The sequence below is a fragment of the Leptospira paudalimensis genome, assembly GCF_026151345.1.
Taxonomy (GTDB): Bacteria; Spirochaetota; Leptospiria; order Leptospirales; family Leptospiraceae; genus Leptospira_A; species Leptospira_A paudalimensis.
The window spans coordinates 2,286,176-2,343,846 of the sequence record NZ_JAMQPR010000001.1 but is presented as its reverse complement, the minus strand read 5'-3'; the positions used below and the strand labels follow the sequence as shown (position 1 = coordinate 2,343,846).

Genomic DNA, 57,671 nt, shown 5'->3' with positions numbered 1-57,671 from the left:
TCCAGATGCGAAAGTTTCTCTCAAATGAGTTTGAAACGAATCGAGTAGGGATGCGATTTGAAGAATGGATCCAACTGATTCCCCTAATGGAAAAGGAAAGTTTGAACCAAAAAACCTTAAGTGATCGATTGGCCAAAGATAAAACCACAATCTCTAGGTTAGTTGATGGTTGGGTAAAAAAAGGTTGGGTCAAACGAATCCAATCATCTGAAGACAAACGAAGTTTTAGTTTAAAATTAACAACAAAAGGGAAATCCGTTTGGGAGAAGGGAATTCCTGTTGTCAAAGAAGCAGATTTAGTATTTAAAAAAAATCTGAGTGAGGAAAATGAAAAAGAATTATTTGTAACTCTTTTTAAGATTCAAACTTCGATTCAGTTTTCAGAAACAAAAAACGTTCCTTTTGAGAACTATCCAAAATCTTCCTAGGGGAAACAAAACCCAAACTGATTGCCAAGTTTTCTAATTCTTGGATGTAAGTCGGATGGGTTTCCATCAAAAACCAACCACCTGGTTTTAATCGTCTTTTGACGGATTCAAATAAGTCTCGATGGAAAGAGAGGATATCGGAAACAAACAATGCTAGATGGGGTTCATATTCCAAAACATCAGGCATAATGTCTTTTTTTTCCGATTCTGGGATATAAGGAGGATTAGATACAATCACATCAAAACGGAATTCATTCGGAAGCGAATTGTCTAGATTCGAAACATAAAACTGAATATCTGTTAGTTTGTATTTTTCTGCGTTTGATTTACTGGTTTCGATTGCTTTTTCTGAAATATCAGATAACACAACAAAGTTTGGTTTTAGAAGTTGTGATAAACTAAGGCCAATACATCCACTTCCCGAACACAAATCCCATATTTGTATTCCATCAGGAAATTCATTGGTCAGTGTTTCTTTTTGTTTAAAAAGATAATCTACAAGTTCTTCCGTTTCTGGCCTTGGGATGAGAACATCTTCCGATACGAAGTATTCAAATTGGTGAAACCCTTTTTTCCCTGTGATGTAGGCTACTGGTTTTCGTTTGCTTCGTTCTACAATTCGCTCTCTATACAAATCGATCTCTTTTTGAGAAAGAGGCATTTCGAATTGGGAATAGAGTTTGATCCTAGGTAAACCAAGTAGGTCCGAGAGAAGCCATTCAGCATCGACACGAGGGTTTGGAATTTCCTTTTTTTCCAGAAATTCAGTGGAACGTTTGAGATAATAAAGTAAGGTTCCTGGTTGTTCCGCCATAATGTTTGCCCCCAACAGGATTCGAACCTGTGTCCCCAGTTTAGGAAACTAGTGCTCTATCCACCTGAGCTATGGGAGCTTTTACGTAGGTTTACGTTTCTGATTCACTATCCTTTGGAAATCGGAGATATTGTGAATAACAATTTTATCTGGGTAGAGGTCAAGTTTCCCAGTTTTTACATATTGCATGAGGACTTTTTGGACTTCTCCGACAGGTTGGGCACACCAATTGGCAATGTCATCTACTGTCGCAGATAGGATGATTTCGTTATAAACATCATTATTGTATTGTTTCTCGTATAACATCACAAAGACGTCACAAACTTTTCCCACGATGTCATCCATAAGAAGGATCATCAGTCGTCTTTTTTGGTCATAAATACGGAAGGAAAAAATATGTAATAATTTCATCGCAAGAGCAGGGTTTTTGGTCATGAGCATCTCAAAGTTTGCACGATTAAAATTGAGTGCTTTTACTTCCGTCACAGCAATGGCAGTAGCAGACCTTGGTTGTTCTTCCAAAATCGCCATCTCTCCCAAAATATCACCTGCTTCCAAGACATCCAAAGTTTTGATACTTGTACCTATGGTTTTTGTGATTTTGACTTTTCCTTCTTTGATGAGGTAAAAATCGTTACCAGGTTCGTATTCACAAAATAAAACTTCGTTTGGTTGGAACACCTTTCCAAATTTACCAAACATAGCTTCTAACATTTGGTCGTTCACTATCTACCTCCTTTGAGTTTGGATTTGGCATCTTCGGAGATACTGTCATCCATAGGAGGCATTTGTGTTACCTTTTGGAACAATTGTTTGGCTTTTTCTTTGTCCCCTGAGGCTTCTGTTGCGAGAGCCAAATGGTAAAGGTTTTCTTTGAGCAGTAGTCCTTTTGGGTAACGTTTGATGAAATTGGAGAAATGAGAAATGGCACTTGGGTAATCTTTTGCTTTAAAACTAGATTTTCCCATATAAAAAAGAGAATTTTCAACAAATTGTTCTTCTTCTTGGGTCACTGAATCTGTTCTGTCAGAAACTGTTTTAAACATATCAATGGCTTCTGCATACTTTCCTGCATTCATGAGAGTTGATGCTTTGTCATATTGAGAAAGGATAGAATTTGGATCCACACTGGATGTTGTGTTTGAAGCGGGTACTGCCATCGTTTTTAACATCTCTTGGAGTTTTCCTGTTTGCGATCCAGGTTCGGGTTTGTAAACTAACTCTTGTATGGTGAGAGGGAATGGTGTTTTTTTGCGAGCTAAGTCTAAAAGTTGTTTGGCTCGGTCTAAGTACATTCCGTCCGGATAATGTTGGATGTATTTCTCAAATGCATACGCTGCATGGTCAAAGTTGCCATTTTTATAAAAAACTTCTGCAACGTTCATGAGTTCAAACGCAGGGTTCTTTGCTTCCCCTTGTCCGAGGATTTCCCTAACCTGTCTGTGTACTTGTCTCAATTGGCTTGAAAACACTTTGAGCATTTTGATGATGAGATGAGTTTTGTCTGAGACAAATTTTTCGAATTCAGGCACTTTGAAGACAAGAACCGTTGCAGCTCCAATCACTTGTGCTGTTTCTTCCCTAGGGTAACGACCAATGGCACTCTTCACTCCAAAAAACTCACCGAGTTTTACATCCTCTTTGAGTTCCACTCCATTGATATTCGTGTAAGTTAGTACAACTCGGCCTTTTTGTAGTACAAAGATATCCTCTGCCTTGTCTTTTTCAAAATAGACAATGGAACCACCTTTATAATTTCGTACGATAGGACCTGACACTCATGCCTCGCTTGCGCTTCATTTTTAAAAATTAGGTAAAAAAGCCAAACTCTTTTTGTAACCGACACTGTCAGAAACTTGTTTCATGAGTTTTTTTGGTGAACCCGCAACCAACTTGTTTTTTCCTTCGATCGAAATTTCTTCTGTACCCAATCCAAACTCTTGGAAGAGTGACAAAAATTCAAGTGATCCATAAATAGGATAACCATCGATGACAACCAAATCAATGTGTTTCCAATGAAGTTCCGATAGATTTAACTCAGAAGTTTTTTTCTCATCACTGATCACTACAAAATCACAATTTAAACCAGGCATAAGCGCATTTGGATTTCCCATCCGAAAGGCTTTTCTTGGATTTTCTGTTACCATTTTTAATAAAGTTTCTTCTGGCAGTTCCTCGCCGTATAATCCAAAATAAATGGATTTTGCAGTTTTTAACTCTTCCAATAAATGATTGGATCCACTGGGGGAAGAATCTGTCCCCAAACAAACGTTAACTCCTCTTTCTAAAAAGAGTTTGATGTTTGTAGTTTTTCCGAAGATGTGAAGGTTTGAAGTAGGGCACCAAACTATGGATGCTCCTTTTTCTGCAATTTTATCAGCTTCTTTTGCTCCAAATGGCAAACAATGAACCAGGACTGAATGTGGACCAAGTGCATCCATTTTTTCTAACATACGAAGTGATTGTTTTGAATCATCATCTAATCCTTCTGCTAAATGAGTCACAAAAGGAAGGTTAGCGTGTTCTGCCATTCGGTATTCTAATGCAGGGCCTTCTCCCCAATCCAAACTATAGTTCCCAACCGAATGTGCTAAGGTATAATCCGATATCAATTTGACAGGTAAAATTCCTCGAAAGGGATTTTGCACAAAATGAGGAATGTGATCAAATACAGATGTCACACCTGCAAATAAGTTTTTGTAAGCACCAAGGTAATATAAAATTTCCGGATCAATTTGTTGGCGTTCTGCGAATACTCCTGAACTTTTATACAAATTATCATAAGATAACCAGGAAAGGTGTTTTTCTGTTCCACCTACTTTTGGTAGGTAACTCGCTAGTAAATGGTCATGAGAATTGATAAATCCAGGATACAGTTTTTTGCCATGTAAGGAAAGAGTGAACATATCCTTGTTAGGTGTGATGGAGTCTTCGATACTTGTGATTTTTTCACCCGTAAATAAAAGATCTTTTGATTCCATTTTTCCATTTCGGAATAGGGATGCAGATTGTAATAAAATAGGTCGGGTCATTCAAATCCCCTTTGTAAGATAAGTTCAGGATTCAAATTGGTTTTGTTTTGGTTGAGTTGGAAATACAATCCTTTGTCTTTTGATAAGATTCCCAATCGATCTTTTGCATTCACTTGTTGGCCTTCAGTGACTTGGATCCTTTCTAAATTTCCGTAAACGGAATAAAGTCCGTTTTCATGTTCTAAAATCACAAAGTTTTCATACCCATCCATATAATCCACATGTACGACCTTTCCTGAAAAACTAGCACGGACAAGTGAAGAACCCCCTCTTTGGAATTGAATTCCTTTATAAGGGTCATATGTAAGTTCAGAAAACTTCTTTTGTATTTTTTCTTTTTGTACAAGAGGGAAGGTGATTTTTTCTTTTATCTTTGTTTCAGACGAAATGGATTTGGTTTCCCTATCTTTTGGGATTCGTAATTTTTCATTTTCGAACAAATTTTCGGAAGTGGTCCTTCCATTTAACTTTGCCAAAGTTTCGGCTGGAACATTCATTTTACGAGCGATTCCATACCAAGAATCACCTTTGACAACTCGGTACGTCAGTGGGTTTGTTTGGTTTGGAGTTTGTTTTTGGATTTGTTTGGAAAGGATGGGGAAGGCGATCAGTGCCAAACTAAAACATATTATGAAGCCTTGTTTTCGCATAATTCCCTAAGGCAAGTATCGACATGAAAAAGCGAGAGGGCAATAAAAAAGGCGGGAGAAACCCGCCTTTTCCAAAACCAAACAGAACCAAAAACGAAGTTTTATTCTTCGTCTTTGTTGTTGACTTTGTATTTTTTCATTAACTCTTCTGCTACGTTTCTTGGAACAGGAGCATACTTGGAGAATTCCATAGCGAACTCAGCTTTTCCTTGGGTAGAGGAGCGAAGCACTGTGGAGTATCCAAACATATCAGCAAGAGGAACTTCTGCTTCAATTTTAGCATAACCGTTCTCTTCTGTTGTGTTTAAGATCATACCACGTCTTTGGTTCACGGAAGCAAGGATCGCTCCTTGGAATTCTGTTGGTCCTTCTACTTCCACACGCATGATTGGCTCGAGGATGATGGGTGCTGCTTTTGAGAAACCTTGGCGGAATCCGTAACGAGCTCCAATTTGGAATGCCATATCAGATGAATCCACATCATGGTAAGCACCATCATTGATCACACAACGAACTCCGATGATAGGGAATCCAATGAGAGATCCTCTTTCTAAACAAGAACGGAAACCTTTATCACAAGATCCGATGTATTCGCGAGGGATGGAACCACCTACGATTTTATCTACGAATTCGTAGTCCTTTCCTTCTTCTTGTGGGATTGGTTCGATGTAACCAGCCACACGAGAGAACTGACCTTGACCACCCGTTTGTTTTTTATGAGTGTAATCAAATTCTGCCGATTTAGTGATGGTTTCACGATACGCCACCTGAGGAGCACCAGTCACAAGGTCCACACCATACTCACGTTTCATACGTTCGATGTATACTTCGAGGTGGAGTTCTCCCATCCCTTTGATGATGGTTTGACCAGACTCTTTATCAATTTCAGTTTGGAAGGTTGGGTCTTCTTTTGTGAAACGGTTAAGAGCTTTTGCAAGGTTTGGAAGTTGTTTTGACTCTTTACATTCAATTGTAAGTGAGATCACTGGATTTGGAACAAACATAGACTCCATAGTGAGTTTTGTTTTTCCATCAGTGAATGTATCCCCTGATGCACAATCGATACCAAATAGAGCAACGATATCACCTGCTTCCGCTTTGGAAATATCTTCCATTTCATTGGAGTGCATACGAACAAGACGACCAATGTTGTGGCGTTTGTTGTTAGATGAGTTATAGATCGTCATCCCTTTTTCGAGTCTACCTTGGTAAACACGAACGTATGTTAACTGACCGTAACGACCGTCTTCCAATTTGAAGGCAAGGCAAACGAGTGGTTTTTCTGGATCAGAATCCAAAATAAGTTCGTTTTCTTCGTTTCCAATTTCTTTTGCTGTGTTTTCCACATCATAAGGTGATGCGAGGTAGTCTGCTACTCCATCCAGAAGTCTTTGAACCCCTTTGTTTTTGAAGGCAGAACCCATAAATACAGGAACAAATTTAAGTGCAAGGACACCACGTCGAATCGCTTCTTTGACACGAGCTTCAGACGGAGTTCCTTCTAACATCTCTTCTGTGAGTTCATCACTAAAAAGAGACACTGCATCGAGAAGGGCTTCGCGTTTTTCGTTCGCTTGGTCCTTTAAATCATCGGGAATGTCAGTGATTTTGATATCTTGCCCGTTTGGACCTTCAAAATAATAAGCCTTCATTTCCACGAGGTCTACAATCCCTTTTAAGTCGTTTTCGAGTCCGATCGGAAGTTGTACTGCATGGGCATTGAGGTGGAGTTTTTCACGGAGTTGATCGATCACTCTCCATGGGTTTGCACCTGTTCTGTCGAGTTTGTTGATAAAGGCAACACGTGGAACGTTGTAACGTTTCATCTGGCGGTCAACTGTGATGGACTGAGATTGAACTCCCGCAACACCACAAAGAACCATAATTGCAGAGTCAAGGACACGAAGGGAACGTTCTACTTCAATTGTGAAGTCAACGTGGCCCGGAGTATCGATGATGTTGATTGTAATGTCTTTCCAAGTCGCATAGGTAGCTGCTGACTGGATCGTGATCCCTCTTTCTCGTTCGAGGTCCATACTGTCCATAGTAGCACCCACACCGTCTTTTCCACGTACTTCGTGGATGGCATGAATTTTGTTCGTATAAAATAAGATACGTTCTGTTAGGGTTGTTTTCCCTGAGTCAATGTGTGCGGAAATCCCGATATTACGGATTCTTTCCAATTTTGGATCACGTTTGGTTGCTTGCGTCGCAGAGGTCATATTTTCCTCAAAAATAAGGTTAAAGTTGAATTGATTCTACCAAAATCTGAAATGGACTGCGTTTGTAAAGTACTTGGGATTTTTGGTTAGCGGGAAAATCCTGGAGAAAGTAGAGAATAGGGAAATATGCCACTTGCTCGTTTCAAACGATTTTTTCGTACTTTGTCTTTTGCCCGAGTGGTGTGTCTTGGTTTTTTTGCCGCCATCTTACTTGGGTCGTTTGGCTTGTACATTTCGGAAGAAGGTGAGTTGTCATTTGTCGATAGTCTCTATCTCTCCGCCTCGTCTATTTGTGTGACCGGTTTGTCACCCATCCCGCTTTCGGGTCTGAACCCTTCCACTCATTGGATCATGTTATTCCTCATCCAATTGGGGGGACTTGGGATCATCAGTTTTACTGTGATTGTTGGGTTTCTCATCACCAAAGGGATTTCTAGGAATGCTCGTTTTAATGCCTTTGTTGGTGCTGCCATTGACACGCAAACCGAAACAGAATCACTTGCCACCAATGAAGTGAACCGGATTTTACTTTCCATTATCAATATTTCTTTTTCGATCGAAATCCTTGGAGCCATTGGTTTGTATCTCCATATGCCAGAAGGAGTGGAAGGGGAGAATACCCGTTGGTTTTTTTCCCTCTTTACCGCAGTTTCTTCTTTCAATAACGCAGGTTTTTCGATCACAGATGACCTAAGTGCTTTACGATTGGATCCTTTTTCCCTATATATCGTTTCGGGGCTTGTGATTTTCGGAGGGATTGGATTTCCTGTCATCATCCTACTCGAAAAAGTCTTACTCACGATCTTTGTGAGAATTGTTTACCGCATTGAAGTGGTCGCTGAGACCCTTATGATGGAAAAAGCTTTAAAAACAGGGAATGTCCCTCGTTTTTTATTATTACCTGCACAGTTTTCTGCTATTTTAGAAAATCGAATTGAAGAATACAACAAACACTTACGGGGAGAAACCACGCGGATCCAATCCAAACTTTTGGTGTATGGGTCTTTTGCTCTCTTGTTATTTGGATTCCTTGGAATTTATTTCTTAGAAAGGAGTAACCCTCATACCTTTCATGGCATGGAACTAGTCGATAAAATTTCCAATGCATTTTTTATGTCTGTTTGTTCCAGAACGGCTGGTTTTTCGACAATGGACCTTGGTCATTTGAATGATGCTACTGTGATCATCATCACCGTACTCATGTTTATTGGTGGGGGTCCACAAGGAACTGCTGGTGGTATCAAAATCACAACTTTTGTTCTATTACTTGCCTATTTAAAAAATGTCATCCAACCTTCCAAGCCTGTGATGTTATTTGGTGAAACTGTTTCTAAAAATTCAGTGGCTGTGGCAATTCGGGTTTATTTTTTAGCAACAGTATCCTTGGCATTTGTATTCATATTGCTTGGGATTTTAGACCAAAACCAACACTCTCTCCATGTTATCTTTTTTGAATTGATTTCTTCGTTTTCCACAGTGGGTTATAGTTTGAACCTGACTTCCCAATTAGGGGATATCGAGAAATTATTTTATGCTGCCGTAATGTATGTGGGTAGGGTGGGAATTTTTACGGTTCTCATCGCAGCGACAGGCCATTCGGGAGTCCCCAAAATGGGTACCATCGACGACGGTGTAAAAATCCAAGTCGGGTAAAATGGATAGAAAAATCAGTTTTAGTAAATTTAGGCACAATCAGGATTGGTAGTTGTGAAAATGTCAGTGAAAGAGTTATTACTCTCCTATTGGAAATCTCCCGTTCTTAGTTCAGAAGAAGAGAAACTAGAAGTTCTTAAAAAAGAAAAAAAACAAAAACTGGGACAAATCGAATCTCGGTTGGAGTCACTTGAGATATTGATATCGAATGATAAACTCGCAGATGCAAATATTTTATTAAAATACGTTGTGTACGATTTGGTAAACTATTACCAAAGTTTAAATGGCAAAAAAGAAATTCCAAAAGACAGTGACTTGTCTTCTTTTCAATTGCCAGAAACAAAATCAAAAGCATTTCAGTTTTTAAAAAACTTCAACCACCAAGTAGATATTACTGAAGCTAAGATAAACGAAATGTTTGATGGCTGTTTATTGACTTATAACTTTTTAATTGATGAATCAAAATCATTATTCCGTTCCAAAATGGAAACGAAGTTTGATCGATTCAAACAGATTCGAAAAATTCGTATCATTTCTGTAACATCGATTTTGCTTTTATCACTCATTTCTGTTTTATATTACCAATATAAATTTCCAGTTTTGAAAGACCAAACCATCAAAATGTATACATTTGTGGATAAAGAACACCCACAAACTTCGGAATCAATGATGGTTTCTTTACCTGTTTCGAAAACTGGGGTTGGTGTTTGGAATGAGTATGTATTTACACTTCCTGAAACAATGAATCAATTTGGCGGACTCAGGATTGATCCTTTGGAACAAAGAGGAATTCGTTTTGTTTTGGATGATCTACAGATACTGGATACAAACGGCAAAGTTTTGTATTCTAAAAAAATCACTGTAAGCCAAAGTTTATTGCCAGAAGATTACCAAGACTTCTTAGAAATTAGTGATATCAAAACCGCTGGGAAACAATTACCAGGTGAGTTAGTCGAAATGATTTCCACTGGTAGAGATCCAAAAATTCTTCTAGTGTTTCCTACATTAGAGAATGCTAAAACAATCAAAGTCAAAATGAAATACATTGAAGCCCATAAAGTGAAGAAAAAATGATCTATTTATACATTAAACTCATGAGGATCCCTCAGTGGATCAAAAATATCATCCTGTTTGCTGGATTAATTTTTTCGAAACGAATTTTTGATGTACCTTCTTTTACAAAGGTATGTTTGGCATTTTTGTTTTTTTCACTTGTTGCAAGTTGCCAATATGTCTTTAACGATTTTTTAGACCAAAAGGAAGATGCAAAACACCCTGAAAAAAAACACCGTCCACTTGCTAGTGGGGATTTGGATTCTGGAATTGCTCTTGCCATAACAGGAGTTATTTTGCCTATCGCGTTGATAGGTTCTTATAAACTTTCACCTGTCTTCTTTTATTTAACTATTTTTTATCTATTATTCAATATGTTGTATAGTAAGGTATTAAAACACATTGTAATTTTAGATGTAATGAGTATCTCAATTGGGTTTGTACTTCGGGCCATCGCTGGTGCCATTGTCATCGGTGTTGAATTTTCTCATTGGTTATTACTCTGTACTTTTATGCTCGCTCTCTTTTGGGGATTTTCCAAACGGAGAGGGGAAATTAATATTCTGAAAACCGATGCTGGTAAACACCGAAAAATTTTGGAAGAATACTCAATTGAATTTTTAGATTTGATGATGGCTGTTGTAGCAACCTTAACACTTGTGAGTTATGTTATGTATACGGTGAGTCCCGATACCGCTAAAAGTTTAGGAACTCCTTATATGGTGTATACAGTCCCCATTGTTGTGTATGCGATCTTTCGTTCCCTTTATATCATTTACATCAAGAATATGGGGCATAACCCCACAAGAGCCATTCTCACCGATGTGAGTGTGCTCGTCTCTGGTGTCATTTGGCTTGTCCTCATCTTATTTTTGATGTTTGGGAACATATCGAGCCATCTGCCAGTCTACCAATAGAGATGAAAATTTGGAAACAGTTGCCTTATGGCTGGAAAGTGGTGTTTGCCTTTGTTTTCTTTTTTTCCGCAACCTTAGGATTTGCTTATTTTAAGGCTAGGGACACAAATCCATCCATTCCCATTGAGGCTCTAGCAACAACCCCAACGGAAGCAAGTTCCTGGAAAGGCCACCCCAAGGTGGTGTATTTCTGGGCAACTTGGTGTACTGTATGCAAAGCCTACACACCAATCCTTGAAGCCAATTTAAAATTTTTACCAAAAGAAACCATGTTTTTGTCTGTTTTGGAATCGGAAGATTCTGAAGAGACCAAAGAAATCCTCTCCCACCTTTCTTCAGAATCAACTTACCCGATTTACACTGCAGATTACCGAATGTTAAAAGAATGGAGGATTTCTGCTTACCCAACTACAATCTTTGTCAATGCCAATGGAAAAGTTGTTTTTGCAGACTCAGGAATTTTGAGTCCCATTGGATTTTGGATCCGTTCTTTTCTTTTGCGCTTTTTTTAAACTGTCGATGATCTAGTATGGACTCGAGCTTCAAACCCAAGCCACTTTTGAATAAGTCGGAACTCCGGCAAATCAAACGAAGTAAAACGAGGGTTGAAGGAAAAAAAGTCATCACCGATGACGTCAAAAAACTCAAATCACTTAAAGTCACACCGGAACTTAGTTTCCAAGAGTCGATTGATTACTACAAAGAACCCATTTGGATCGAATATTACATTCCAAAAGAATCTAGGTTTGCTTTTGAAACCAAATATCTATTTATCTTGTTAGTTGATCCTAAGACCACAGATGAAGAATGTGATTTAGCTAGAAAAGAAGCCCAAGAGAAAAATGAAATCGTAGATGTTTTTGGGTATATGGAATCCCATCCCGATTCTATACGTCTCATTGAAGATTCTTACCATTCCACCATGTCGATGCATGAAACCATCCACCATATTTATCGCAATTATAAAGAAACTGGTGCCACTGAAGATTTAAAAACTGCCTGTTACCTGACAGAGGCATTACTCAAATACGAACCAACCATTGCAGGGCTCACGTATTTTCGTGATTATAGTATCTATAATTTAAACTATTGGATACGAACGTTAAATCGATTGAAAATTGACTTTGCATTAGAAGATGCAACCGTATCCCTTCTCATCAAACGAAGGAACGAACTTTGGGAAATGGAAAATCGGGAAGAAGATGAAGACTTTGATTTGTTAGCTGCATTGTTTTTTGAGCAGGCTTTTCCAAACCGAGGAGCAGGTGAACTTTCGAGTGATGACATGTTATTATTTGAATGAATCACATCGTCATTTATTTTTTATACACTTAACTCACAAACCAACGAAATAAATCGATATGGTCTTTTGTGGATTGGAAAGTTTGATCTGCAGATAAAGTGGTGACTTCGTTTAGTTTCATGGAAACGGGGATTCGTTTTTCTTGGAAGGTAAACGTTAATTTGGATACGGATTTTACTGATTCTTTCCAATGTTTTTCTGTTACTTGTTCTTCTGTGAGTGGAAAACTATCCAAAAATACCTTCCAAAAATCCTTTCCATCGATGAGCACCTCTGAGATCCCACTGATCCCCATTTTTAAATCACGAAATAGATTTTCTCGGTTAAAATCTTTGATGCCGATCGACAAAAATGGTTTTTCTCTTTTGATTTTTTCTAAATTTGGGATCAACAACTTTGTATCTATTTTATCCCAATCCAATACTAAAAAATGACATGGACCAACTAACAATCTTTTGAGTAAAAATTCAGGATTGGATTCCGTAAAAACAGAATATCCAAGAGATTTTAAAACCCTCGAAATGTTTTGGTCGAGGATTTGATCTTTCGTACAAACAATCCAAGTTAATTTTTTTTCTGGCTCTGGGCGGAGAGGTAAAGTATGAATTTTCTGAAAAGGTTTATCCCATAAGAAGGAAACACCTGCGGATTTGTATTCCTCTTTTTCTTCCTTTGAAAATTGTCCGCATAAGATTGGTTCGATGCTCCAATCTAAAAGTTCTTTTGCTAAATCTGGACTTGGTTTGGAAAAAACTCTAACACAATCAGGGAAATCTTTCCAATTTTTACTTGTACATTCTTTCACTACGGACCCATTTACTTGTAACCAAGCAATCATAAGTTCTTTTTCCTGCTCTGGGAGTTGTGTCAAAACGGCTCCGAATAGTGAGTCCATACGATTGTATTTTAGTTGACCCCCTAGGCTTGAAAGTCATTTTAAAAAGCATCTCCGATGAAGCTCCTCAAGCGATACGCAAACCGTAGGCTCTATGATCCAGAAACAAGTTCCACCATCACCTTAGAAGATGTGGCAAAGATGATCATCGGTGGGGAAGAAATCAAAGTCCAAGACAACCTTTCTGGCGAAGACATTACACCCAAGATCCTTGGACAAACTTTTTTAAAGGTAAGCCTTGGCCAAAGGAACGAAGATTTTTCTAATTTTATGTTAACTTCTCTCATCCGAGAGACCGGCCGTGATATTTCTGGTCTGTTTGAACGTTTGGTTTTAGGTGGAATTGGAGCCAATTACCTTACCCGCGAACGGTTGGAAAGGATTGTCAATTCGATGGTGGAACTCGGGGAATTGAAGGAAGTGGACTTTAGCCTTTATAGAGAAGATTTACTCCGAAAGATGGCATCCCGCGCGAGTGAAAAAAAGGAACAAATCCAAAAGGATTTGGAAAAATTCAGCCAATCCATTTTGGAAGAAGACAAAGCAACCCTTGGCGACTTATCTGAAAAATTAAAAGAAGTCGCAGAAAAATTAAAAGAAAATTAGCCAAAATGAGTTAGAATGTCCTCCAATTTTAGGGGGAAGGAATGAAATTCCAAAATGTTCTACTATTCGTCTTTTTATGGAATGTAAGTGTATTTTCAGAACAAGATGAGGTCTTTTTTGAAACCCAAAGGAAACGACTTTCCTCTTCCGATATCTTCGAAATTCGTGATGCCATTGACCGATTAACATTTATTAAATCAAATCGAGGTTATAGGGATATACTTTCTGCCTTAGAGGGGACACCCAATTTCCCAACGAGTGAGAACAATGCCCCCGCGGTGAAATTTTATGCGGCAAAAGCTCTTGCGAAAAAAGGGGACAAAATTGCGATTCCTGTTCTCACCAAAACGTTTCAAAAAGAGTCGGCTTCCATCATCGAATACAACCCTCCAAAGGTAAGAAAAATCAGTGACGGTGTTGCCGATCGTCATTCTACATCGAGCCCGTACTTTTATGAAGATGGTGAAATTTCCATGGTATTGGCTTGTGGAGAGATGTTACGAGCGTTAGGTTCGCTCCCATCCACGGAATCCTCCGAACAAACGATAAAACAAGCATTGTCTCATCCTAATTTTTATATTCGAAGTTCTGCAGCCGATGCGATGTATGAATCCCATCGTAAGGAGTGGATCACTCCTCTTACGGATGGACTTGGGAAAGAACAGGTTCCCTATGCAAAAATCTCCATTTTATCGGCTATTGTGGGTTTAGAACGATTACCCAACCAAAATTTTAAAGCGGTGACAGAGATGTTATCCCATGAGGATCCAGAAGTAAGAAAAAAAGCCTCTCTAGCTTTACGCCGATTAGACCTTAGGATTGCAGCACCTTACCTAGAAAAGGCGATTCTTGTTGAAAATCACCCAAATGTTTTATCTCAAATGAAAGAAGATCATTCCTATCTACTTTCATTTCGTAGCCCCTAGACTTATTTCATTTCATTGTGGACAAATCTAGATTTTCTTTAAAAATGTGACTTAAACGGAGAAATTATGAAATTTAATAGTATTTTAGATGCCATTGGCAATACACCACATATCCGATTGTCTCGTTTGTTTGGAACTGATCACGAAGTCTATATGAAACTAGAAAGACAGAACCCAGGTGGATCGATTAAAGATCGAATCGCTCTTGCGATGATTGAAGATGCCGAAAAATCAGGGAAACTTAAAAAAGATTCCATTATTGTGGAGCCAACATCTGGAAATACTGGGATTGGTCTTGCTATGGTTGCAGCTGTGAAAGGTTATGCGATTACTCTAGTAATGCCAGAACATATGTCAGTTGAAAGACGCCGGATTATGGCAGCATACGGCGCTAAGTTTGAACTCACTCCAAGAGAAAAAGGAATGCCAGGTGCAATTGCAAAAGCACAAGAGATGGTAGCAGCCAATCCTAATGCTTGGATGCCGCAACAGTTTGAAAACGAAGCCAATATCCAAGTTCATAGAGAAAAAACAGCAGAAGAGATTGCAAAAGATTTTCCAGATGGTTTGGACTATATCATCACTGGAGTGGGCACAGGTGGGCATATTTCTGGTTGTGCAGAAAACTTAAAAAAACGTTTTCCTAAACTAAAGGTATTTGCGGTAGAACCAGAAGGTTCTCCTGTTCTCAGTGGTGGTAAACCAGGTCCACACCCTCTCCAAGGGATTGGTGCTGGTTTCATTCCTAAAAACTGTAAAACAGAATTACTCGATGGGATCATCACTGTTGGAAAAGAAGAGTCGTTCACAATGGCTGTTCTTGCTGCGAAAAAAGAAGGTATTTTTATTGGAACCTCTTCTGGTGCAAGCCTTGCTGCAGTTTCCAAAAAGCTAAAAGAAATTCCTGCAGGCTCCAAAGTGCTTACATTCTGCTATGATACAGGTGAAAGATATTTATCTGTGGAAGGACTGTTCGTTTAATTTTTGTTTGATGAGAATTTAAAATCACCAATTTAATTATTGTCGAATCTCCTACAAAAGCAACAACCATCAATTCTTATTTAGGTAAGGATTGGTTAGTTGTTGCAACAAAAGGGCACATCAAAGACCTTCCACCCAAATCGTATGGGGTGGACATCTCCAATTCTTTTGAACCTGAGTATGAATGGCTCAAAGGGAAAAAAAACCTCTTTGCCTCCATCGTTACACAAGCCAAAAAATGTTCCAAAATTTATATAGCAAGTGATCCAGACAGGGAAGGTGAGATTATCGCCAAACATTGTTTTGATGAATTGGCAAAATTAAAAAAACCAATCTACCGATTGCGTTTAAAAGAAATCACAAAAGTTGAATTAAACATCCAATTAGAGAAACAAACTGGACTCGACCAAGGAGAAATTGAATCTCAAATTGCAAGAAGAGTGATCGACCGAATTTTTGGTTTTGAAGTTTCTCCTGATTTATGGAAACAATTAAAAATACCAACATTATCAGCAGGAAGAGTTCAATCTACCGTTTTGCATTGGATATGTGATAGAGAAAAAGAAATACAAAACTTCTCAAAACAAACTTACTTTTTACTCAAACTTCAAGGAACTCTGAATAAACAAAGTTCCGAACTCAAATACCAGACAAAAGAAAAACTGAATCAAGAAGATGTAAATGCGATCGTAAAGGAACTCGGGATGATTTCCGAACCTTCTAAGTTGAAGGAACTTATTTTATCGAATATCAAAGTAAAACAATTCATTCGGAAACCTCCAAAAGCTTTCTCCACTGCTAGTTTACTTGAAGCGAGTTTTCGCTCTTTAAAATTTGATTCAAAAAAAACAATGAGAATTGCACAAAGTTTATTTGAAGGTAAAAAATTACAATCGGGAGAAACGGTTGGTCTGATTACCTACATGAGATCTGATAGCACTCGTGTTTCAGATTCAAAACGTCAGTTAGGTGAAAATTATCTAAAAAAACACTTCCCAAAACTTCTGTTAGAAGTGAGTGGAAAACAGTCCAAACAAAAAAAATTCTCACAAGACGCTCATGAAGCAGTCATCCCCATTAATCCCAATCTAACACCCCAGCAAATTCGAAATTATTTAACAATAGATGAATGGAAACTTTACCAATTGATATGGGAACGATTTTTGGTCTCTCTGATGAAACCAGAATCAGGTGAAGAAGTTGTGTATGAATTCCCAATCGGAAAACATCTATTCACTCATTCATTTGAAAGAATTTTTGATGGTGGTTTCAAAAACTTTCCGGATCCAATGATGGATAAAAAGAAAAGTACATTGGATGCAAAAATAGGAGATATTTTTTTCTACGAATCGTTTACGACTATAGAAAAGGAAACAGAACCACCGGAACGATATACCCAAGGTAAATTGATCCAAAAAATGGAAGATACGGGAGTGGGTCGTCCCTCCACTTACGCAAACATTCTTGAAACATTAAAACTAAGAAAGTACATTGTTGAGTACCAAAAAAACATAGGTCCTTCTGCTCTGGGAATGAAAGTGGATGGTTATTTGGATTTAAACTTTCATGATCTAATTGGTGAGTCATTTACAAAGGACTTAGAACAAGAATTGGACCAAATCACTGGGAACAAAAATTCAAGGGTGGAATTAATTTCAGCATTTTATGTGAAGTTAAAACAAATTTTAAAATCACCTAGGAAAAAATTTGAAACGTTTGTTTCTGAGTTGGAAACAAACAAAACGAATGAAAAATCTGTTTCTGAAAGTTCGGGGATCAAATCAAATCCTAACTCGAAAAAAAATAAGAACCAACATCTAACGAAGGAAAAGAGTCTAAATCTTACAGAGAAAAAAGTTTGCCCAAAATGTTCTGATGGGACCATCAAAACCAAATTAGGGAAAAATGGAAAAACCATTTATTTTTGTTCTCGTTACCCACACTGTGACTACATCACCTATGACAACTAATCATGATAAAACTTTGATCCTTGTGAATTTAGGAGGACCTCGAACTTCCTCTGAAATTGAAGTATTTTTAAGAGATTTATTTTCAGATCCATTTGTGTTTGATTTACCATTACCTGAATTTTTACGCATTCGATTGGCAAGGTTCATCGCAAAAAAACGAGCTCCCAAAGTACAACGAACTTATGAATCTATGGGTTTTGGTGGCGGTTCTCCTCTTGTTTCTGAAACAGAAAAACAAGCTAAGGTTTTGGAGTTAATTCTTAACCAACAAACGAATGTAAAATGGATGGTAAAAGTTTCCATGACGTGTGGATTTCCTAATATTAGAGAGGATGAGTTTACCAAACCGGATGAGAATACTTTGTATTTACCACTATATCCTCAATTCTCTAGGTCTACCGTATTATCGACACTGGCAATTTTAGAATCAAAGTTTGGTGAATGTCCTGTTGGCAGTGGTGGTTATATCCCACATTTTGGTTTGGTACCAAAGTTTCACCAAATTACAGCTAGGTTTATTTTTGAGTTTTTTACAAACCAATTAGAATCGAATGAATTTTTACATTACCCTAAAGAAACTCCGAATTGTGATTGGAAAGACTTAGAAATTATTTTTTCTGCACACGGTGTTCCTATGCGACTCATTCACAAGGGTGATCGTTATATGGAAGAAGTAGAAGTTTCAGTCCAAAGAATTTCTGAGGAATTAAGAAAATTTGGTTTTAGAGGTAATGTACATGTATCTTACCAAAGTAAAGTTGGACCTGCCAAATGGACTGAACCAAACACAATTCAAATGATCACGAAACTTTCCAAAGAAGGTAAACACATTGCCGTGTATCCAATTAGTTTTGTGAGTGATCATCTGGAAACTTTAGAAGAAATTGGCGAACAGTTTAAAGAACTGACTTTGGAAAATGGTGGAAATTCATTTGTTAGAATTCCTGCATTTGGTACTTACAAACCATTTATGGAATATTTAGCAGAACGAGTATTACTTGCCGATACAAAGGTAAATGAATGTATTTGTAAAAAAAATGGAGGAGAATCGTTAAAACATTGTCGATTCAAAAATTGACCTGAGACCAATTCCTTTTCTATAATTTCCATAAAATCTAATATTTTTCCCTTGGGATGACCAGTTTAATTCTAACTGGTCTAACACTTGGTTGAACTTATATAAATTTGCGTCATAGGCAGGGAAAACACCTTCCCAAGTTCTTCGGTAAACAGCTGTTGGTGGGTCCATTTTCTTTGAGATCAAATATCTATCTCTTTCTAAAATAGATTCAATCGTATCGTTGCCGTTTTTTACCTTTATATCTGGATAAATCCAAGTTTCCGAATGTAATTGATTTTGGACTCGGCCATCAAAAATATCTGAATTACACAAAACTCCTAACGCTTGAACACCTTCATTTTTGCCAAAAAGTATTCCGAAACATGGTTTTTTCGTAAGTTTTGTTTCACCAAACCTTGTGATGGTGGAAATCGTTAACAAATTTGGTTTTGTTTCGAATTTGATTTCTGAATCTAAAATGGATAATAACTTTTTTAGTGAGATACAAATTTTGACTGATCCATTTAGATTTTGAATTTCTTTCAAGTTTGAAAATGAAAATCCTGTTTTGATAGTGATTTTGGTTGCTAAGTAAGAAACCAAATGAGCGACTAGGTCTCCCATTCCATTGGGAAAGGAAACGGTTCCATATGTTTTCTTTTTGTTTTTTTTGATCTCTTTAAAAATGGTACTGTTTCCTCTACCATCCCATTTTGAAAATATCGTTTCGGGTTGTAATTCCGACAATCGAGTGCCGTAAATTCCACCTAAAGCAGGTTCTATGATGTTTTTTGTCACTGAGGGGCCAAACATTTGATTTCCCCAGTTTTCAAAATTTAGATTGGGATCAAATTTTAGTTTTTTGAGAAAAATCGAATACAGTAATTTTGTGCCTGCTAGGATTGAGATTGGAAACTGGGATAATTTTTGATTGTTCCAAAAATACCTTCGTTTTGATGCTTTTTTAGGGAAAACAGGTGAAAGTCCAATGTCATCTAACATGGATTTGATATCATCGGTCAAAAGGATTCCATTTGCAGCAAGTTCTACCAAACCTTCTGGTTTGTTCAATGTTCCTATCACTCCACCTAATGTATCTTTTTCTTCATACAGTGTGACAGAATTTCCTTTTTTTACTTGGTGGTATGCCATAAAGAGTCCAGTAATCCCACCACCTAAAATATGAACGTTTTCTTTCATATTGCTTTTGAGAAAACGGGTCCTGCTGGTTTATTGGATTGGAGTTTTTCATCAAACGCCATCGCTATGATTCTTAAAAATGGTTTTCCTATTTCAGATACCTTGAGAGTTTCTTGGTTCCATAAAACCAATTTGTCTTTTTCCATTTCCGATAAAAAATCTTTCGTATGGATGAACAGATCAGTTGGTACTTTTACTTCCCAAGAAGTCATCAGTTCTAAAATTAAATGTTTTCGCAAACGATCAGAATTGGAAAGTTTATGGCCCCTTAGGATTGGTAAATGATCGTCCAAAAGAGATTTCCTATACTTCATTTCCAGTTTGATATTTTGGAAAAATAAATTTGGTGTTTCAGAAATTGCAGAGGAACCGAGTCCGAGCAAAACATCGGTTTTGGAGTCACTATATCCCATAAAGTTTCTATGCAATTGTTTGGAATGGAAAGCTTTCCATAATTTATCATGAGGAAGAGCAAAATGGTCCATACCAATTTCTCTGTATCCTTCTTTTTCTAGGAGTGATCTTCCCATCTCATATAACTCGCGTTTGAGAGTTGGGTCTGGTAAATCTGCTTCTGTAAATAAACGTTGGGATGCTTTGATCCATGGTACATGGGCATACGAGTAAAAAGCAATTCGATCAGGTTTCAGTTCTAATGTTTTTTCCATTGTGTATAACATGGAGTTTAGCGATTGTTTGGGTAATCCATAAATCAAATCAAAGTTTACTGAATTAAATCCAAGTGATCTTGCCTCTAAGGTGATATTTTCAGTTAGTTCAAAAGGTTGAGTTCGGTTTACCAATCGTTGTACTTCCGGATCAAAATCTTGTACTCCCAAACTGATTCGTTTGAAACCTAAATTGTGTAAGAGTTTGAGTTGGGAAATTCGTGTTCTTCTTGGGTCGACTTCAATGGAATATTGTGGGTCTTTTGAGGAAGGTAATTGGTTTAAGATCGATTCGATTGTCGATTGTAAGTTGTAATCGGAAAGGTAAGTGGGGCTACCTCCACCTAAATGAAGTTCACTAAGTTCTTTCCCTTTTAAAGAAGGTACATTTTGTAAATAGAGTTGAAGTTCCGTTTTGATTGCTTTGACATAAGGTTCTTCGACAGTATGGTTTTTTGTAATTGATGTATTACAACCACAAAATGTACATAAAGTTTCACAAAATGGAATGTGAAGGTACATCGCGAGCTTTGATTCTTTTGGGAAAAGATGTGTTTCCAATGATTCGATACACTCTTCCACTGAAGGTGAATCGGTCCAGTAAGGAACAGTGGGATAACTTGTGTATCTTGGAGCAGGTGTATCGTATTTTTGAAGTAAGTGTTTCATGAGTTAAACACCTTTCTTGTTGTTTCGATGAGAAGATGAACTGATTCTTCTGGCGTGAATTGTAATACACCATGACCAAGCCCCGCAACCCAACCAACACGCTCTTTTGGGTCCAACTCTTTGATTGGTAAAAGGTATTCTTGGATTTTTTGTTTGAGAGTTGATTGGTCTGCAAATAATAACTCTTGGTCAAAATTACCCTGAATGAAACCTTTGCCACCAAATTCTTGTAATATGGTTGGGATAGAAAACCGGTGATCCACTCCGAAACCAACTAAGTTTTGAATGGAATGGATTTGCCTTATTTGTGATTCTGTTGAATTTTTGGCATAATAACCAATCTGATTTGGGAAGGATTTTGTTAGTTCCGTAATGGGTTCAGTGACATACCTTCGGAAATTAAACGGATCTAACATTCCAGCTGCGGTATCAAACATCATGACGACTTCTGCACCACCTTGCAGTTGTAATTCGATATTTCGTCTTAAGAGTGGTACAAGAATCGAATAAAATTGATCTACAAACTCTTGGTTTGTTTTGATAAACGATAAATTTCCGTCATGTTTTCCTATGCTTGCATAGGTCATAAGGGTAAAAGGACCACCTACGAATCCTATTAGAGAAACATCTTTTGGTAACACTTCTCTCGTTCGGATCACTGCTTCTTTTTGGAAATAAAGTCCTTCGATCGCTTCATCAACGGGTTTTAGTTTTTTAAGATCACTTAATGAGGTAAGTGAGAAGGATAATTTAGGGCCAGGATCATAAGTAAGACCCATACCAAGTGCTTCTAATGGAAAAAGTAAATCTGAAAATAAGATACTAACATCAAATCCAAATTCTTTTACAGGACCTAACGCTACTTCTGCAGCTAATTCAGGTTGTTTGCATAGTTCCATAAAACTATAGGATTCTTTGAGTTTACGATAATGAGAATGGTATCTCCCTGCTTGGCGCATAAACCAAATCGGAGGAGTGTTTTGTGGAACTAATTGGATCGCATTTGCAAAACGTTCGTTGTGGTATTTGGTTGTGATCATGATTAGCCCTTTAATGCCTGTTTGATTTTTTCAAGTGTGAGATCGATGATATCTTTTGTATGTACAGTGGATAAAAATCCCACCTCATAACCGCTTGGTGCAAGATAAACACCTTGGTTTAATAGTTTGTGGAAAAAAGTTGCAAAATTGGATTTGTGAGAACTTGGAATATCGGCAATCGTTCTGATTGGTTTTTCTGTTTTCCCTTTTAACCAGAATAAACTTCCAAAGGTAACTGCTTCCCAATTGGGATCACCAGATTCTTTTAATAGATTTATGATTCCATCTGTGAATTGTTTGGTGGTAGTTTCAAGATTTGGGTAAGGATTTTCGTTCCAAGCTTTGGTAAGGGTTTTGAGCCCGGCTCGCATCCCTATTGGATTGGCAGACAATGTTCCTGCTTGGTAAACAGGCCCGCTTGGTGCCACAAGATCCATAAATTCTCGTTTCCCGGCATAAGCTCCCACTGGAAAACCTCCACCGATGATTTTTCCATAACAGACCAAATCAGGGACAATTCCTGTGATTCCAGCCATACCTTGGAAAGAAACTCGGAAACCAGAAATCACTTCATCAAATAGAAGTAATACGCCATACTTTGTGGTCAGTTCGCGGCATTTTTTTAGGAATTCAATTCTTTGTGGAAGTAAACCGTAATTTGCTGGCAATGGCTCAATCGCCAAACAAGCGATATTTGATCCTTCACGTTGGAATAATTCTTCAAGCTTAGTTTCGTCATCTAATGGGAGGACAAGTGTGTTTTGAATGATCTCAGGTCCAATTCCTTTGCTATCGCTGGAACTAAGGCCTGCAAGGCCCGAACCTGACTTCACTAAAAGTTGATCAAGGTGGCCATGGTAACAACCATCAAATTTCAGAATTTTGTTTCGTCCGGTTGCAGCTCTTGCCACTCGTAAGGCACTCATGACAGCTTCCGTACCCGAATTTACAAAACGTATTTTTTCAACCCAAGGAATTCTTTCTGTGATGAACTCTGCAAGTTCCAAGGAATAAGGTTCACAAGCACCAAAAGACCAGGCTTTCCTGACTGTATCTTCAACAACTTCTTGGATTTCCGGATGTCTATGTCCAAAGAGAAGTGGCCCAAAACTCAAACAATAGTCGATATAGTTTTTTCCTTCGACTGACTTAAGATAGGCGCCATTTGCTTCATTAAAAAATACGGGAGTTCCACCAACGGAAGAAAAAGATCTTACTGGGCTATGAACTCCACCAGGAACTACTTGTTTTGATCTTTCGAATAAAGATTCTGAATTCATGAATATAACCTTTTTGATATCCTTGCACCGTATGTGATTAAAAAAGAAGAACCTGCTCTCCGAAACACATCCCAAGTTTCTTTTAAACCATCTTCAAAATCTAAAAAACCTTCTTTGGCCAAGTATACTAAACTTGCATATTCACCACTCACTTGGTAGGCACCAGTGGGAAGCCCAGTTTTTTCTTTGATGGGACCAATTAAGTCGATAGCTGTCATCCCAGGTTTTACCATCAGTAAATCAGCACCTTCTTCTTTGTCACGAATGGAAGTATGAATGGCAGTATCTCTATCTCTAACGTCTAGTTGGTATCCACTACGATCACCAAACTGTGGTGAGGAGTCAGCTGCTCCTCGGAAGGGACCGTAAAAGTGACTTTTAAACTTCGTGGAATAACTCATAATGGGAACATGTGAATGGTTGTTTTCGTCTAGAATTTTTCGATGTGACAAAACACGCCCATCCATCATATCACTAGGAGCAATACCATCAGCACCAGAATCTGCGTAGATCAATGCAAGTTCAGACAATCGTTTTAACGTTAACTCTAAATTGATTGTACCTTTTGGATGAAAGTGACAACAATGACCTGTTGTTGTTACAGAACAAATGCATGTGTCTAACCACAAAAACATTTCTGGGAAAGTTTTTTTAATCAGACTAATATTTGATTGGTAAAAGTCCTTCGAGAAACTTGTGTCTGACTTTTCAGTGGGTACCATAAAAAGTAAAAATTGTGAAACCCCAGATTTTAAATCCGATTCAATTTGATTCAATATTGTTTTATTTGTATCGCGATACACATCAGGTAAACCTTTGATGGGTTCTTTTTCATTGATACCTTCTACTAAAAACAAAGGTTGGATCATTTTATTTACGTTAAGTGAACCTGATTCACTCAAATGGCGTAAGTATTGGTTGGAACGAAGTCGAAGGGTTTTTGTTTTCATTGTTTGATGTACTTCTCAGCCCAAGATTCAAAAGATAAGGAAACAAAAATTTTATTTTTGGAACCTTCTTCACCTAGCGCATGTTTAATTTTTCTGAATGTACTACCTGGACCAACAAAATGGATTACATTCAGTAGTTCAGGGAATCTTTTTGTAACGATGTCAAATTCAGATCCACTTCTCCAATATGCAGCTTTAATTTTGGATGTGTCAAAAGGGATCGGTATTTCTGGTGCTGAGACAAAGTAAGTTGGAATCACTGGATATACACTCGAATGTTTATCTGAATCCATATGGGTCAGTTTTACAAAATTTGGTTTTCTTCCTAAGATTGAATCAATTTCAGGAGGTTCACTTTCACCGAGTCCATCACATGTTCCATTCACCCAAAATCCACGAAGAGCAAGGTCTTTCCAAGTGGAAAGTCCAGCTGACCATAAAATCTGATTACTTGGATTCACTGATAAATCCAATGGAAACGCATAACCTCTGGATACAAATACGTCTACGTCTTTGGGAACACTATAAGTGAGGCGTTCTCTTTGTCTTGCCGCCATTTTTGCATGTGGTGGCCAAACTTCTTCTTTGGTAAAAGATAAGTGAGGACTATCCGATAGTTCCTTCGTATGTAGAATTTCTCCTTGTTCGGTGATTCCTCTAACGAATGTGACTTTGCCATAATCCCTTTTTAAAACTGTGACTCCAATTTTTTGGTGGCAACCTCCACCATACTTCGACAAAATATTTCTTTCTTCGTTTGCAGTAAGTTCGGTTTCAGGATCAACAATTTGTGATAACAATGTTTTTAGATGTTTGTCTTCTTTTCTAATTTCTGCACATAACGCACCTTGTGCGGGTGCACTAGGAAAAATAGAAGAAGGTAAAACCATAAACAAAGAATGATTTAATGTATCTCTAATGAGTTGTTTTACTTCTTTTAGTTCGGGTAATACATTTTCATGGTCTTGGAAATTTAGGATTCGATCTAATGCAGCTTTTGCTACTAATATACCACCAGACTCATGATCCAAATATTTGCGAAGTCGAGTTTGGATATTGCCTCGAACAGATTCAATGTTGATTTCAAAATTATTGATGGGTGTAGGGAAATAATTCTTCAGAAATTCTTTGATATGGTATTCACGTCTTGGAGAAGAAGTGAGAATTGTGATTTCATTTGGCAAATTAATCCATTTGGTTTTTTTGAATAATAATACATCACGTAAATCTTCACGACTTAAAATAGGAATCAGTGTCGTATCTTTTCTTTCTTTTAGATCCATATCTTTAAAAGAGTGGATCACAATGTCCAATTTGTGACTGAGTAAGTCTTCTTGAAGGTCTTTTGTAAAAATTCCTTGGCCAGCAAATTGCCAAAGTGGAGTTGTTAAATCCTTATCTCCAGATGATTCTCGAAATACAGTTTCGAAATTTAATTCTTTGTTTTTATCTTTTAAGGCTTGTTTAACAGTGTGGACTTGAATGCGAGAGAGTAGGGAGGACCTACCTCCTATTTTGATTGTTTCAGACAAGTAAATCTTCCCATCCATTCATAATATGAAGTTGTTCTTCCTCCCGTTCCCTTGTGAGTTCCGTGAGAAAGTATTGTAAATCCATTTTGACAGCTTGGATTTGTTCATCGGTTTCGTGTAAGTCATTTAGAATTTGTGAAAGCGGAATGTAGTGATCATAATTTTTGTTCTCATCTTTATTTTCTCTAAAATCTAAAATGATGGATGATGACCTGATCATCTCATCCCAGTTAAATGGCAAAAAACTTGAGGCAATGATGATCGCCTCATTGTTTGGTTTATAATCTTCCCAATGGTATGTGGTGATAGGGTAAAGTTCACTCAGTTCTTCGAGTCGGTTTTGGTTACGACCAATCAAACGAACTACTTTTTGTTTGGAAATAAGATATGGTAAAATCGAATCTACAAGTTTACCTGTTCCTAGGAGTGTGACTTCCTTGTGGTTGTGTAAATAGGACTCTGTCACACTTCCATAGGTTTGTCTGCCAATCCCTACAAGATACTTGGAACGAATTTGTTTGGTGTGTTCTAAAATTTGGTCTCTCAGTCGGAGGAGTGACGTTCCAAAATTGGAACCGTTAGTATTCTCTTCCCGGAATCGGTCCCGAAACTGTGCTTGGATTTCTGATTCTCCAAATAACTTGGACCTTAGACCGGAGACCACTTCGAGTAAAAATCGATAAGCATCATAACCGTGGTATACTTCCCAACCGTCAAAAAAACGCTCATTTCCTTCCATGGGAAAAATCCGATTGTCAGTGAAGACGAGTGTCCTTTGACAAGTTTTCCAAACCTCTAGATGAGAATCGTCTAAAGACTTAGAGATGGGATCAGTCGAATGGAGTAGAATCAGGTTTGACCACATAATTTTATTCTATCAAATACATCCTGGGTACTGTCACAAGATTGTCAGTTCCTAAAAAAAATAAATGTGATATTGATACTTAATCTCAATAAGAGAGGCAAACGATACAATGGAAAATCAAAATTGGAAAGAGGTTCTCACTCCACTACAGTACCAAGTGACCAGAGAGAAGGGCACCGAACGGCCGTTCACTGGCGAATACTATGCACACAAAGAAACAGGTACGTATTTATGTGTGTGTTGTGGAGAGGCATTGTTTTCTTCAGATTCAAAATATGATTCAGGAAGTGGTTGGCCGAGTTATTATGAGCCAGTGCGAAAAGAAGTGATCGCAACCGAAACTGACAAAACACATGGAATGGTTCGAACTGAAATCATGTGCCAAAATTGTGGAGCACATTTAGGACATGTTTTTCCGGATGGGCCAAAACCAACAGGCCTTCGTTATTGTGTAAATTCTGCTTCCTTAAAATTTCAAAAAAAAGAAACGGAATGAAAGTAACATTGAATTTCTTATTCTTGTAACCAAGATACTTCTTGGCAGGTTTCCCATTTCCTTGGACTCACTTCCTTTCCATTCCATTGTGCTAATGTATAGGAATCCGAACGGATTCCGACTCGTTTCACAATTTGATTGGCAAGGGAAGAATAATGAAGTGCCTCACAACTATGACCAAGTTTTGTTTCTAATTTTGCCATTTGGAAAAGTAAATGTGCGTTTCCTTCTGTGTCTTTCATCCCAATCGATTGTTTGAGTAAAATTGCTTTTTTCAGATCCTCTCTTGCAGATAAGAAGTCCCCTGATTCCATTTTTTTTGCCGACCGTTCTTCCAATTCAGCAATGACCATAGGGATGCGAGAGAGGCGAGTGTGACTTAAGATTTCTTCCACAGATTGGTCCAACTGAGGTTCTGCCCACAAACCAATGGAAATGATGAAAAAGAGAGCGAAATGATAAGACTTCATACGTTGGTTCCTTGCTGTTTTCAATTCATAGATCAATTTGCATAAATTGTGCCAAAGTTTTGAAATACTCCTCGACGCACTTCCGAAATCTAATTTCAATGAAAGGGACTCTGGCCGAGCGATCGCCTTTTTGTTTCCCTCTGGAAACAAAGGGGAGGAAAGTCCGGACACTAGGGGACAATCGGACCAAGTAATGCTTGGGCTTTTTCTTTTTAGCAATAGGAAGGAAGGGACGGAAAGTGCAACAGAAAGAATACCGCCTACCTCGGTAGGTAAGGGTGAAATGGTGGAGTAAGAGCCCACCGCTTTGTTTGTGAAAACAATGGCCGGTAAACCCTCCGATGTGCAATCTCAAGTAAACAACCGTTATGAGCCTGTCCCGCCAGGTTGTGGGTAGAGAGCATTAGATAAATGATCGCCTAAAACAGAATCCGGCTTACGGGCCAGAGTCACCTTTTTTCAATATACCCTGGATCACCTTTTCTTCATTAGGTGGATAAAATACACAAACCAAACTCCGAATTTTTAGTATCGTTTCTGCCAATAAAACTTTTGTCTCAGTTAGGTGCCAGTTTTCAAATCCAATCAAAATTCCACATGTTTCTTCCATCCCTGCAAACTCTTTGCAAGAATAATGACGCATTTGGTTTTCCATCAAAAATTGTTTTAATCCATTTTGGAGTAATGAATCTTCCGATGGATACAAAACTACAATTTCATCATTTTCGATTTCCAAAACTTTTTTTGCATACCCATAACACCAACGCATCTGATCGGTTAAGTCTTCATCATTTTTAATGAATTGGATGTCTGAAAAATTATCTAAAATGGGCGTTTCTGAAAAATCATCGAGTAAGGAATTGGCAAATGTAACTATTTCTGGTGAATTTCGTATATTCCTTTTGATGTCCCAAACATGGACAGGTAACGATTGTAAATAGTCCAATATAGGAGTGGATGTATATTTGAATCGTCTGGATACAAACAGGATCCAATCTTTTTCTTCCCAAAAGAATTTAGAAAGATATAAAAAAAGTTCCGATTGTTTCTCATCTGTAAGGATTTCTTCAATCCCATCCACAAGTAAGAGATCGATATGATTGTGATTGATTTCTTTGTAATGGGAAATGAGTTCTATATTGTTTTTTTCTGGGATATGACTCAGTTCTTCTTTCCAAATTTCATAGAGAGCTTTTGCTCCCTGCCATAAGAGAACTTTTTTCCCTTTCCTTGCATTTTGTAAGGCAAGTTCCCCACATAAGATGGATTTTCCAGATCCTGAACTACCAAAAACCAAGTTATGCGAATATTGATTGATTCCCTTCACAAGGGAAAATTGTTCTTCTGTGAAAAATAATAAGTTCTCTTCTTCTTTCTCTTTTTTGGAGCGAAAGGTTTGGAAAAAGTTTAGATTTTTTTTGATGATTTCATGGGCTTTGACAAGTACGGAATCAGGGAGTGGTTCTCTTCCATTTCGATAAAAAATGGATTCTAAAATTGTATTGAGACTTGTATCTTCTCCTACTTCCCTTCCGCCAAACACAAATAAGTTTTGGTCATTGGGGAGATGGAATTCCTTTCTTTCGTTTTTTAAAAAGAAGATCGCACTATCATAATATTCTTCTGGAAATAAATCGACAAGTTGGTTATGATTTTTGAAAAATTCTCGGATGATTTCTCTTTGTGTGGTTACTTGTTCGATTGGATTTTTATAAGACTTACCTACAACTGGTTCCCATTCCCTGCCTCTTACATTATAAAATTCCCATTCGCCTTTTTTTTGTCTCCACTTACCGTTTTTTAATTCGATCGTGATCACTCCATATGGTGATACAACTAGGAAGTCTATCTCACGCATGGGAACATCAGGAGTGATTAAAGTAAGAGAATAATAAATATTACAAGGGAATTGAATTTCGTTCGAAAAACGATGGTAATAATAGGATTCGAGAGAAATGTCTCTCGTTTTTCCATGAAACTGTTTCGGATAAATCATTTTTTAGTTCTGTAATCTTTGTATTATCTGTTCTAATGACGATATGAAACGGATACCACGAACCTTGTTATTCTGCCTATTGTTTTGTGCCTGCGCTGGAGGGAATATCAAAATAAAGATTAAACCCGACCTTTCAGGGGATCTTGTCATTTACCAAAAAAAAATCACAAAGAAACAAAAGGGGAGTTTTTTAGGTTCTGGACTTACTGATACGGGAGAGGTCACGATCACTCTCAAAGAGAGGTCTTATCAGTTTGGGAACTATACCCAAATGTTACCTCCTGGATTTCGTTTTGTTACGTTTGTGGAAGACCAAGTACCAGAGATCCAACTTGGCATCGATACAAGTCAAAACTCACCACTACTTTCTGCTCTTGAAATCGTTCGAGAAGACATCAATTCGATTTTATCAGAAGCCAAGTTAAGAGATGATTTACTTCGTTTTAATACCCTCGTGGAATTCATTCAATTTGAAGTACACTTCCCATTTCCCATCAAAAAAGTTAAATTTTTAGATCCTAGAACTGCAGGCGAATGGACCGTACGCCTGGATAGCAGTGATAAAATGATTGTAAACATTCCCTTACATTCTGTTTGGGCAGGCGAACACGCGTTAACAATAGTTCAAATTTATCCAGAATGAGTTTTATGGTTTGTGGAAGTATTCGGAATTTAATTTTTGGATGATTTCTTTTAAGACCTTTCTGCGTTGGTCTTTGTCTGGCAAAATTTCTTTGAGATTCCGCCTCATGGCAAAAATAGTTTCTAATAACTCATGGTCTTCCTCTGGGATGGTTTCCTCAAATAGTTTACGCAAACTGGAAGAAACACCAGCAAACATTCCGTCGGTGGAAATCGCAAATTGAATTGGTCCAATTTGGATTGTGGACGAAGAATAAAAATCACAGTTTTTAGGATCATCCACTGAATTCACCCATATACCTTTCTCTTTGGCGATAGTTCTGAATTTTTTGTTTGTGTTCGGATCACTAGTTGCTAAAAAAATAATTTCCCTATCGTTTAAATCTCTTTCAGTGACGGCTCTTGTTTCTGTTTTGATAGTAGGGTATTTTTGTAAAAAAACTTTTACTTCATCCATGTAATCCAAAGAGATGATATGGATATTGGCACCAGTATGTTCGAGTCCTAATAATTTTTCGAGGCAAGCATTTCCACCACCTACGATTAAAATATTCCTACCTTCTAAGTTGAGAAAGATTGGGTATTTTTTTACACTCATTCCATTGGTTCCGAAAAAAAAGGAAGAAAAGAAATACTCTCCAACTTCTTATTTTCACCTAACAAAAGTGGACGAACAACTTCACCAACGTATAAAATACCCGGTCCATTTGTTTGTTTTTCCAAACCTTGCGTTTGGGTTTTGTCAAGAGTGGAAACGGTATAGGTGGCACGAGGACTACCTGCATTTTCCAAAAGTACTATGGGTGTCGATGGACTTACCCCTTTTCGGATGAGTCGTTCAGCTAACTCTTTTGTTTTCTGGCTACCCATTAAGATGACAATGGTGCCTGGAAAATTTTCCATTCCCATCCAACTCCGTTCTTCTTCTAAAATGGTGTGTCCATCAAGGATGATGATTTGGCGTGATAATCCTCTCACCGTTAGTGAGATTCCAAGGTCGGATGCTCCCGTTGTCACTGAACTCACTCCTGGGATCACTTCATATGGGATTCCATTTGTTTCCAGTGTTTGGATTTCTTCGGATAACCTTCCAAAGATGGAAGCATCTCCCCCTTTCAGGCGGACCACTCGTTTGCCTTGGTGTGCATAATGAACAAGAAGGGAATTGATTTCATCCTGGGTGCGGTAGTGTTCTTTGGCACGTTTGCCTACGTAGAGGATTTGGGCACACTCAGGGAAAATCTCTAAAAAACTTGGATCGAGGAGGGCATCATAAAGGATTACATCAGCGGATTCGATCCGAGATTTCCCACGAAGGGTTAGGAGGTCAATGGGGCCTGGACCACCACTCACAAAACTCACGAAACCTTGTTCTGTCTTATTGGAGGACATATCTGCTATACCTTGCAATCTTGCTAGAAAACGTCAAGTGATTGGCTAATTATTTCTACAAAATCTCCATTTTTTTGGTTTACTCGTCTCTAACCTTAGGAAAAGATTCAATTTATAAGACTTTTTGGATGTTTTACTGGAATCCAACACAAGCATAGGTTTTTATGTTATCCGATGAGAAACGCAATCGATTTTTACAGTTATTAAAAGAATCCACAAAGGATGAATGGGTCTGGATGTCAGGGTATCTGTCGGCACTGACCCAGGCAAGCATTGGGGGAAGTGTGGATGTTTCCCTAACACCACCTGTTAGTATCTCGTCCAATGATCCTTCTCATGGAAATTTAAAAGCCGCCCCCATCCAATGTAGTGTTGTGTATGGAACAGAAACAGGGAATTCTAAAAAACTGGGAACGGAACTTGTTAAAAAATTAAAAGAACTAGGTGTCCAAGCCAAGTTAAAAAGTACAGACACTTACAAAGCAAAAGACCTGAAAGAGGAAGAATATTTATTTGTAATTGTTTCCACTCATGGAGATGGAGAACCACCTCAAGCTGCAAAACCTTTTATCCAGATACTCACAGATGCAAAAGACAATTTGTCGAAAGTAAAGTTCGCAGTACTTGGGTTAGGTGACACTAGTTATCCACTTTTTTGCCAAACAGGAATCGATGTGGATTCTATGTTAGCAAAATTAGGTGCTGAACGAATTCATGATTTAGGGAAATGTGATGTAGATTTTGAATTGGTTGCAAAACCTTGGATATCAGAACTCATCACAAAACTCAATACAATTTCGAAAACTGCAACAACTCAAGTTTCAAAACAACCTCAAGCTGCAACTCCAAAGGTAAACACTGGTGGCAAAGTTGTGTATGAGGGAACTGTTCTCACAAACTTAGTGTTAAACGACATTGGAGCTTCAAAATCAACTAGACATATTGAAATTAAATCATCAGTTCCGATCGATTATTTGCCTGGGGACAGTGCTGGGTTTTTGGCTTATAACCGTGAAGAAGAAGTGGATCGAGTCCTCGGATTATTACAAACAGACAAAGAAACAAGAGTCACTTATAAAGGTGAAACTTGGATGTTGTATGATTTACTTCGCAAAAAAGTATCCATTCGATTTTTACCGGACCGAGTGTTACAAAAATATGCCACAATTTCCAAAAAGGAAATTCCATCTGGTAAATTGGATTTAGATGTATTATTAACACTTTATCCTTCTGATACAAAATTAGAAGTCCAGACCTTGGTTGATATTTTAGAACCGATTGTCCCTAGGTATTATTCCATTGCATCAAGTCCTTCTGCCCATGGGGAAGAGGAAGTCCACCTAACGGTAGCAGAAGTGGAAATTGAAACCTTTACGGGTATCAAATCTGGTTTTTGTTCTGGTTTTTTAGCATCTTTAAAAGAAGGGGATACAGTTCCTTTTTTTATCCAAAGAAACAATTCTTTCCGATTGCCAAATCCTGATACAGACATCATCATGATTGGACCGGGAACAGGGATTGCACCTTTTCGCAGTTTTTTGTTTGAAAGGGAACAATCAGCAGGGAATGGAAAAAATTGGTTATTCTTTGGTGAAAGAAACTTTGTTTCGGATTTTTATTACCAAACGGAACTCTTGGAACTTATGGACACAGGTGTATTGCATAAATTGAATACAGCTTTTTCACGAGATACCAAACAAAAAGTATATGTCCAAGACCGAATGGGTGAAAATGCACAGGAATTACTCAAGTGGATTGAGAATGGTGCCATCATTTATCTCTGTGGATCCAAAGATCCTATGAGTAAAGATGTAGATAGAAAATTAATTGAAATTTTATCGGAAAGAACTTTTGACACTGGTAAAGAAGCCTCCGATTATTTAAAAGAACTAGAAGAATCTGGGCGTTACATCAAGGACGTTTACTGAGGAACTCATGGCAGAATCAAAAAAAGAAACACACGCAGAAAAAGTAAAACGAGTGAGCCGTGGTCTCCGAGGCACACTTGGTGAAAGTTTGAAAGACGAACATACTGGTTCTTTACGTTCCGATGATCAATTATTATTAAAATTTCATGGTATGTACCAACAGGATGATCGAGATAGAAGGGACGAACGAGCGTTAAAGAAACTAGAACGTTTGTATTCTTTTATGATCCGATTGCGAATTCCTGGTGGTATGATAGGTCCTGTACATTGGGAAGCACTTCATAATGTTGCTGGAGAAAATTCCACAGGAACCATCAAAATTACAACGAGACAAACTGTCCAATTACATGGAATTTTAAAATCCAAAATCAAACCAACGATCAAAGCATTTGATTCAGTATTTTTGGATTCAATTGCAGCTTGTGGTGACGTAAACCGTAATGTCACCTGTACATCCAATCCTGCTGCAAGTCCACTCCACAAAGAAGTTTTTGGTTATGCTGGTGAAATTAGTCGTTCCTTATTACCCAAAACGAGAGCCTATTATGAAATTTGGTTGGATGAAAATCTTTTAGCTGAAAAGGAAGAACCCGAAGATCCTTTGTACAAAGATGTTTATCTTCCTCGTAAATTCAAAATTGCAATTGCAATCCCACCATATAATGATGTGGATCTTTTTACCAATGACATAGGACTCATTGCAATCATTGAAAACGGACAATTATTAGGATTTAATGTTGCTGTTGGTGGAGGACTCGGAGCCACTCATGGTAACCCAGATACATACCCAAGAGTCGGAACTGTGTTTGGATTTATTCCCAAAAAAGACATTCTAAAAGTTGTATATGAAATTGTCACAGTCCAAAGAGACTTTGGAAACAGAGAAGATCGTAAACTTTCTCGATTGAAATACACCTTAGACAGGTTAGGTGTAGAATTCTATAAACGTGAAGTGGAAAAACGCGCAGGTATTAGTTTTGAACCTACAAAGGATTTTCAATTCACACAAAGATCTGATGATTTTGGTTGGAAACAAGATGCAGCAGGCAACTGGCACTACACAGTATTTGTGGAAAATGGCCGAGTTTGTGATGAACATGGATATAATCTCAAAACGGCACTTCTTGAAGTTTCCAAAACAAGACGTGCAACTTTTCGTTTTACTTGTAACCAAAACCTAATTCTATCAGATATCTTTCCGAAAGACAAAGACTTAATTGAATCCATTTTGGTGAAGTTTGGTGTTCATAGAAAAACAACAGAAGTTTCTCCTATCAGAAAAAATTCCATTGCTTGTGTGGCTTTAAACACTTGTTCCTTGGCACTTGCTGAGGCCCAGAGATACCTTCCCAGTTTAATTGATAAAATGGAACCATTGCTCTCCAAACATGGACTTTCGGAAGAACCAATTTCAATCCGAATGACGGGTTGCCCCAATGGTTGTGCAAGACCTTATATCTCTGAGATAGGACTTGTTGGGACATCGTATGGTAAATACAATCTGCATTTAGGTGCTGATGCCGAAGGTTATAGGCTCAATCAAAAATACAAAGAAGATTTAGATGAATCGGCAATCTTGCAAGAATTAGATGGCTTATTTGGTAGATTTTCCAAAGAACGAAATGCTAAAGAATCCTTTGGAGATTATATCAACAGAATTGGGATTTTGAAAAAAGCCTAGAATTTCTAAATAGAAATTAGGCACCTGTTTTCAGGTGCCATTGGTTAAAAATCATAAAACTACATTCTTTTCAATCCGCCCAACCCACAAGAATTCTTCTAGGACCTGAATAAGGTAGTCTTCCATGTGAGACCGAATAATTATCTATGAAAAGAACATCTCCTGTTTGCCAAGGAATCGCCACCATGTGTTTCCAAAATACATTTGATATGGATTTCATTTCTTTAGGTGAAATCTCTTCTCCATTCCCATAGGTGACGTGCACATCATGTGAGTTTGGACCTAAGAGTCTTTTGAAGTTTGTAATGATTGTGAGTAAAACCGCAACACCAAATGAACGAAGGGTTATTTGTTTTTTGAAAATTTTCCAAGTTTCACTGACACCAGCTTGGTAATGAAATGTTTGCGTATGGTTATGCCAAGCAATTGTACCTGCGATAGGATGTGTTCGAAATCCAGATTGGTGGTTTGTGATCGTTAGAGAATCTTCACCATACCAATCTAATTGGAAACGATTTTCTTTTGCAATTTGATTCACCTCATCCAAGTTTGTGGTTCCAAACATTTCATCCCAACGTTTGGTTTTCCATACAGAAAATCGTTTTTGCGAGGATGGGCCATCGTATCTTCTTCGGTATTTGATTCCATATCGTTCGATTTTTTCTTTTATTTTGGGATCGATGTTTTGGTAGACCAACCTAAGGTCAGTTAGAGGAGTTTCTCCCCCGTAGTCAGATGCTTTTTCTGCATAAAAAAATAATAATTTGGGAGGGTTGTCAAGAAAACTCATCTCTGCATGTTGCATGATTGGGTAATGCGGTGGGAGTTCACTAGCTGTGAACACATGTTTTAATACTTCATCCCGAGGGGAAGTACCCAGGTAAAACTCACCTAACTGTTTTTCGTTTGTAGCATAAAGAATGGATTGGAAGTCTGAAGCTTCGTGAACAGGAAATCCACGAAAGAGAATTGCCCCATAGGTTTTTAAATCGTCTCGCCATTCCGACTCATGGTTTTGAAACCAATTGGTTAACGCATCCAAAGTTCGTTCTTCCGCTGGCTCATAGACAATGGGGAGTTTGGTTTCTCCCGCAAAGGATTTCCGGATCCATTCTTTTGTGACAGTATTGGTTAGGCTCATGATACCGTCAGAATAACTTATGGAGCCGTGTTATTTCAATCAAAAAATCCGTTATATTGGATAAAAATCTACAATAGCATCCCTGCAGCCACAGTTTGGTTGGTTCCTTCGTCAACGAGGACAAAACTTCCAGTGCCTCTGATTTTGGAATAAGGATCATAAGCGACGGGTTTTGCCGTCCTGATAGTCACTTTTCCTATTTCATTCAGACCGAGATTTGGTTGTTCTTTTTTTTCGTGAGTGCTTGTTTCCACTCTGTATTCCAAAGAACGAATAGAAACTTTTACTGCATTCGTCGTTTGGCGTAAAAGGTATTTGGAACCAGGGGTCATCACCTTTTGGTCCATCCAACAAATATGTGCTTCTAGATCTTGAGAGACAACTGGTTCTTTCCCTGTCACAACGAGCATATCACCACGGCTCACATCAATCTCGTCTACTAAACGAATGGTCACAGACATTGGCGCATACGCAGTGGTGAGAGGTCCGTCAAATGTATCGATGGCTTTGATTTTCGAAGTGAGTCCACTTGGTAATACTGTGATAGAATCTCCCACCGTAAAATGACCACTTCTGATTTGGCCCGCATAACCTCTGTAATCATGGTATTCGGTTGTTTGTGGGCGAATCACGTTTTGTACGGGAAATCTTGGAGCAGGGGATTCCTCTTCCGTATGGATTTCAATTTCTTCCAAAAAGTGGAGTAAAGATTTTCCTTTCCACCAAGGCATAGATGCGGAAGGTTCCACAACGTTATCTCCATTTAATGCAGAGATCGGTAAAAAGTGAATGGATTTTAAGTTTAAGTCTTTGGCAAATTCCAAATATTGTTTTTGGATATTTAAGAATACTTCTTCTGAAAATTCTACCAAATCCATTTTGTTCACACATACAACTACATAAGGAAGTCTTAATAATGACACAATATAGGAATGCCTGAAGGTTTGTTCGATCACACCTTTTCTTGCATCAATGAGGATGATGGCAAGGTCAGAATTCGAAGCGCCTGTCACCATGTTACGAGTGTATTGGACATGGCCTGGTGCATCAGCGATGATGAATTTACGTTTGGGAGTGGAAAAGTATTTATAAGCAATATCAATCGTAATCCCTTGTTCTCTTTCCGCTTTGAGTCCATCAGTGAGAAGGGCTAAGTTAATTTGTCCATTCACTTGTCCTGCACGTTCAATCGCTTCTAGTTGGTCTTGGAAAATGGATTTACTATCGTATAACAAACGTCCGATGAGAGTTGATTTCCCATCGTCCACACTACCAGCAGTGATAAACCTTAATATATCCATTAAAAATACCCACCTTTTTTTCTTTCTTCCATAGCGGCTTCCGAACGTTTGTCATCCAAACGGGAGCCTCTTTCTGTGGTGCGTGAAATTTGAATTTCACGGATGATATCATCCACTGAATTAGCTTCTGATTCCACAGCTGCTGTACAAGTCATATCGCCGACAGTCCGAAATCGAACTGTTCTTGTTTCTACTTTATCGGTTCCATCTAAACTGATAAATTTGGAAACAGGGAATACCAGTTCCTCTCTCCATACAATTTCCCTTTGGTGAGAAAAATACAAAGAAGGAAGTTCTATCTTTTCTTTTCGGATGTATTCCCAAACATCAAGTTCTGTCCAGTTACTGATGGGAAAAACACGTACGTTTTCTCCCACATGGATTTTTCCATTATAGATATTCCAAAGTTCTGGTCGTTGGAGTTTTGGGTCCCAAGATCCAAATTCATCTCGAACAGAAAAAATTCGTTCCTTCGCTCTTGCTTTTTCTTCATCACGACGGGCGCCACCAATACAAGCATCAAATTTAAATTCAGCAATGGTATCGAGTAGTGTCACGGCTTGGATTGCATTACGACTTGGGAATTTTCCTTTTTCTTCGACAGCTTTTCCTTGGTCGATGGAATCTTGCACATAACGAACAATTAATTTTTCTCCAATTCGTTCTGTGAGTGCATCACGGAATTGTAACGCCTCATCAAAGTTATGCCCCGTATCGATGTGAACGAGTGGAAAAGGAAACTTACCTGGACGAAATGCTTTGAGTGCAAGGTGAACCAAACAAATGGAATCTTTTCCTCCCGAAAATAATAAAGCAGGTCTTTCAAATTGTGCTGCCACTTCCCGTAAGATATAAATGGCTTCTGACTCTAACTGGTCTAGGTGTGATAGTCGATGGGTACTTGTCATAGTCTATTATCCTTTTTTTGGTGTGAGTTTTCCATCTACCCAATGCAAACCACATTCCTTTTTTGATTCTTGTTCCCACCACCAACGTCCAGCTCGAAAGTCTTCTCCTGGTTCGATGGCACGTGTACAAGGGGCACAACCTATACTTGGAAAACCTTTGTCATGTAACACATTATAAGGTACATTCTGTTCGCGAATGTATTTCCAAGTCTCTTCAAAACTCCAATGGAGGAGTGGTTGGTATTTGATTAAATTTCTACTTGGATCGGATTCAAATAAAGACATCTCCGTCCGGAATCCAGACTGGTCTTTACGTAAACCGGTGACCCAAATCTCCATTCCATTTAAAATCGAATCCAAGGGAACGAGTTTTCGGATCCGACAACATTCCTTTCGTAATTCTTGAGAGTCATAAAATGCATTGGGTCCGTTTTGGTTCAAAAAGGATTCAATCTCTTTTGTATTCGGATAAAAAGTTTCGATTTTTGCCCCATAACGAATGTTTGTTTTTTGCCAAACATCATAGGTTTCTTGGAATAACCTACCAGTATCCAAAGTGGCAATGCGAATAGGGATTTGTTCTGAGAGGATGGCATGGGTGATGGCTTGGTCTTCCAGACCAAAACTCGTGGTGAACACCACTTTGCCAGGGAATGTAGACGAAAGTCGTTTTAATCCCTCTGCGAGCGATAGGTTGGCATAAGATTCTGTCAAAACTTCCAAATTTCCCATATTTATCCCGTCCTACCATCCAATGTTTTGTATATTGGACGATTTGTAAAGTATATTAGCGGAAATTATTAGATAGAGAAGTCCTCTACATAGACTTTTGCCTTTTTGATGCGCAGGTAAACAGTCTCTCCCGGTAGTAAATTGAGGTATTTATAGGTTTCTTGTTCGAGGACTGATTCGATGAGAGTGCCTGTATCCACCCGTTTTAATTCCACTCGGACATTTCGACCCGTAGAATGGATGTATTGGATTTCAGCTGCGATCCCTTGTTCTTTTTCCCTAACGATTTCCACGTCATAAGGGCGTACATAAGCAACCGCATCCGATTCTTTGATATTTTCATGTTCAGAAGAATCAAGTGCGATGTTTCCAATTTTCGTTTTTCCTTCTTCGATTCGACCATGGAAAAGATTCACATCTCCTAAGAAGTGGAAAACAAAAGGTGATTTTGGTTTGTTATAAACTTCGTCTGGACTTCCCACCTGTTCGAGTTGCCCTTGGTTTAAAATCACAATCCGATCACTCACCTCGAGTGCTTCTTCTTGGTCATGGGTGACAAACACACTTGTGATATGGATTTCATCGTGGAGCCTACGCAACCAATTGCGAAGTTCCTTTCTTACCTTTGCATCCAGTGCTCCAAACGGTTCATCAAGTAATAAAAATTTAGGTTCGATTGCAAGCGCACGAGCAAGAGCCACACGTTGCCTTTGCCCACCAGATAGTTCATGTGGATACCGATTGTGAAATTTTTCAAGTTGGATGAGAGTCAGGAGGTTTGAAACTTTCTCTTGGATTTCTGGTTTGGTAGGCCTTGTGGATTTTGGTCTTACTTCCAAACCAAACGCAATGTTTTCTGCAATGGTCATATGGCGAAACAGTGCATAGTGTTGGAACACAAATCCGACTTCACCATTTTGGATTTTGGAAGAAGACTGTCCTTCGCCTACAAAACGCACAGAACCAGAACTTGCTTCTTCAAGCCCTGCAATGATACGGAGTAAGGTAGTTTTTCCTGAACCCGAAGGACCGAGTAGAGCCACAAGTTCACCATCGGGAATGGTTAGGTTTACATCTTTTAAAGCAGTAAACGAACCAAAGGTTTTTTGTACATTTTGTATTTCGATTGGCATATTAAGATCTCTCGGTACGTTTTTCCAATATCAATTTGAAGATGAGTGTGAGGAGTGATAAAAACACAAGTAAGGTGGCGCAAGCAAAGGCACCTACGGAATCAAATTCATTGTATAACATTTCAATGTATAATGGCAGAGTTGTGGTTTTACCTCGGATGTGTCCACTGAGAACGGAAACCGCTCCAAATTCTCCCATAGCCCTTGCATTACATAGAATGATCCCGTATAACAAACCCCATTTGATGTTGGGAAGGATGATTCTGAGAAACAACTGACTAAAACTGGCACCAAGTAACATCCCTGCTTCTTCCTCTTCACGGCCTTGGCTTTGCATAAGGGGAATGAGTTCCCTTGCAACAAAAGGAAATGTAATAAAGACTGTTGCGAGGATGAGTCCAGGAGTATTAAAAACAATTTTAATTTGATGTTCTGCTAAGAATTCACCAAAGGTTCCTTGCCTTCCGAATAACAAAAGAAAGATGAGACCAGATACAACTGGTGAAACTGCAAAAGGTGAGTCAATGATCGTGATGAGAAGATTTTTCCCAGGAAAGGAAAACCTAGTGATCGCAAAAGCAGCCGTAACTCCAAAGAATGTATTTAAAATTACAGATACAATGGATACTTTAACAGTTAGACCAATTGCAAATAGAGCATATTCACTTGTGATTGATGAATAGTATTTTTCCCAACCTTCCGAAAATGCTTCTGTAAACACTGTATAAATAGGTAAAAGCAATAGGATGCCAAACAATGTATAGGCGAGTAAAACAAGAAAAATGGGCAAAAGTTTCGATTTCATGTGAGTTTTTTTGACGCCCGCTCTTGGAAAAAATTAATGAGAAACATAAATAAAAATGAAGTGAGTAACATCACAAGTGCGATCGATGTTGCTTTTTCGTATTCGTATTGTTCCAATTTGGTGACGATGAGTAGGGGAAGGATTTCTGTTTTTCCAGGTAAGTTTCCAGAAATGAATACTACCGACCCATACTCTCCGATACTCCTTGCAAATGCCATCCCGGTTCCAGCAAGTAGGGAAGGCCAAAGTTCGGGTAATAAAACTTTTCTAAATGTTTGGAACGGAGTCGCTCCAAGGCACCTTGCACTTTCTTCTAGTTCTTTAGGAAGTTCTTCAATGACAGGTTGTACTGTTCGTACGACAAAAGGAAATCCAATGAATACAAGTGCAATGACAATACCAATGGGTGTATAAGCAATTTTGATTCCCCATTTGTCAAAAAAAGAACCAATAATTCCAGTTTGAGAGTAAATCGTAGTCAGGGCAATCCCTGCCACAGCGGTGGGCAAAGTGAACGGTAAATCAATTAACGTATCAAAAAACTTTTTGAATGGAAATTGGTATCGAACGAGTACCCAAGCGAATAAAAATCCAATGAAAAGATTGAGAACTGCGGATATGAGACCTACACTAAAACTTAAAAAGAGCGCAGATCGAATGCGCTCTTCTGTAAACACTTCTAAAATCCCTGTGAATCCAATCCCCAGGGAATGATAAAAAAGTCCAAATAATGGAATGATCACAACGGCGGACGAATAAAAGACTGTGAATCCTAAACTGATCCCAAAGTGGATTTTTTTGTACGGCCGTGTTTCAATTTGCATATATTATTTGTTTTTGTAGATGGCATCAAAGACACCTCCATCTGCAAAATGTTTTTTCTGTGCAGTGTCCCAAGTTTCCCCTAAATCGGATAGAGAAAATAATTTGAGATTTGGAAATTCTTTCGCAGAGGATTTGCTTACTTTCGGGTCAATGGGTCTAAAAAAGTGTTTTGCAATGATGGTTTGGCCTTCTTTGGTAAAAAGAAATTCCAAATAGGCCGTTGCCTTTTCTAAATTTCCTTTTTCTGTCGCAGTTTTGGTTACAACGGCAACAGGGGTTTCTGCTCGAATTGATTCAGATGGATAGATCACTTCTAAACTATTTTTACCAGAACGTTTTTCTTCATCTAACGCTAGTTTTGCTTCATTTTCCCACGTAATGAGAACATCACCGATCCCACGATTCACAAAGGTAGTGGTGGATCCGCGAGCACCTGTATCTAGTACAGATGTATTTTGGAATAATGCTTTCACAAAGTCAGTTGCTTTTTCATCAGACTTATACTTTCGTTTTGCATAACCATAAGCGGCAAGGTAATTCCATCTAGCACCTCCACTCGTTTTTGGGTTCGGGGTGATGACAGAGATTCCTGGTTTTACAATATCATCCCAATCTTTGATTTTTTTGGGATTTGATTTCCGTACGAGGAAGATGATGGTTGAGTAATATGGTGTACTTTTGTTGGGTAGTTTGGATTGCCAATTTGCATCAATTAACTTTGATTTGCTGGCAATGCTATCAATATCATAAGAAAGTGCTAAACTGACTACGTCTGCTTCGAGTCCGTCAATCACTGCTCGTGCTTGTTTTCCCGATCCACCGTGGGATTGTTGGATTGAGAACTCTTCACCTTTTTTTTCCTTCCAGGATTTTAAGAAGGATTTGTTGATATCTTCATAGAGTTCCCTTGTTGGATCGAAGGATACGTGTAGAAACGTTGATTCTGCGAATAGGGAAGTGGCGAGCCCAATTCCCATTACAACAGTCAATATGGCAGAAAAACTTGGTTTAAATTGGAGGAATTGGAGTATTTTTTTCATTTTCTCGTCCTTTTGGTTAATAAAACAAACTAATCCTCCAATTTAGTGAATTTTTGTCAATGGAAAATCCAACTCTTTTTTGGGGTCATCCTGGTTTCCTGACATAAACCTAGAAAGGAAGAAGATAATTCTCTCAAGGAAATCTGGGGAAGTTCGATCCTTAAGGGAGAAGGCACCCCAATGAATGTAAATGTTGATAAACAAAACCTAATTCCCTTCCCTCAAGTTGAATTGAGACCAGGCAAAAGGGACGGTGCCGATAACAACTATTTTGCGGTAAAAGAAAGTTTTGGTGAAATTTTAGAAAGGGAATTCCAAATCCATTCTGAAAAACCAAACTCTCCATCCGAATGGAAACCACTCCAAGCAGATAAAAATCAATCTGATGCCGCATCAGATGTTGTTTCAAAAATGGAATCAAACCAACAATCCAATTCAAATGTGATTCCATCAAATTCTGTGAATGAAAATAATACGTCGCAGAAAACAAACGAAGATTCGAAAGAAGAAATTTCGGAAGAAGAGGATCTCGACCGAGATGCACTCGAATACAGCATTGGAATTTTATCCAACCAACATCTATTCGATCAAAAATTTCTCCCTGCCAATGAAGGGAATGAATCATTACAAAAAGAAAAAGCAGTAGCCCTCTCTATGCAAAAGTCTGCAGAAAAAAATGCATCCTATGCAACAAAGGAAGCAAAAACATTTTTAGATGAAACTAAAAAACTAGCAGAAAGTCTTTTGCAAAAAGACTTCGTCAGTTCAAAACAAATTTTTTCCCATCATAAACAAGATCAGTTAGATTCGATTCCTACCAATTTAGTGATGTTTCCTGGTTCTCAGAAAAAAATACAAACGGATAAAGTTGTAAACGAACCAAAACACAACCCAAACGTAATTTCTCAAAAAAAAGAATCTGAGCAGGTTGGGTTAAATCTTGTTACCTCTTTTCTCCCAAGAGAAAAAGGAAGCCGTGGACTTGAGAATGAAAGTCCCTCCGAAACTTCCCTTCGCAAACTAGATCCAAAAGGCAAAAGTCCGAAACAGAATAAATCAGAAACTGTTTTGTCTGAATCAAACATAGAGAAAGAAAATTCCAATCTTTCCATTACATCTGATAAAATGGTACGAAGTTTAGGATTTAAAGAAAAAGAATTCCAAAAACTAAATGAAAACAAAAACCAAGTTCAAAATGAAAAAATAAAAACAGATTCATCTTTTGTAAACCAAGTCCAAACGATTTTTTCTTCCAAAATGGGAGAGGAAAATGGAAAATCTTCAGAAGATAAAAGTAACAAACAAGGATTTAACCTTCATTCGGTGGAAAATAAACTTCACTCCAAAACAGAAGATGTTAAAAATTTAGAACGAAATCAAAAACCGAAAGAAACCAACTTAAAACAAAATTTGGATGAGCTCATCAAACAAGCGAAGTTTGACATCGTTCAAAATGGAAAGTCCAGTGCTGAAATCATTATGAATCCAAAAGAGTATGGTCGTTTGACTCTGAAGGTGACTGTGGATGGAGAAAAAGTAGAGGGTCGAATTTTAGTCGAATCAGAAGAGTTACAAAAATCCCTACAAAACGAAATCCAATCAATTAAAGAAAATTTAAAAGAGTCTGGTCTCGACTTACAAGCGCTCATCATTGATTTATGGGATGATGGAAACCAATTTGCAGAGAGACAAAACCAAAACGAACTCTACCAAACACTCATGGAAACTGCAAAAAACCGCGGGAATATTGAGAAATTGGAAAAAGAAAATGGAGTTGGTTTAGATGATATCTCTTTACCACCAGATTCCAAAGTATTAGAATTTTTTGCTTAAATTTACGAAATAAAAAAAGATCGAGGACTATATGCCAGACGGAATGCAAGATATCTCTACACAAAATTCTGCAAGAACCAAATACTTTGAAGGTGATAGAAGTTTTAATATCCGCAAACATTTGGACCAGCTGGAAAAAGAAGAGACAAGTGGTTTAAAAGGAATTGAAATCCGAGAAAAACAAAAAGAGTTAGGAAAAGACGATTTCCTAAAACTACTTTTGACACAATTGTCTCACCAAGATCCAACAAATCCAGTGCAAGACAAAGACTTCATTGCACAAATGGCTCAATTTTCTTCACTCGAACAGATGAAAAATATTTCATCTGGGATTGCTCGGATGGAATCTAAGCAAAGTTATTCGGTCGTAGGAAAAATTGTATCAGGGCCAGATTTAGTGACCGGTGAAGATGTCACAGGTGTTGCAGGTGCAATTTTGTTCGATAACGAAGGAAAAACTTATGTTCGTGTGAACGGTCGTATGCTCGATGTTTCAAAAATCAATTTAATCTCTGATCCAGAGTTATTAAAATCAGAAACTCAGTTCCAACAACAACGTCCGACAAACATTCCAAACAATACGTTAAAAAAACAAGAAGCTTATCAGGATTAATTGAAAAAGGTCGATAAAAAAAGAGAGGATAGAACGTTATGATGAGATCACTTTATTCCGGTGTTTCCGGATTGAAAAACCACCAAGTTAGAATGGATGTTATTGGTAACAACATCTCTAACGTTAACACACATGGATTTAAAACAGAACGAGTAACGTTCCAAGATATGATCTCACAAGAATTGCAAGGTGCATCTGAACCAAACGAAAGGATTGGGGGAACAAACCCAAAACAAGTTGGTCTTGGATCTCTTATCGCAGCGATTGATAAAATCATGACACAAGGTGCTTTACAAACAACAGGTAAAAACACTGACCTTGCTGTTTCCGGTGAAGGTTTTTTTATTGTGAAAGACGGAGACAAACAGTTTTATACTCGTGCTGGTGCTTTTAACGTAGATAAAAATGGTTTTTATGTAAACCCAGCGAACGGACTCAAAGTACAAGGTTGGAATTCAAGACTTGATGAAACTGGAAATAAATACATCAACTCTGCTGGGTCACTAGAAGATATCGTAATTCCTCTTTATTCCAAAGAACCTGCTCGAGCAACTAGAAATGTCGACTTTCAATCTAACCTCAATGCAAGTGTAGCTGCTGTTCCTGCAGATGCAACAGAAGAAGACATCCAACGTTATATCAATGACCCAGATCCTCGCCAAAGACGTGGCCATGTAACTTCCATTAACGTGTATGATGAATTAGGAAACACTCGACAAATGGGTGTGGAATTTTACAAAATGCGCGACAATGTTTGGAAGATGCGTTTTAAACTAGAAGATGCAAGCCAAGTGTCGGTGGATGTAAATGGAACAGGTGGTGAAAACACAAGTGTATCTGGAAATACTGAACTCGAAGTTTCCTTCACACCAGATGGAAAGATCATCAGTGTATCTGATGGGGTGGATTCACAAACCACTGGCAAACTCCAAGCAGATATTTCCTTCCGCATTCCAGGAAATCCGACGGCACAAAAATTCAGTTTGAACCTTGGGGAAGCAGGCCTTGTAGGTGGAATCACACAATTTTCATCTGACTTCACAACAAAAGCAGTGAAACAAGATGGTTACCCAATGGGTTATATGGAATCTTTTTCCATTGATAATACAGGAACTGTTACGGGAGTTTTCTCAAACGGAGTTCGCCAACCTCTTGCACGAGTTGCTCTTGCCAATTTTACAAACCCAGCAGGTCTCAATAAAGAAGGGGACACGATGTACAGTTTCTCTCTTAACTCCGGAGAAGCAAACATTGGGGAAGCTGGAAGCCAAGGACGTGGAAAAATCAATGCTGGCTTACTTGAGATGTCAAACGTTGACCTTTCTGACCAATTCACAGATATGATTGTGACTCAAAGGGGTTTCCAAGCAAACTCTAGAACCATTGTGACATCCGACCAAATGATCCAAGAAGTTCTGGGTCTCAAACGATAGGAAGTAATGGAAGGACGGGGGTAACCCCGTTTTTTCCTTGAGTTCTGCAAAATTCTCATCAAACTAGGTCAAACCAAACCTTTTAGAATTTTGCCAATTGTCACGTTTTCAAAAAAATACACTCCTCATTTTCACACTTCTGGCGTCAATCGCCTATGCTCCGTTATACTATTCTATTAAGAATGTAATCAAAAAAGAATCAATACCAATCACGTTAGAAACACCGGAGACGGTTGTTTTTTTTAGTTTAGGAGAGTTTGATTCTAAAGGGGAGTTTAAAGACCCAAAGACGATACAACTACTTTTAGAAACTACCCATTTCCAATTCCAAAATACAACGGATGCAGTGTATCTGGGAAAACACTCTGAACTTTCATCTTCCAAACAAAGTCGTTCTGAAATCATACTCAATGGAACCTTCCTATGGGAAGAAAAAGGAATTAAATTTACACCTAAACTTCGTTATGTGGAATCTAAATCTACAACAACGGGAAATCCAATCTTTGTGAAATACGAAGAAAGAGGAAATTTGATATTTGAAGTCCAAACTTCTCTCACTCATTTGGTAGATGAAACGATAAGACTCAATCGCCTCATCAAACGGAATCCACAATGGGTATTTATATCAGAGGAGGAAATTCTATCTGAATCAGAATTTGTAAAACTGACAGAATATGATTTTGATGCTAATTCCGAGAGTCGAAAAAATGTTTTAGTTTCTCTTAATTTTAAAACCAATTTTACAGAGTGGCTTAAGGTTAATGATCGATTGGAGAAACAAACAGAAGATAATTTAAAAGAGATATGGAAAGAAGTTGGTTCCAATCCGAAATTATCTAAGTTCGTACGTTTCCAAATCGCAAAAAATATCTCTCATTTTTATTTCGAAAAAGCAGAATATTCAAAATCCATCGAATTTGCAAATTTCGCCAAACGAGAAAAAGAATCTTCTAAACAAGTATTTCATAGTGATTATTCAGACATTCTTTCCTTAATTGGAAAATGTTTGGTGTTAGATGGAAAAAAAGAAGACTCAATTTTTTATCTGACATCAGCTAAAAAAATCTATGAAACCTTGGGACTTTTAAATGATCCAGAAGGAATACAAAACTCTTATTTTTATGGATTGGTGTTATTTGATGTTTCGCAGTTAGAACTTTCTGCCTATGAACTTTCTCTCATCCAAGGGAAACTCAGTGATGTATACCAAACCATTTATTTGGATTATAATTTAGCACAAACTCTCTATCGATTGGGTCGATATGATGCTACGATCACTTTGTTAAAAGAACAACGCACTAAAATCTTTGAGGTTTCCATTCCGAATTTTGATATTGCTCTACAATCTCTACTGTTGTATGGAGCAGCCCAATACAATGTTGGAAATTGGAGTATTGCAAAATCAGTTTGGGAATCGATACTCCATGCAAAATCAACATATGCTATAGAAGAAAAACCTTATTATCGATTTGCACTTTTTAATTTGAGTATTTTGTCTAGGGAAAGAAATCATATCGAAGAATCGGAAGAGTATTACAAACAATATGTAAAACTTTCTCCATATGGCCAAATCGAACCATTGCCAACAACTGTGAATTTTGAAATTGGAAAACCAATTTACCCTTACACTTGGAATCTGACAAATAATGTACTTTTTTCTGAATTAGAAGAGAAAACAATCCGTTCGTATACTGGTAGGTATTTATTCCAGTCCCAAGATGAAGAAATCAGAGCGAGAACATATGAAAATCGATTAGAAGATACCAATCTAATTTTAGATGATTTATTGAATCCAAATGCCTATCTCACAAAATCAATGTTAGTTCTCAGGAAATCATTGTTTGGTGACCTGAAATTACATGAGAGAGGAAACCAAGTTGTATTTTTAGACATTGGCCCTGCATTAAACCATCCTGAGTATCCGGGTGTGACTTCCCAAGCGGTAGCAAAACATTTTCCCAAAATGGAAGTTGTCTTATGGGAACTTCCTGGAGAAGTGGAACTTTTTTTGAAAAAAGTAAAACCTGAATTGAAAGAAAAGTTATATTCTTTTTCAAATATTCGAATTCTATCAGCAGATGGAGTTGGTGAATTTCAAACTGAATACAATGATCCCAAACATTGGATTTTAAGGAATCGATCCATTCCCAATTTGAAACAGAAAACGGTTGTTATACGAGCTGCCAATTCCATTGATATTTACGAACCTTACACAAAGATTTTACCTCACTTCCAAAACCTTGGTAAGGAACTGAAGGAGAATCCTGTATTGTATTTTTTCAATCGCAGTATTCTACTGAAACCAAAGGGAAAAGAAAAGTTTATACTCATTGGAAACCAATCCATAAGAGGGTTTCATCATAATTTCCAAAGTTTAGATCGTAATGGAGAACCTCCATATTCGATCCTTCCATTTAGTATCAGCGATGAGGTGATACCATGATCTCGATAGAAATCGATTTTATTTATTTTTTTGCATCTCTCTTCTTTTTACAGTATAGTTTGGTGTTTGTTACCAATAAAGAGATCAAAAATTTATTCTTATTATACTGGTTGAGTCTATCGGTTATCGGAATTTTTCTCCTACTTTCGCTTTCGAGATGGGGAATTTCCGTTTTTGGTTGGGATACTCAATCCATTTTTATGCTTCTAACAAAGACCAACTTAATTTTGTTTTTAGCATTTCAGCTGTTAGAAGATCGAATATACTCATTTTCAAGGGTTCTCAGTTTTCTAGTTTTAGTTTTACTGACTCTTTTTTTTGGATCTTTTTTTTATTGGATCCATTTGTTTCAAACACAACTACTTGCTCAGGATGAGTCAGGGCTTTTACCATTCACCATTGCCATGGGTGCGTTTGTCTGGTCTCGGGAAATGTTTTGGAATCCCCAAAATTCAAACGAATCAAAGTTAGTGGAAGAAGAACAACCGAATTTATTGTTTTTGTTTTTACCTTGTATTTTATTCCTCTTATCGCCTGACAAAACAAATTATGAATTTATCGAAATGATAGGAAAACCAGTGATTTTGGGATTTTCTTCCTTAATTGGATTTTCACTCATCTCTCAATACCTAAAAGTTTCCATCCCAAGAGAAGCTGAGATAGGTGTATGGTTAGGAAGTATTGGATTTTCGACAGCGATTAGTGTAGATTTAATGGTAAGTATTCCTTTGGCATTTGTGATTGGAATGTTTGCCCGCGGAATCTATCTTTATCTTAATGAATTGAAATGGTCAGATTCAGGAAAAAGGGGGGTTGTTTCCTATTTGGTTCCATCTGTATTGGCAACTTTTTTGCCTTTTTTAGTCATCGAACCAAAAGATTGGAACCATGCACCCTATGTCTTGTTAGGAGTCCAAGTCTTATATTTTCTGAGTTTTTATCTAATTTCAAGTTTAGTTTTTGGCTTTCTTCTTCTAATCAAACCAAAGTCAGAATAAATTTTTGAAAAAACAATCGACAGTGAATTTTTTGCTGTCGATAGTAATTCTGTGAACCCATCTTCGGATTCGAAATACATCATCACGGATGACCCTTTTTTTGAAGGTAAAATTGCCGATTTTTCTAAAAAACTAAAAACAAATGTCCTTTCCCTCTCCGATTTACCCAATACTGATTTTGATTCACAAGGTAAAATCATAAAACTCTTATTTTACATCTCTCGTTATGAGTTAGAAAATAAACATAAAGAAATCCATCAGTTTTTAAAAGAAAATCCCACCATTATGTCCAACATCATCGTGAGGGCACCAATCGACTACACAGGTTATATGGCATTGTCGATTGAGGAAGAATTGTTTTTCACGAATGTTCCAGATGATGCTCCTTTGGTATTTCTCATCAAAAATTTGGTAAATGCATTTACCAGCTTACAGATGATTGTTGATAAATTTGAACTCCAAAAACGAATCAATGTATCCACAAATGAAATTTCAAAACTAACAAAAATTGGAATCAGTTTAGCGAATGAAAAAGATTTTACGAAATTACTTCGTGATATTTTGAATTCAGCACGAGAGATATCCAATTCAGATTCTGGTTCTTTGTATTTGGTGGAAAAAGATGAAAGGGGGAATCCAAGAAATTTACGATTTAAAATTTCTGCCTTGGATTTAAATAGTGATGAATTTATCCTTCCTATCAACAAAAAAAGTATAGCAGGTTATGTTGCCTTCACAGGCAAACAATTGAATATACCAAACGTATACGAACTTTCAGGCAAAGAAGAATATAAGTTTAACAGTGATTTTGATCGAATGAGTAATTATTACTCCAAGTCGATGTTGGTGGTTCCCATGAAAGACCACCATGATGAAGTAGTAGGTGTTATCCAACTCATCAATCGCAAAAAGAATTTTCAAACCAAACTGACATTAGATGAAATGAAATCGAATTCAGTTTTGGATTATGATAAATACTCGGAAGAACTTGTTATGGCAGTTGCAGGGCAAGCGGCCGTTGCAATCCAAAACAATAACCTTGTCCATGAAATAGAAACCTTATTTGAAGGGTTTGTAACAGCTAGTGTATCTGCCATCGAATCTAGGGACCCAACAACATCTGGTCATTCTTTTCGTGTAGCCCAGTACACCGTTGGACTTGCTGAATCTGTGAATGGAGTGCAAGTTGGACGATTTAAAGATGTTCACTTTAATGAATCTCAAATCAAAGAAATCCGTTATGCATCCTTATTACATGATTTTGGAAAAGTTGGTGTTAGAGAAAAGGTTTTGGTAAAAGCCAAAAAATTAGAAGATTATGAGTTGGATCTCATTCGTTGGAGATTCCAATTTATTCTAAAAGATGTAGAATCTAAACTTGCACAGAAAAAAATTGAATACTTAAAAAAACACGGTAACAACGGTTATCAACAGTTTGAAAAATCAATCCAGTTAGAATATACATTAGAAAAGGAAAAATTGGAAGAGATGGTTCGTGTCATTACCGATTCAAATGAACCAACCATTTTGGAAGAGGGAAATTCAAACTTTTTAGAAGAGATTTCTAAAATGAGTTACCACACAACCGATGGGAACCAATTGAGTTTGTTACTTCCAAAAGAATTTAATTTTTTATCGATTCGTCGTGGTTCTTTGGATTTTGAAGAGAGAAGGGAAATTGAATCCCATGTGGAACATACGTTTCAATTTTTATCCAAAATTCCTTGGACAAGAGAACTCAAAATGGTTCCGAGTATCGCACATGGCCACCATGAAAAATTAAATGGATCGGGATACCCAAGAGGGTTGTCTGCGGTAGAGATTCCCGTTCAGGCAAAAATGATGGCCATTGCTGATATTTTTGATGCGTTAACGGACCAGGACCGTCCTTATAAAAAAGCGGTTCCACTTGATCGGGCATTTGATATTTTAAAAATGGAAGTGCGAGACCAACACATCGATGGAGACCTTCTCGATCTCTTTATTGAAAGTCGCGCTTACGAAAAAATTCAGCACAAACGATAAAAAAAAACCTGAAAAAAAGTTCGTCTTTTAAAGCACCTCCGAAACTTGTGTGTCTAAGCATTAGGAGGAGACATGAACCAAACTCTAAAAGGTCGCACAGTGATCATTACTGGCATTACAGATGCGTCCTCACTAGCACTTATCATTGCAAAAGAATGTAAAGACCAAGGTGCCAAACTCATTTGCACAGGACTTGGAAAAACACCTTTTCACAAAAATTTATCTGAAAACAGCATAAACTTTTTAGATCGTACTTATGCAGATTTTCAAAATACCGTAAAAAAAGAATTAGGTGAAGATGTGATCACCTTTCCTCTCGATGTCACCATCCAAGAGAGTATTGATTCTTTTGCAGACTTTCTATTGGAAAAAAAGGAAAACATTCATTCCTTATTACATTCCATTGCGATGGATAAAACCATCCGCCAAGGGAAAGTAAAACCTATCATGACCGTTTCGAGAGAAGAGTTTATGGATGCGATGAACGTTTCTTCTTTTTCGTTGCTTGCAATTGTCCAAAGCCTTTACCAACGAAATCTTTTAGTTACTGGAGCATCCATTGTTGCCCTCAGTTATTTAGGTGCCGAAAAAGTTGTAGTTCACCCATATAAAAACATTGGTGTTGCAAAAGCAGCACTAGAGCGACTTGTGAAAGAGATGGCTATGGAATTGGGACAAGAAAAAGAAATCCAAGTGAATGCGATTCGATTTTCCCCTTACCGAGCAAGTAAAGCTGGTTCTGCAATTGAAGGCTTAGAAGAAGCTGAAATCCATTGCCAAACTTCCTCTCCACTTGGAAATGCAAAAGCAAAAGACCTTGCCGAAGAAGTATGTTATTTGTTCCGTCCATCCAATCGAATCACCGGTGAAATTCGACATGTGGATGGTGGATACCATATCCGAGGATAAAACTTAAACTTGGGTTGATCCAAAAAAATCTTGGATTAAACTTTTAAAATGATTCCCTCTCTCTTCAAAGTTTTTGTAGAGATCAAAACTAGCACCTGCCGGTGAAAAAATCACCGTCAGGTTTTCCTCATTTTCTAAATTTGATTTGGTTAACCAATGATGATCAATTTTTTCTTTCAATTCTGTTACTAAAGATTTTAAATTATCAAAATAAAAAACAGGTAATCCAGTAAGATTTAATTCATCTCCCCATACTTCTTTTGCCTTTCCAAAAACAAACAATGGACATTCTAACTCTTTCCATCTTTCTATCAGCGGATGGATTGGTTCCACTTTCGGAATTCCACCTAATATTAGATAAATGGGGTCAGCGTTTTTGAAACCAGAGATTCCCGATAACATTGAATGTAAGTTTGTTGATTTTGAATCATTGATGAACCGAATGGACTGGTATTTTGGGTTGATAGTTTCTGTGGGAATGGATTGGAATCTGTGTGGTAGACCATCAAACGTTTCCAATTGGTTTTGGATTTGGTCTGGACTTAATCCCGCAACTTCAGCAAGAGCAATGGCAAAACATAAATTCATAAGGTTGTGTTTTCCTTTTAGTGGGAATAAGGAAACATCATATTCATGATTCGGTGTATGGATTTTATTTGGGTTTTGTGTGACAGAATAAGATTTATTTTCTCCCACCAAATGTAAATTGGAATGAGTCGGAATCGCAAATGGTGTATAATTAAAGAAAATTGGATTCACGAAACATTGGTGGTTGTTGTCTTCCAAATTTTGAATTTTCCATTTTGCAAGTGCATAGGATTCCATTGTTTTATGCCTTTCTAGATGATCGGAGGCAAGATTTAAGATGGCAGATGCCGTCAGTTTTAAGTTAGGTGAGTCATCCAATTGATAACTTGATAATTCTAATACAACAATCTCTGGATTTTCTCTACAAAACGAAGTAAAGGGAACTCCAATATTCCCTCCCATTTTTGCATTTGGATATTTTTTCTTTAGCAGATGATACGTTAATGCAGTTGTTGTCGATTTGCCATCGGTGCCAGTGATGCCTATCACTGGTCCATTGAAAAAAATTCTGCCAAGTGTGATCTCACTTAGGATGGGAATATGTTTCTCACGAGCAGATTCCAAAATTGGATGATCTGGTAGGATTCCAGGGCTTTTGATGAGGCAATCAATTCCATCAAGGTTTACTTGTGGCATATGATCGGACAAAACTTTCGAATACAGACTTTGGTTTGCTTTCTCTGGGAAACGATCCGCGAGAATGACTTTTTTCCCAAGGGAATTGAGTAGGAGAGCTGCCGAATCACCGGAGGACCCACCCCCTAAAATGAGGAAGGAATGAAGATTTTGTAGGTCAGATTGGCTCAATATGGATTCAGAAAACATTGATTGACACTCCGTTAAAATACATCGATTTTGTAAAATCATATCAGGTTGGGTAAATAGGTGCTGAAACACGAAGTGAAAGACGGAAAACTAGTCGTTTATTTGGAAGGTCGATTGGACGTTTCTGTGGCGAATGAAGTGGAAGAGGGACTTACGGAACTCATTGACTCTTTAGGTCATAGAAAGGTTCTTCTCAATATGAAAGATGTAGAGTACATGTCTTCCTCGGGGTTTCGTGCCTGCATTTCTACTTTACGCAAACTCAATTCCAAAGAAGGATTTCTTAAGATTTCCAATATCAAACCAGCTGTGAAACGGATCTTTGATGTCATCGAACTGACTTCTTTATTCGATATTTATGATTCAGAAGAAGCAGCGTTAAAATCCTTTTAACCAAATTCATTTGAATCCTATTTTACACAAAATTGTAGAAACGAAACACACTGAAATCAAAGAAAGTCGTGGTAAGGTTTTACCCGACAGAACGATTCCCATCCGAGATTGGAAATCTCATCTCAAAACAACATCTATCTCGGTCATAGCCGAATGCAAAAAAGGTAGTCCCAGTGCTGGAGTGATTCGGTCAGATTACGATCCAGTCTCCATTGCCTCCGAATATGAAAGTTCAGGAGCAGGAGCCATTTCGGTCCTGACTGACAAATCGTATTTTTATGGTTCCCTGAGTGATTTACAATCCGTTGCGAACAAAGTTTCTGTTCCAGTCATTCGTAAGGATTTTATTTTAGATCCAATTCAAATCGACGAAGCGTATGCCTATGGTGCCTCTGCGATTTTACTCATTGTGCGTATTCTTTCACCTGAACAATTAAAACTCTTACATGACCATGCGACTCGTCTTGGTCTTGCTGTCCTTGTGGAAACCCATAATCAAATGGAAGTGGATATTGCACTCGATATGGGTGCAAATACCATTGGAATCAATACTCGCGACCTGGATACATTCCAAATTCACAAAAATCTGATCGAACAAATTGCACCTAAATTAGATTCTTCGATCATACGTGTCGCGGAATCGGGTATCGAGTCTTTTGAAGATTGGCAAAAATACAAAGGAATGATAGATTCTATGTTAGTCGGAACTTTTTTTATGAAAAGTAAAAATATTCCTGCTGATTTTTTCACTCTCCTCAATGGTAAAACTGCCATCAAAGCTGAAAAATAATAGAACGCGAATCGAATTCATTCTAATTATTTGAATTAAATGTTGTTTTATTTATAAATTCGGATTTTTTAATATAGAAAATTATGGCCTGGAAGTCATTCTTAAAAGGTACCTTCCTCTTTTTAACCTACATTGGTTCAGCCAAATTGGGTATGGAATATTTTGCATTCCAACCTATGAATTTGGCGGTATTATGGATCCCTTCTGGAATTGGTCTAGTCGGATGTATATTTTTCGGATATCGATTTTTCCCAATTGTTTGGGTCGCAAGTTTTCTTGCAAATAAAGATGGGTTGATTAGCAGTCAATTCCAGCTAACACAGTTTGAATTATATCTTAGTATTTGTTTAACAGCATCTGTTGATGCGTTTCAATCAGTTCTCGCCTATTATTTCTGGACTAAAAAAATAAGAAAAAACCTTAATTCGACCAAAGATAATTTTTATTTCATCGTATATGTTGCTTTTTTATCTAGTTTGATTTCGATTTTATTACTTGGACTTGTTCTAAATTCCTTTGGATACTTTCATAATTTAAATTTAAATGAAATTCTACGAACTCTCGTTGTGATTACCTTTGGTGATACGATTGGGATTTTTATCACCGTTCCGATGTTTATGGCATGGAGGAAACTTGTGTGGAAGGAGTTATCCTTACGTCTCGTTTTCTGGACAATCATATTTATCGTTTTCCAAGCAGTGATTGTTTACCGATTTCCATATTTATTTTTTCTTTCGTTTTTGATTTTGATTTATTTAGGGTATCGATTCCAAATTAAGGGAGTCACATTAGGGGTATTTTTATTGTATTTGTCGAGTGTGCTGATGACTCGATTGGGTGTTGGACCATTTGTACAACCAGTTATTTTTGATTCGTATATTTATCTCATTTCGTTTTTGATACCGTATGCAATTCTTGCTGAGTTTATCACCTTACAATACCAGAGGTTACTTTACAATCGATTTGAATTAGAAAAAAAAGTATATGACCGAACTAAATTACTGAGAACTCAAATTTTTGAAAAAACACAAGCGATTGAAGCATTACACAAATCTGAAAAACTATTAAGTGAATCCAATCGAACAAAAGATATATTTTTTTCGATCATTGCTCATGATTTACGGAATCCTTTAGGTTCCTTTAAACAGATCACTGAACTGATGTATGCGGATTTTGATACCTATACTGATTCTGAAAAAAGAGAAACTGTTTTTGAGATTAAAAAATCAGCTTCAAGGGTTTATAGTTTGTTAGAACAACTTCTCGATTGGGCAAGGACTCAGACTGGAAACATGCCGTTTCGTCCTAAAGAGATCAACCTTCGGACAATTGTTTCTAAGATTACAGAACAAATGACTGCTGTCATTCAGAAAAAAGGGATTCAGTTTACTGTAGAGATTCCTGAAAAGTTTTCATTTGTGTATGCAGATTCTGAAATGATCCAAGCTGTCTTACGAAATTTGATTTCTAATTCGATTAAGTTTACCAATGATAATGGAAAAATCCAAATCTCTGTCTCACAAGAAGAAGATGGCGTACGAATTGAATGTAAAGACAATGGAGTCGGAATGAATAGCTCTGATTTAGAGAAATTATTCCGTTTGGATGCACAATTAA

General features: G+C 37.7%; 50 protein-coding genes, 1 tRNA gene, 1 other RNA gene and 2 pseudogenes (2 of these 54 running past the window's edge). 26 read left to right on the top strand and 28 right to left on the bottom strand.

Translation table 11 applies throughout. The annotated features are described in order from the left end of the window. Positions 1 to 428 carry the 3' portion of a MarR family winged helix-turn-helix transcriptional regulator gene (locus tag ND855_RS10905; RefSeq protein WP_265358360.1) on the top strand. The gene continues 49 nt to the left of window position 1, outside the view, so only the last 428 of its 477 coding nucleotides appear in the window; its start codon lies off the left edge, out of view; its stop codon occupies positions 426 to 428. Here the strand turns inward: ND855_RS10905 and prmC are convergent. The 7 genes from prmC to fusA form a co-directional block, all read right to left on the bottom strand. Continuing rightward, positions 355 to 1,242 (bottom strand): peptide chain release factor N(5)-glutamine methyltransferase, encoded by an 888-nt coding sequence (gene prmC / locus ND855_RS10900; RefSeq protein WP_265358359.1) that lies wholly within the window; start codon positions 1,240 to 1,242, stop codon positions 355 to 357. The genes ND855_RS10905 and prmC overlap by 74 nt on opposite strands. Before the next feature lie 6 nt (positions 1,243 to 1,248). Continuing rightward, positions 1,249 to 1,321 (bottom strand) — tRNA-Arg (locus tag ND855_RS10895). A 2-nt stretch (positions 1,322 to 1,323) separates the two neighbouring features. Next, positions 1,324 to 1,956: a Crp/Fnr family transcriptional regulator gene (locus ND855_RS10890; RefSeq protein ID WP_039928954.1), complete on the bottom strand. Its 633-nt coding sequence runs from the start codon at positions 1,954 to 1,956 to the stop codon at positions 1,324 to 1,326. An 11-nt stretch (positions 1,957 to 1,967) separates the two neighbouring features. After that, a complete protein-coding gene (locus tag ND855_RS10885; RefSeq protein WP_265358358.1) occupies positions 1,968 to 3,020 on the bottom strand; it encodes a tetratricopeptide repeat protein in 1,053 nt (350 codons plus the stop codon). Between the two features lie 24 nt (positions 3,021 to 3,044). Further along, entirely contained in the window at positions 3,045 to 4,274 is a 1,230-nt protein-coding gene (locus tag ND855_RS10880) for an amidohydrolase family protein (protein ID WP_265358357.1), read from the bottom strand. After that, a complete protein-coding gene (locus tag ND855_RS10875) occupies positions 4,271 to 4,924 on the bottom strand; it encodes an LIC_10271 family cell wall hydrolase (protein ID WP_265358356.1) in 654 nt (217 codons plus the stop codon). Before ND855_RS10875 ends, ND855_RS10880 begins: the two co-directional genes overlap by 4 nt. 101 nt (positions 4,925 to 5,025) lie before the next feature. Further along, positions 5,026 to 7,146: an elongation factor G gene (gene fusA / locus ND855_RS10870; RefSeq protein ID WP_265358355.1), complete on the bottom strand. Its 2,121-nt coding sequence runs from the start codon at positions 7,144 to 7,146 to the stop codon at positions 5,026 to 5,028. Between the two features lie 126 nt (positions 7,147 to 7,272). Here fusA and ND855_RS10865 point away from each other — a divergent pair, with 126 nt between their 5' ends. Genes ND855_RS10865 through ND855_RS10845 form a run of 5 tightly spaced genes read left to right on the top strand, consistent with a single transcriptional unit; the run spans position 7,273 to position 12,072 of the window. Beyond that, positions 7,273 to 8,799, top strand: a complete 1,527-nt coding sequence (locus ND855_RS10865) for a TrkH family potassium uptake protein (protein ID WP_265358354.1) — start codon at positions 7,273 to 7,275, stop codon at positions 8,797 to 8,799. Positions 8,800 to 8,859: 60 nt separating this feature from the next. Beyond that, complete coding sequence (locus tag ND855_RS10860) at positions 8,860 to 9,873, top strand: hypothetical protein (RefSeq protein ID WP_265358353.1); 1,014 nt, start codon at positions 8,860 to 8,862, stop codon at positions 9,871 to 9,873. Then, a complete protein-coding gene (locus tag ND855_RS10855) occupies positions 9,870 to 10,769 on the top strand; it encodes a decaprenyl-phosphate phosphoribosyltransferase (protein WP_135591428.1) in 900 nt (299 codons plus the stop codon). The genes ND855_RS10860 and ND855_RS10855 overlap by 4 nt, the downstream gene beginning before the upstream one ends. Positions 10,770 to 10,771: 2 nt before the next feature. Then, the gene (locus ND855_RS10850; RefSeq protein ID WP_265358352.1) at positions 10,772 to 11,281 is read left to right on the top strand and encodes a TlpA family protein disulfide reductase; all 510 of its coding nucleotides are present in this window, start codon (positions 10,772 to 10,774) and stop codon (positions 11,279 to 11,281) included. A 17-nt stretch (positions 11,282 to 11,298) separates the two neighbouring features. Then, positions 11,299 to 12,072 carry a hypothetical protein gene (locus ND855_RS10845; protein WP_265358351.1) on the top strand — a complete coding sequence of 258 codons (774 nt, stop codon included), beginning with the start codon at positions 11,299 to 11,301 and terminating at the stop codon, positions 12,070 to 12,072. 28 nt (positions 12,073 to 12,100) lie between these two features. Here the strand turns inward: ND855_RS10845 and ND855_RS10840 are convergent, their stop codons facing one another. After that, a complete protein-coding gene (locus ND855_RS10840; RefSeq protein WP_265358350.1) occupies positions 12,101 to 12,967 on the bottom strand; it encodes a hypothetical protein in 867 nt (288 codons plus the stop codon). A 57-nt stretch (positions 12,968 to 13,024) separates the two neighbouring features. Here ND855_RS10840 and ND855_RS10835 point away from each other — a divergent pair, with 57 nt between their 5' ends. The 5 genes from ND855_RS10835 to hemH all read left to right on the top strand — a co-directional run bounded on the left by ND855_RS10835 (position 13,025) and on the right by hemH (position 18,528). Next, positions 13,025 to 13,573 (top strand): polyhydroxyalkanoate synthesis regulator DNA-binding domain-containing protein, encoded by a 549-nt coding sequence (locus tag ND855_RS10835; protein ID WP_108958097.1) that lies wholly within the window; start codon positions 13,025 to 13,027, stop codon positions 13,571 to 13,573. A gap of 41 nt (positions 13,574 to 13,614) precedes the next feature. Beyond that, positions 13,615 to 14,499: a HEAT repeat domain-containing protein gene (locus tag ND855_RS10830; RefSeq protein WP_265358349.1), complete on the top strand. Its 885-nt coding sequence runs from the start codon at positions 13,615 to 13,617 to the stop codon at positions 14,497 to 14,499. Between the two features lie 66 nt (positions 14,500 to 14,565). Continuing rightward, entirely contained in the window at positions 14,566 to 15,480 is a 915-nt protein-coding gene (gene cysK / locus ND855_RS10825; RefSeq protein WP_108958099.1) for a cysteine synthase A, read from the top strand. A 68-nt stretch (positions 15,481 to 15,548) separates the two neighbouring features. Further along, positions 15,549 to 17,450 (top strand): type I DNA topoisomerase, encoded by a 1,902-nt coding sequence (gene topA / locus ND855_RS10820; RefSeq protein WP_407658748.1) that lies wholly within the window; start codon positions 15,549 to 15,551, stop codon positions 17,448 to 17,450. Continuing rightward, positions 17,440 to 18,528 carry a ferrochelatase gene (gene hemH, locus ND855_RS10815; RefSeq protein ID WP_265359385.1) on the top strand — a complete coding sequence of 363 codons (1,089 nt, stop codon included), beginning with the start codon at positions 17,440 to 17,442 and terminating at the stop codon, positions 18,526 to 18,528. Before topA ends, hemH begins: the two co-directional genes overlap by 11 nt. Here hemH and ND855_RS10810 read toward each other — a convergent pair. Genes ND855_RS10810 through ND855_RS10780 form a run of 7 tightly spaced genes read right to left on the bottom strand, consistent with a single transcriptional unit; the run spans position 18,502 to position 26,714 of the window. Next, positions 18,502 to 19,710 (bottom strand): NAD(P)-binding protein, encoded by a 1,209-nt coding sequence (locus ND855_RS10810; protein WP_265358348.1) that lies wholly within the window; start codon positions 19,708 to 19,710, stop codon positions 18,502 to 18,504. The genes hemH and ND855_RS10810 overlap by 27 nt on opposite strands. Beyond that, on the bottom strand, positions 19,707 to 21,047 hold the full coding sequence (gene hemN, locus ND855_RS10805) for an oxygen-independent coproporphyrinogen III oxidase (RefSeq protein ID WP_265358347.1): 1,341 nt from the start codon (positions 21,045 to 21,047) through the stop codon (positions 19,707 to 19,709). The genes ND855_RS10810 and hemN overlap by 4 nt, the downstream gene beginning before the upstream one ends. After that, complete coding sequence (locus tag ND855_RS10800) at positions 21,044 to 22,087, bottom strand: uroporphyrinogen decarboxylase family protein (RefSeq protein WP_265358346.1); 1,044 nt, start codon at positions 22,085 to 22,087, stop codon at positions 21,044 to 21,046. Before ND855_RS10800 ends, hemN begins: the two co-directional genes overlap by 4 nt. A gap of 2 nt (positions 22,088 to 22,089) precedes the next feature. Further along, entirely contained in the window at positions 22,090 to 23,367 is a 1,278-nt protein-coding gene (gene hemL / locus ND855_RS10795) for a glutamate-1-semialdehyde 2,1-aminomutase (protein WP_265358345.1), read from the bottom strand. Continuing rightward, positions 23,364 to 24,317: a porphobilinogen synthase gene (hemB, locus tag ND855_RS10790; RefSeq protein WP_265358344.1), complete on the bottom strand. Its 954-nt coding sequence runs from the start codon at positions 24,315 to 24,317 to the stop codon at positions 23,364 to 23,366. The genes hemL and hemB overlap by 4 nt, the downstream gene beginning before the upstream one ends. After that, positions 24,314 to 25,849 carry a hydroxymethylbilane synthase gene (gene hemC / locus ND855_RS10785; RefSeq protein ID WP_265358343.1) on the bottom strand — a complete coding sequence of 512 codons (1,536 nt, stop codon included), beginning with the start codon at positions 25,847 to 25,849 and terminating at the stop codon, positions 24,314 to 24,316. The genes hemB and hemC overlap by 4 nt, the downstream gene beginning before the upstream one ends. Further along, positions 25,842 to 26,714: a Rossmann-fold NAD(P)-binding domain-containing protein gene (locus tag ND855_RS10780; RefSeq protein WP_265355359.1), complete on the bottom strand. Its 873-nt coding sequence runs from the start codon at positions 26,712 to 26,714 to the stop codon at positions 25,842 to 25,844. The genes hemC and ND855_RS10780 overlap by 8 nt, the downstream gene beginning before the upstream one ends. Positions 26,715 to 26,823: 109 nt before the next feature. Between ND855_RS10780 and msrB the strand changes: the two genes are divergently transcribed. Then, entirely contained in the window at positions 26,824 to 27,210 is a 387-nt protein-coding gene (msrB, locus tag ND855_RS10775) for a peptide-methionine (R)-S-oxide reductase MsrB (RefSeq protein WP_265355358.1), read from the top strand. Positions 27,211 to 27,227: 17 nt separating this feature from the next. On the opposite strand, the gene ND855_RS10770 is transcribed toward msrB, so the two are convergent. Continuing rightward, positions 27,228 to 27,680, bottom strand: a complete 453-nt coding sequence (locus ND855_RS10770) for an LEPBI_I1174 family sigma 54-regulated protein (RefSeq protein WP_265358342.1) — start codon at positions 27,678 to 27,680, stop codon at positions 27,228 to 27,230. Between the two features lie 106 nt (positions 27,681 to 27,786). Between ND855_RS10770 and rnpB the strand changes: the two genes are divergently transcribed. Next, positions 27,787 to 28,135: RNase P RNA component class A (gene rnpB, locus ND855_RS10765), an RNA gene on the top strand. Positions 28,136 to 29,286: 1,151 nt separating this feature from the next. Here the strand turns inward: rnpB and ND855_RS18860 are convergent. Continuing rightward, positions 29,287 to 29,676, bottom strand: a pseudogene (locus ND855_RS18860) (nuclease-related domain-containing protein); the annotation flags it as partial. Positions 29,677 to 29,719: 43 nt separating this feature from the next. Here ND855_RS18860 and ND855_RS10760 point away from each other — a divergent pair. Continuing rightward, positions 29,720 to 30,319: an LBF_1134 family protein gene (locus tag ND855_RS10760; protein WP_265358341.1), complete on the top strand. Its 600-nt coding sequence runs from the start codon at positions 29,720 to 29,722 to the stop codon at positions 30,317 to 30,319. Positions 30,320 to 30,322: 3 nt separating this feature from the next. Here the strand turns inward: ND855_RS10760 and ND855_RS10755 are convergent, their stop codons facing one another. Further along, a complete protein-coding gene (locus ND855_RS10755; protein ID WP_265358340.1) occupies positions 30,323 to 30,916 on the bottom strand; it encodes a precorrin-2 dehydrogenase/sirohydrochlorin ferrochelatase family protein in 594 nt (197 codons plus the stop codon). After that, a complete protein-coding gene (cobA, locus tag ND855_RS10750) occupies positions 30,913 to 31,710 on the bottom strand; it encodes a uroporphyrinogen-III C-methyltransferase (RefSeq protein ID WP_265358339.1) in 798 nt (265 codons plus the stop codon). Before cobA ends, ND855_RS10755 begins: the two co-directional genes overlap by 4 nt. Before the next feature lie 164 nt (positions 31,711 to 31,874). Between cobA and ND855_RS10745 the strand changes: the two genes are divergently transcribed. Both ND855_RS10745 and ND855_RS10740 read left to right on the top strand, forming a co-directional pair. Next, on the top strand, positions 31,875 to 33,638 hold the full coding sequence (locus ND855_RS10745) for a diflavin oxidoreductase (RefSeq protein WP_265358338.1): 1,764 nt from the start codon (positions 31,875 to 31,877) through the stop codon (positions 33,636 to 33,638). Between the two features lie 7 nt (positions 33,639 to 33,645). Then, entirely contained in the window at positions 33,646 to 35,319 is a 1,674-nt protein-coding gene (locus ND855_RS10740) for an NADPH-dependent assimilatory sulfite reductase hemoprotein subunit (protein ID WP_265358337.1), read from the top strand. A 70-nt stretch (positions 35,320 to 35,389) separates the two neighbouring features. Here ND855_RS10740 and ND855_RS10735 read toward each other — a convergent pair whose 3' ends face one another. The 8 genes from ND855_RS10735 to ND855_RS10700 form a co-directional block, all read right to left on the bottom strand. Next, positions 35,390 to 36,460: a TauD/TfdA family dioxygenase gene (locus tag ND855_RS10735; RefSeq protein WP_265358336.1), complete on the bottom strand. Its 1,071-nt coding sequence runs from the start codon at positions 36,458 to 36,460 to the stop codon at positions 35,390 to 35,392. A 68-nt stretch (positions 36,461 to 36,528) separates the two neighbouring features. Then, positions 36,529 to 37,761, bottom strand: coding sequence for a sulfate adenylyltransferase subunit 1 (locus ND855_RS10730; RefSeq protein ID WP_265358335.1), 1,233 nt, complete (start codon positions 37,759 to 37,761; stop codon positions 36,529 to 36,531). Beyond that, on the bottom strand, positions 37,761 to 38,669 hold the full coding sequence (gene cysD / locus ND855_RS10725) for a sulfate adenylyltransferase subunit CysD (protein WP_265358334.1): 909 nt from the start codon (positions 38,667 to 38,669) through the stop codon (positions 37,761 to 37,763). The genes ND855_RS10730 and cysD overlap by 1 nt, the downstream gene beginning before the upstream one ends. A 6-nt stretch (positions 38,670 to 38,675) precedes the next feature. Beyond that, on the bottom strand, positions 38,676 to 39,401 hold the full coding sequence (locus ND855_RS10720; protein WP_265358333.1) for a phosphoadenylyl-sulfate reductase: 726 nt from the start codon (positions 39,399 to 39,401) through the stop codon (positions 38,676 to 38,678). 68 nt (positions 39,402 to 39,469) lie between these two features. Then, a complete protein-coding gene (locus tag ND855_RS10715; protein ID WP_265358332.1) occupies positions 39,470 to 40,534 on the bottom strand; it encodes a sulfate/molybdate ABC transporter ATP-binding protein in 1,065 nt (354 codons plus the stop codon). 1 nt (position 40,535) lies between these two features. Then, positions 40,536 to 41,339 carry a sulfate ABC transporter permease subunit CysW gene (gene cysW, locus ND855_RS10710; RefSeq protein WP_100727575.1) on the bottom strand — a complete coding sequence of 268 codons (804 nt, stop codon included), beginning with the start codon at positions 41,337 to 41,339 and terminating at the stop codon, positions 40,536 to 40,538. Then, positions 41,336 to 42,163, bottom strand: coding sequence for a sulfate ABC transporter permease subunit CysT (gene cysT, locus ND855_RS10705; RefSeq protein ID WP_265358331.1), 828 nt, complete (start codon positions 42,161 to 42,163; stop codon positions 41,336 to 41,338). The genes cysW and cysT overlap by 4 nt, the downstream gene beginning before the upstream one ends. Positions 42,164 to 42,166: 3 nt before the next feature. Further along, positions 42,167 to 43,204, bottom strand: a complete 1,038-nt coding sequence (locus ND855_RS10700) for a sulfate ABC transporter substrate-binding protein (protein ID WP_265358330.1) — start codon at positions 43,202 to 43,204, stop codon at positions 42,167 to 42,169. A 180-nt stretch (positions 43,205 to 43,384) separates the two neighbouring features. Between ND855_RS10700 and ND855_RS10695 the strand changes: the two genes are divergently transcribed. From ND855_RS10695 to ND855_RS10665, 7 genes and pseudogenes are all read left to right on the top strand, one after another. Further along, a complete protein-coding gene (locus ND855_RS10695; RefSeq protein ID WP_265358329.1) occupies positions 43,385 to 45,037 on the top strand; it encodes a flagellar hook-length control protein FliK in 1,653 nt (550 codons plus the stop codon). A 43-nt stretch (positions 45,038 to 45,080) separates the two neighbouring features. Further along, a pseudogene (locus ND855_RS10690) lies at positions 45,081 to 45,620 on the top strand (flagellar hook capping FlgD N-terminal domain-containing protein); the annotation flags it as partial. Between the two features lie 68 nt (positions 45,621 to 45,688). After that, complete coding sequence (flgE, locus tag ND855_RS10685; RefSeq protein ID WP_135591482.1) at positions 45,689 to 47,083, top strand: flagellar hook protein FlgE; 1,395 nt, start codon at positions 45,689 to 45,691, stop codon at positions 47,081 to 47,083. A gap of 97 nt (positions 47,084 to 47,180) precedes the next feature. After that, complete coding sequence (locus tag ND855_RS10680; protein WP_265358327.1) at positions 47,181 to 49,526, top strand: tetratricopeptide repeat protein; 2,346 nt, start codon at positions 47,181 to 47,183, stop codon at positions 49,524 to 49,526. After that, positions 49,523 to 50,524 (top strand): hypothetical protein, encoded by a 1,002-nt coding sequence (locus ND855_RS10675; protein ID WP_265358326.1) that lies wholly within the window; start codon positions 49,523 to 49,525, stop codon positions 50,522 to 50,524. The genes ND855_RS10680 and ND855_RS10675 overlap by 4 nt, the downstream gene beginning before the upstream one ends. 51 nt (positions 50,525 to 50,575) lie before the next feature. Further along, positions 50,576 to 52,549 carry an HD family phosphohydrolase gene (locus ND855_RS10670; protein WP_265358325.1) on the top strand — a complete coding sequence of 658 codons (1,974 nt, stop codon included), beginning with the start codon at positions 50,576 to 50,578 and terminating at the stop codon, positions 52,547 to 52,549. A gap of 72 nt (positions 52,550 to 52,621) precedes the next feature. After that, positions 52,622 to 53,458 (top strand): enoyl-ACP reductase FabI, encoded by an 837-nt coding sequence (locus ND855_RS10665; protein ID WP_265358324.1) that lies wholly within the window; start codon positions 52,622 to 52,624, stop codon positions 53,456 to 53,458. 3 nt (positions 53,459 to 53,461) lie between these two features. Here ND855_RS10665 and murD read toward each other — a convergent pair whose 3' ends face one another. After that, positions 53,462 to 54,871, bottom strand: coding sequence for a UDP-N-acetylmuramoyl-L-alanine--D-glutamate ligase (gene murD, locus ND855_RS10660; RefSeq protein ID WP_265358323.1), 1,410 nt, complete (start codon positions 54,869 to 54,871; stop codon positions 53,462 to 53,464). A 60-nt stretch (positions 54,872 to 54,931) separates the two neighbouring features. Between murD and ND855_RS10655 the strand changes: the two genes are divergently transcribed. From ND855_RS10655 to ND855_RS10645, 3 genes are all read left to right on the top strand, one after another. After that, positions 54,932 to 55,264, top strand: coding sequence for an STAS domain-containing protein (locus ND855_RS10655; RefSeq protein WP_100727565.1), 333 nt, complete (start codon positions 54,932 to 54,934; stop codon positions 55,262 to 55,264). A 10-nt stretch (positions 55,265 to 55,274) separates the two neighbouring features. Beyond that, entirely contained in the window at positions 55,275 to 56,054 is a 780-nt protein-coding gene (locus ND855_RS10650) for an indole-3-glycerol-phosphate synthase (protein ID WP_265358322.1), read from the top strand. Positions 56,055 to 56,137: 83 nt separating this feature from the next. Then, positions 56,138 to 57,671, top strand: the 5' portion of a protein-coding gene (locus ND855_RS10645) for a sensor histidine kinase (RefSeq protein WP_265358321.1). Its footprint extends 149 nt past the window's final position; 1,534 of the gene's 1,683 nt are visible here — the first part of the coding sequence; the start codon lies at positions 56,138 to 56,140; the stop codon falls past the right edge of the window.

Coding starts and splice junctions, on each gene's coding strand:
- prmC (WP_265358359.1), bottom strand. CDS start 1,242: ATGGCGGAACAACCAGGAACCTTACTTTATTATCTCAAACGTTCCACT.
- ND855_RS10890 (WP_039928954.1), bottom strand. CDS start 1,956: ATGTTAGAAGCTATGTTTGGTAAATTTGGAAAGGTGTTCCAACCAAAC.
- ND855_RS10880 (WP_265358357.1), bottom strand. CDS start 4,274: ATGACCCGACCTATTTTATTACAATCTGCATCCCTATTCCGAAATGGA.
- ND855_RS10875 (WP_265358356.1), bottom strand. CDS start 4,924: ATGCGAAAACAAGGCTTCATAATATGTTTTAGTTTGGCACTGATCGCC.
- fusA (WP_265358355.1), bottom strand. CDS start 7,146: ATGACCTCTGCGACGCAAGCAACCAAACGTGATCCAAAATTGGAAAGA.
- ND855_RS10865 (WP_265358354.1), top strand. CDS start 7,273: ATGCCACTTGCTCGTTTCAAACGATTTTTTCGTACTTTGTCTTTTGCC.
- ND855_RS10860 (WP_265358353.1), top strand. CDS start 8,860: ATGTCAGTGAAAGAGTTATTACTCTCCTATTGGAAATCTCCCGTTCTT.
- ND855_RS10855 (WP_135591428.1), top strand. CDS start 9,870: ATGATCTATTTATACATTAAACTCATGAGGATCCCTCAGTGGATCAAA.
- ND855_RS10850 (WP_265358352.1), top strand. CDS start 10,772: ATGAAAATTTGGAAACAGTTGCCTTATGGCTGGAAAGTGGTGTTTGCC.
- ND855_RS10845 (WP_265358351.1), top strand. CDS start 11,299: ATGGACTCGAGCTTCAAACCCAAGCCACTTTTGAATAAGTCGGAACTC.
- ND855_RS10840 (WP_265358350.1), bottom strand. CDS start 12,967: ATGGACTCACTATTCGGAGCCGTTTTGACACAACTCCCAGAGCAGGAA.
- ND855_RS10835 (WP_108958097.1), top strand. CDS start 13,025: ATGAAGCTCCTCAAGCGATACGCAAACCGTAGGCTCTATGATCCAGAA.
- ND855_RS10830 (WP_265358349.1), top strand. CDS start 13,615: ATGAAATTCCAAAATGTTCTACTATTCGTCTTTTTATGGAATGTAAGT.
- cysK (WP_108958099.1), top strand. CDS start 14,566: ATGAAATTTAATAGTATTTTAGATGCCATTGGCAATACACCACATATC.
- hemH (WP_265359385.1), top strand. CDS start 17,440: ATGACAACTAATCATGATAAAACTTTGATCCTTGTGAATTTAGGAGGA.
- ND855_RS10810 (WP_265358348.1), bottom strand. CDS start 19,710: ATGAAAGAAAACGTTCATATTTTAGGTGGTGGGATTACTGGACTCTTT.
- hemN (WP_265358347.1), bottom strand. CDS start 21,047: ATGAAACACTTACTTCAAAAATACGATACACCTGCTCCAAGATACACA.
- ND855_RS10800 (WP_265358346.1), bottom strand. CDS start 22,087: ATGATCACAACCAAATACCACAACGAACGTTTTGCAAATGCGATCCAA.
- hemL (WP_265358345.1), bottom strand. CDS start 23,367: ATGAATTCAGAATCTTTATTCGAAAGATCAAAACAAGTAGTTCCTGGT.
- hemB (WP_265358344.1), bottom strand. CDS start 24,317: ATGAAAACAAAAACCCTTCGACTTCGTTCCAACCAATACTTACGCCAT.
- ND855_RS10780 (WP_265355359.1), bottom strand. CDS start 26,714: ATGTGGTCAAACCTGATTCTACTCCATTCGACTGATCCCATCTCTAAG.
- msrB (WP_265355358.1), top strand. CDS start 26,824: ATGGAAAATCAAAATTGGAAAGAGGTTCTCACTCCACTACAGTACCAA.
- ND855_RS10770 (WP_265358342.1), bottom strand. CDS start 27,680: ATGAAGTCTTATCATTTCGCTCTCTTTTTCATCATTTCCATTGGTTTG.
- ND855_RS10760 (WP_265358341.1), top strand. CDS start 29,720: ATGAAACGGATACCACGAACCTTGTTATTCTGCCTATTGTTTTGTGCC.
- ND855_RS10755 (WP_265358340.1), bottom strand. CDS start 30,916: ATGAGTGTAAAAAAATACCCAATCTTTCTCAACTTAGAAGGTAGGAAT.
- cobA (WP_265358339.1), bottom strand. CDS start 31,710: ATGTCCTCCAATAAGACAGAACAAGGTTTCGTGAGTTTTGTGAGTGGT.
- ND855_RS10745 (WP_265358338.1), top strand. CDS start 31,875: ATGTTATCCGATGAGAAACGCAATCGATTTTTACAGTTATTAAAAGAA.
- ND855_RS10740 (WP_265358337.1), top strand. CDS start 33,646: ATGGCAGAATCAAAAAAAGAAACACACGCAGAAAAAGTAAAACGAGTG.
- ND855_RS10735 (WP_265358336.1), bottom strand. CDS start 36,460: ATGAGCCTAACCAATACTGTCACAAAAGAATGGATCCGGAAATCCTTT.
- ND855_RS10730 (WP_265358335.1), bottom strand. CDS start 37,761: ATGGATATATTAAGGTTTATCACTGCTGGTAGTGTGGACGATGGGAAA.
- cysD (WP_265358334.1), bottom strand. CDS start 38,669: ATGACAAGTACCCATCGACTATCACACCTAGACCAGTTAGAGTCAGAA.
- ND855_RS10720 (WP_265358333.1), bottom strand. CDS start 39,401: ATGGGAAATTTGGAAGTTTTGACAGAATCTTATGCCAACCTATCGCTC.
- ND855_RS10715 (WP_265358332.1), bottom strand. CDS start 40,534: ATGCCAATCGAAATACAAAATGTACAAAAAACCTTTGGTTCGTTTACT.
- cysW (WP_100727575.1), bottom strand. CDS start 41,339: ATGAAATCGAAACTTTTGCCCATTTTTCTTGTTTTACTCGCCTATACA.
- cysT (WP_265358331.1), bottom strand. CDS start 42,163: ATGCAAATTGAAACACGGCCGTACAAAAAAATCCACTTTGGGATCAGT.
- ND855_RS10700 (WP_265358330.1), bottom strand. CDS start 43,204: ATGAAAAAAATACTCCAATTCCTCCAATTTAAACCAAGTTTTTCTGCC.
- ND855_RS10695 (WP_265358329.1), top strand. CDS start 43,385: ATGAATGTAAATGTTGATAAACAAAACCTAATTCCCTTCCCTCAAGTT.
- flgE (WP_135591482.1), top strand. CDS start 45,689: ATGATGAGATCACTTTATTCCGGTGTTTCCGGATTGAAAAACCACCAA.
- ND855_RS10675 (WP_265358326.1), top strand. CDS start 49,523: ATGATCTCGATAGAAATCGATTTTATTTATTTTTTTGCATCTCTCTTC.
- ND855_RS10665 (WP_265358324.1), top strand. CDS start 52,622: ATGAACCAAACTCTAAAAGGTCGCACAGTGATCATTACTGGCATTACA.
- murD (WP_265358323.1), bottom strand. CDS start 54,871: ATGTTTTCTGAATCCATATTGAGCCAATCTGACCTACAAAATCTTCAT.